This is a genomic window from Sinorhizobium sp. 22678 (genome assembly GCF_052044265.1).
Classification (GTDB): domain Bacteria; phylum Pseudomonadota; class Alphaproteobacteria; order Rhizobiales; family Rhizobiaceae; genus Sinorhizobium; species Sinorhizobium meliloti_A.
In genome coordinates this window covers 1-56,081 of the sequence record NZ_JBQEMS010000005.1, presented here as the reverse complement: position 1 = coordinate 56,081, position 56,081 = coordinate 1, and the positions used below count along the sequence as shown (strand labels likewise).

49 protein-coding genes and 8 pseudogenes (1 of these 57 running past the window's edge) are annotated in these 56,081 nt (G+C 60.9%); 22 read left to right on the top strand and 35 right to left on the bottom strand.

Features of this window, described 5'->3' with window-relative positions; translation table 11 throughout:
- The 3 genes and pseudogenes from ACTJKL_RS09580 to ACTJKL_RS09570 all read right to left on the bottom strand — a co-directional run.
- A protein-coding gene (locus ACTJKL_RS09580) for an extracellular solute-binding protein (RefSeq protein WP_440852764.1) crosses the window boundary here: on the bottom strand, positions 1 to 1,081 show its 5' portion. 50 nt of this gene lie to the left of the window's left edge; only the first 1,081 of its 1,131 coding nucleotides appear in the window; the start codon lies at positions 1,079 to 1,081; its stop codon lies beyond the left edge, outside the window.
- The gene (locus ACTJKL_RS09575) at positions 1,078 to 2,238 is read right to left on the bottom strand and encodes a CaiB/BaiF CoA transferase family protein (RefSeq protein ID WP_411926772.1); all 1,161 of its coding nucleotides are present in this window, start codon (positions 2,236 to 2,238) and stop codon (positions 1,078 to 1,080) included. The genes ACTJKL_RS09580 and ACTJKL_RS09575 overlap by 4 nt, the downstream gene beginning before the upstream one ends.
- A gap of 294 nt (positions 2,239 to 2,532) precedes the next feature.
- Positions 2,533 to 3,004, bottom strand: a pseudogene (locus ACTJKL_RS09570) (SOS response-associated peptidase family protein).
- A gap of 92 nt (positions 3,005 to 3,096) precedes the next feature.
- On the opposite strand from ACTJKL_RS09570, the gene ACTJKL_RS09565 reads away from it, so the two are divergent.
- Complete coding sequence (locus ACTJKL_RS09565; RefSeq protein ID WP_440852763.1) at positions 3,097 to 3,684, top strand: SOS response-associated peptidase; 588 nt, start codon at positions 3,097 to 3,099, stop codon at positions 3,682 to 3,684.
- A 188-nt stretch (positions 3,685 to 3,872) separates the two neighbouring features.
- On the opposite strand, the gene rctB is transcribed toward ACTJKL_RS09565, so the two are convergent.
- The 3 genes from rctB to ACTJKL_RS09550 all read right to left on the bottom strand — a co-directional run bounded on the left by rctB (position 3,873) and on the right by ACTJKL_RS09550 (position 6,478).
- Positions 3,873 to 4,247 (bottom strand): SMa0974 family conjugal transfer regulator, encoded by a 375-nt coding sequence (gene rctB / locus ACTJKL_RS09560; RefSeq protein ID WP_018097191.1) that lies wholly within the window; start codon positions 4,245 to 4,247, stop codon positions 3,873 to 3,875.
- A 52-nt stretch (positions 4,248 to 4,299) separates the two neighbouring features.
- Positions 4,300 to 5,544 (bottom strand): 8-amino-7-oxononanoate synthase family protein, encoded by a 1,245-nt coding sequence (locus ACTJKL_RS09555; RefSeq protein WP_018097192.1) that lies wholly within the window; start codon positions 5,542 to 5,544, stop codon positions 4,300 to 4,302.
- A 184-nt stretch (positions 5,545 to 5,728) separates the two neighbouring features.
- A complete protein-coding gene (locus tag ACTJKL_RS09550; protein WP_440852762.1) occupies positions 5,729 to 6,478 on the bottom strand; it encodes a winged helix-turn-helix transcriptional regulator in 750 nt (249 codons plus the stop codon).
- Positions 6,479 to 6,718: 240 nt separating this feature from the next.
- Between ACTJKL_RS09550 and ACTJKL_RS09545 the strand changes: the two are divergent.
- A pseudogene (locus tag ACTJKL_RS09545) lies at positions 6,719 to 7,634 on the top strand (nucleotidyltransferase and HEPN domain-containing protein).
- A 150-nt stretch (positions 7,635 to 7,784) separates the two neighbouring features.
- Positions 7,785 to 8,015 (top strand): Y4oE-related protein, encoded by a 231-nt coding sequence (locus tag ACTJKL_RS09540; protein WP_100670675.1) that lies wholly within the window; start codon positions 7,785 to 7,787, stop codon positions 8,013 to 8,015.
- A gap of 62 nt (positions 8,016 to 8,077) precedes the next feature.
- On the opposite strand, the gene ACTJKL_RS09535 is transcribed toward ACTJKL_RS09540, so the two are convergent.
- The 5 genes from ACTJKL_RS09535 to ACTJKL_RS09515 all read right to left on the bottom strand — a co-directional run bounded on the left by ACTJKL_RS09535 (position 8,078) and on the right by ACTJKL_RS09515 (position 13,456).
- The gene (locus ACTJKL_RS09535) at positions 8,078 to 8,788 is read right to left on the bottom strand and encodes a response regulator transcription factor (RefSeq protein ID WP_102762445.1); all 711 of its coding nucleotides are present in this window, start codon (positions 8,786 to 8,788) and stop codon (positions 8,078 to 8,080) included.
- Between the two features lie 20 nt (positions 8,789 to 8,808).
- Complete coding sequence (locus ACTJKL_RS09530; protein ID WP_440852761.1) at positions 8,809 to 9,585, bottom strand: SDR family oxidoreductase; 777 nt, start codon at positions 9,583 to 9,585, stop codon at positions 8,809 to 8,811.
- Positions 9,582 to 11,294 (bottom strand): acetolactate synthase catalytic subunit, encoded by a 1,713-nt coding sequence (locus tag ACTJKL_RS09525; protein WP_411926775.1) that lies wholly within the window; start codon positions 11,292 to 11,294, stop codon positions 9,582 to 9,584. Before ACTJKL_RS09525 ends, ACTJKL_RS09530 begins: the two co-directional genes overlap by 4 nt.
- Positions 11,291 to 12,655: an aspartate aminotransferase family protein gene (locus ACTJKL_RS09520; protein WP_440852760.1), complete on the bottom strand. Its 1,365-nt coding sequence runs from the start codon at positions 12,653 to 12,655 to the stop codon at positions 11,291 to 11,293. Before ACTJKL_RS09520 ends, ACTJKL_RS09525 begins: the two co-directional genes overlap by 4 nt.
- Positions 12,656 to 12,757: 102 nt before the next feature.
- Positions 12,758 to 13,456, bottom strand: coding sequence for a GntR family transcriptional regulator (locus ACTJKL_RS09515; protein WP_440852861.1), 699 nt, complete (start codon positions 13,454 to 13,456; stop codon positions 12,758 to 12,760).
- Positions 13,457 to 13,737: 281 nt separating this feature from the next.
- Here ACTJKL_RS09515 and ACTJKL_RS09510 point away from each other — a divergent pair, with 281 nt between their 5' ends.
- The 7 genes and pseudogenes from ACTJKL_RS09510 to ACTJKL_RS09480 all read left to right on the top strand — a co-directional run bounded on the left by ACTJKL_RS09510 (position 13,738) and on the right by ACTJKL_RS09480 (position 21,738).
- Positions 13,738 to 14,856 carry an ABC transporter ATP-binding protein gene (locus ACTJKL_RS09510; protein ID WP_018097200.1) on the top strand — a complete coding sequence of 373 codons (1,119 nt, stop codon included), beginning with the start codon at positions 13,738 to 13,740 and terminating at the stop codon, positions 14,854 to 14,856.
- Positions 14,853 to 15,743, top strand: coding sequence for an ABC transporter permease (locus tag ACTJKL_RS09505; RefSeq protein ID WP_440852759.1), 891 nt, complete (start codon positions 14,853 to 14,855; stop codon positions 15,741 to 15,743). Before ACTJKL_RS09510 ends, ACTJKL_RS09505 begins: the two co-directional genes overlap by 4 nt.
- Positions 15,733 to 16,599: an ABC transporter permease gene (locus ACTJKL_RS09500; protein ID WP_440852758.1), complete on the top strand. Its 867-nt coding sequence runs from the start codon at positions 15,733 to 15,735 to the stop codon at positions 16,597 to 16,599. The genes ACTJKL_RS09505 and ACTJKL_RS09500 overlap by 11 nt, the downstream gene beginning before the upstream one ends.
- A gap of 49 nt (positions 16,600 to 16,648) precedes the next feature.
- Positions 16,649 to 17,722, top strand: coding sequence for an ABC transporter substrate-binding protein (locus ACTJKL_RS09495; RefSeq protein ID WP_440852757.1), 1,074 nt, complete (start codon positions 16,649 to 16,651; stop codon positions 17,720 to 17,722).
- Positions 17,723 to 18,212: 490 nt separating this feature from the next.
- Positions 18,213 to 19,034, top strand: a complete 822-nt coding sequence (locus ACTJKL_RS09490; RefSeq protein ID WP_018097205.1) for a chromate resistance protein ChrB domain-containing protein — start codon at positions 18,213 to 18,215, stop codon at positions 19,032 to 19,034.
- A complete protein-coding gene (chrA, locus tag ACTJKL_RS09485) occupies positions 19,031 to 20,440 on the top strand; it encodes a chromate efflux transporter (protein WP_018097206.1) in 1,410 nt (469 codons plus the stop codon). Before ACTJKL_RS09490 ends, chrA begins: the two co-directional genes overlap by 4 nt.
- Positions 20,441 to 20,596: 156 nt before the next feature.
- A pseudogene (locus tag ACTJKL_RS09480) lies at positions 20,597 to 21,738 on the top strand (MFS transporter).
- 419 nt (positions 21,739 to 22,157) lie between these two features.
- On the opposite strand, the gene ACTJKL_RS09475 reads toward ACTJKL_RS09480, so the two are convergent.
- Entirely contained in the window at positions 22,158 to 22,382 is a 225-nt protein-coding gene (locus ACTJKL_RS09475) for a hypothetical protein (RefSeq protein ID WP_018097207.1), read from the bottom strand.
- A 13-nt stretch (positions 22,383 to 22,395) separates the two neighbouring features.
- Positions 22,396 to 27,024 (bottom strand): Ti-type conjugative transfer relaxase TraA, encoded by a 4,629-nt coding sequence (gene traA / locus ACTJKL_RS09470; protein ID WP_440852756.1) that lies wholly within the window; start codon positions 27,022 to 27,024, stop codon positions 22,396 to 22,398.
- A 177-nt stretch (positions 27,025 to 27,201) separates the two neighbouring features.
- Between traA and ACTJKL_RS09465 the strand changes: the two genes are divergently transcribed.
- The 4 genes from ACTJKL_RS09465 (at position 27,202) to ACTJKL_RS09450 (ending at position 30,614) form a co-directional block, all read left to right on the top strand.
- On the top strand, positions 27,202 to 27,489 hold the full coding sequence (locus ACTJKL_RS09465; RefSeq protein WP_018097209.1) for a TraC family protein: 288 nt from the start codon (positions 27,202 to 27,204) through the stop codon (positions 27,487 to 27,489).
- The gene (locus ACTJKL_RS09460) at positions 27,479 to 27,712 is read left to right on the top strand and encodes a conjugal transfer protein TraD (protein ID WP_018097210.1); all 234 of its coding nucleotides are present in this window, start codon (positions 27,479 to 27,481) and stop codon (positions 27,710 to 27,712) included. Before ACTJKL_RS09465 ends, ACTJKL_RS09460 begins: the two co-directional genes overlap by 11 nt.
- The gene (gene traG / locus ACTJKL_RS09455) at positions 27,709 to 29,628 is read left to right on the top strand and encodes a Ti-type conjugative transfer system protein TraG (RefSeq protein ID WP_440852755.1); all 1,920 of its coding nucleotides are present in this window, start codon (positions 27,709 to 27,711) and stop codon (positions 29,626 to 29,628) included. The genes ACTJKL_RS09460 and traG overlap by 4 nt, the downstream gene beginning before the upstream one ends.
- 743 nt (positions 29,629 to 30,371) lie before the next feature.
- Positions 30,372 to 30,614 carry a WGR domain-containing protein gene (locus ACTJKL_RS09450; protein ID WP_411926779.1) on the top strand — a complete coding sequence of 81 codons (243 nt, stop codon included), beginning with the start codon at positions 30,372 to 30,374 and terminating at the stop codon, positions 30,612 to 30,614.
- 128 nt (positions 30,615 to 30,742) lie between these two features.
- On the opposite strand, the gene ACTJKL_RS09445 is transcribed toward ACTJKL_RS09450, so the two are convergent.
- From ACTJKL_RS09445 to ACTJKL_RS09435, 3 genes and pseudogenes are all read right to left on the bottom strand, one after another.
- A complete protein-coding gene (locus ACTJKL_RS09445; protein ID WP_164866870.1) occupies positions 30,743 to 30,907 on the bottom strand; it encodes a hypothetical protein in 165 nt (54 codons plus the stop codon).
- Positions 30,908 to 31,256: 349 nt separating this feature from the next.
- A complete protein-coding gene (locus tag ACTJKL_RS09440; RefSeq protein WP_018097213.1) occupies positions 31,257 to 31,580 on the bottom strand; it encodes a DUF736 domain-containing protein in 324 nt (107 codons plus the stop codon).
- Between the two features lie 607 nt (positions 31,581 to 32,187).
- Positions 32,188 to 32,286 (bottom strand): annotated as a pseudogene (locus ACTJKL_RS09435) (type II toxin-antitoxin system VapC family toxin); the annotation flags it as partial.
- A gap of 17 nt (positions 32,287 to 32,303) precedes the next feature.
- On the opposite strand from ACTJKL_RS09435, the gene ACTJKL_RS09430 reads away from it, so the two are divergent.
- Positions 32,304 to 32,708, top strand: a complete 405-nt coding sequence (locus tag ACTJKL_RS09430) for a hypothetical protein (RefSeq protein WP_440852754.1) — start codon at positions 32,304 to 32,306, stop codon at positions 32,706 to 32,708.
- A gap of 357 nt (positions 32,709 to 33,065) precedes the next feature.
- Here the strand turns inward: ACTJKL_RS09430 and ACTJKL_RS09425 are convergent.
- Together ACTJKL_RS09425 and ACTJKL_RS09420 are read right to left on the bottom strand one after the other, a co-directional pair.
- Positions 33,066 to 33,224 (bottom strand): annotated as a pseudogene (locus ACTJKL_RS09425) (DUF3606 domain-containing protein); the annotation flags it as partial.
- Between the two features lie 103 nt (positions 33,225 to 33,327).
- Positions 33,328 to 34,233, bottom strand: coding sequence for a LysR family transcriptional regulator (locus ACTJKL_RS09420; RefSeq protein WP_440852753.1), 906 nt, complete (start codon positions 34,231 to 34,233; stop codon positions 33,328 to 33,330).
- A 100-nt stretch (positions 34,234 to 34,333) separates the two neighbouring features.
- Here ACTJKL_RS09420 and ACTJKL_RS09415 point away from each other — a divergent pair, with 100 nt between their 5' ends.
- Entirely contained in the window at positions 34,334 to 34,999 is a 666-nt protein-coding gene (locus ACTJKL_RS09415) for a DUF924 family protein (protein ID WP_411934406.1), read from the top strand.
- On the opposite strand, the gene ACTJKL_RS09410 is transcribed toward ACTJKL_RS09415, so the two are convergent.
- Entirely contained in the window at positions 34,896 to 35,228 is a 333-nt protein-coding gene (locus ACTJKL_RS09410) for an Atu4866 domain-containing protein (protein ID WP_411922607.1), read from the bottom strand. The two genes, ACTJKL_RS09415 and ACTJKL_RS09410, sit on opposite strands and share 104 nt — an antisense overlap.
- Positions 35,229 to 35,488: 260 nt before the next feature.
- A complete protein-coding gene (locus ACTJKL_RS09405; RefSeq protein ID WP_440852752.1) occupies positions 35,489 to 35,665 on the bottom strand; it encodes a hypothetical protein in 177 nt (58 codons plus the stop codon).
- Positions 35,666 to 35,975: 310 nt separating this feature from the next.
- Here ACTJKL_RS09405 and ACTJKL_RS09400 point away from each other — a divergent pair, with 310 nt between their 5' ends.
- Positions 35,976 to 36,635 (top strand): phytochelatin synthase family protein, encoded by a 660-nt coding sequence (locus ACTJKL_RS09400; protein WP_440852751.1) that lies wholly within the window; start codon positions 35,976 to 35,978, stop codon positions 36,633 to 36,635.
- Between the two features lie 259 nt (positions 36,636 to 36,894).
- Here the strand turns inward: ACTJKL_RS09400 and ACTJKL_RS09395 are convergent, their stop codons facing one another.
- The 14 genes and pseudogenes from ACTJKL_RS09395 to ACTJKL_RS09330 all read right to left on the bottom strand — a co-directional run.
- Positions 36,895 to 38,367: an NAD-dependent succinate-semialdehyde dehydrogenase gene (locus tag ACTJKL_RS09395; RefSeq protein WP_411922590.1), complete on the bottom strand. Its 1,473-nt coding sequence runs from the start codon at positions 38,365 to 38,367 to the stop codon at positions 36,895 to 36,897.
- An 82-nt stretch (positions 38,368 to 38,449) separates the two neighbouring features.
- On the bottom strand, positions 38,450 to 39,529 hold the full coding sequence (locus ACTJKL_RS09390; RefSeq protein WP_440852750.1) for an ABC transporter ATP-binding protein: 1,080 nt from the start codon (positions 39,527 to 39,529) through the stop codon (positions 38,450 to 38,452).
- A complete protein-coding gene (locus tag ACTJKL_RS09385; protein ID WP_102762286.1) occupies positions 39,526 to 40,326 on the bottom strand; it encodes an ABC transporter permease in 801 nt (266 codons plus the stop codon). Before ACTJKL_RS09385 ends, ACTJKL_RS09390 begins: the two co-directional genes overlap by 4 nt.
- Position 40,327: 1 nt before the next feature.
- Positions 40,328 to 41,203 (bottom strand): ABC transporter permease, encoded by an 876-nt coding sequence (locus tag ACTJKL_RS09380; protein WP_411922592.1) that lies wholly within the window; start codon positions 41,201 to 41,203, stop codon positions 40,328 to 40,330.
- A gap of 115 nt (positions 41,204 to 41,318) precedes the next feature.
- Positions 41,319 to 42,329, bottom strand: coding sequence for an ABC transporter substrate-binding protein (locus tag ACTJKL_RS09375; protein ID WP_440852749.1), 1,011 nt, complete (start codon positions 42,327 to 42,329; stop codon positions 41,319 to 41,321).
- Positions 42,330 to 42,367: 38 nt separating this feature from the next.
- Positions 42,368 to 42,697 carry an NIPSNAP family protein gene (locus ACTJKL_RS09370; protein WP_411922594.1) on the bottom strand — a complete coding sequence of 110 codons (330 nt, stop codon included), beginning with the start codon at positions 42,695 to 42,697 and terminating at the stop codon, positions 42,368 to 42,370.
- 5 nt (positions 42,698 to 42,702) lie between these two features.
- Positions 42,703 to 44,166, bottom strand: a complete 1,464-nt coding sequence (locus ACTJKL_RS09365; protein ID WP_440852748.1) for an aldehyde dehydrogenase — start codon at positions 44,164 to 44,166, stop codon at positions 42,703 to 42,705.
- A 5-nt stretch (positions 44,167 to 44,171) separates the two neighbouring features.
- A complete protein-coding gene (locus ACTJKL_RS09360; RefSeq protein WP_411922596.1) occupies positions 44,172 to 45,212 on the bottom strand; it encodes an LLM class flavin-dependent oxidoreductase in 1,041 nt (346 codons plus the stop codon).
- Positions 45,209 to 46,138: a flavin reductase family protein gene (locus ACTJKL_RS09355; RefSeq protein ID WP_411926784.1), complete on the bottom strand. Its 930-nt coding sequence runs from the start codon at positions 46,136 to 46,138 to the stop codon at positions 45,209 to 45,211. Before ACTJKL_RS09355 ends, ACTJKL_RS09360 begins: the two co-directional genes overlap by 4 nt.
- Positions 46,135 to 46,968: an alpha/beta fold hydrolase gene (locus ACTJKL_RS09350; RefSeq protein ID WP_440852747.1), complete on the bottom strand. Its 834-nt coding sequence runs from the start codon at positions 46,966 to 46,968 to the stop codon at positions 46,135 to 46,137. Before ACTJKL_RS09350 ends, ACTJKL_RS09355 begins: the two co-directional genes overlap by 4 nt.
- Positions 46,969 to 46,983: 15 nt before the next feature.
- Positions 46,984 to 47,586, bottom strand: coding sequence for an amino acid synthesis family protein (locus ACTJKL_RS09345; RefSeq protein ID WP_437416818.1), 603 nt, complete (start codon positions 47,584 to 47,586; stop codon positions 46,984 to 46,986).
- A gap of 411 nt (positions 47,587 to 47,997) precedes the next feature.
- On the bottom strand, positions 47,998 to 48,693 hold the full coding sequence (locus ACTJKL_RS09340) for a GntR family transcriptional regulator (RefSeq protein WP_411922600.1): 696 nt from the start codon (positions 48,691 to 48,693) through the stop codon (positions 47,998 to 48,000).
- Positions 48,694 to 49,270: 577 nt separating this feature from the next.
- Positions 49,271 to 50,774 (bottom strand): annotated as a pseudogene (locus ACTJKL_RS09335) (FAD-dependent oxidoreductase).
- Positions 50,775 to 50,887: 113 nt separating this feature from the next.
- A pseudogene (locus ACTJKL_RS09330) lies at positions 50,888 to 51,096 on the bottom strand (hypothetical protein); the annotation flags it as partial.
- Between the two features lie 66 nt (positions 51,097 to 51,162).
- On the opposite strand from ACTJKL_RS09330, the gene ACTJKL_RS09325 reads away from it, so the two are divergent.
- On the top strand, positions 51,163 to 51,534 hold the full coding sequence (locus ACTJKL_RS09325) for a transposase (protein WP_440852860.1): 372 nt from the start codon (positions 51,163 to 51,165) through the stop codon (positions 51,532 to 51,534).
- A 204-nt stretch (positions 51,535 to 51,738) separates the two neighbouring features.
- On the opposite strand, the pseudogene ACTJKL_RS09320 reads toward ACTJKL_RS09325, so the two are convergent.
- Positions 51,739 to 53,037: pseudogene (locus ACTJKL_RS09320) on the bottom strand (IS110 family RNA-guided transposase); the annotation flags it as partial.
- Positions 53,038 to 53,342: 305 nt separating this feature from the next.
- Here ACTJKL_RS09320 and ACTJKL_RS09315 point away from each other — a divergent pair.
- The 4 genes from ACTJKL_RS09315 to ACTJKL_RS09300 form a co-directional block, all read left to right on the top strand.
- Complete coding sequence (locus tag ACTJKL_RS09315) at positions 53,343 to 53,552, top strand: hypothetical protein (RefSeq protein WP_102764700.1); 210 nt, start codon at positions 53,343 to 53,345, stop codon at positions 53,550 to 53,552.
- Between the two features lie 291 nt (positions 53,553 to 53,843).
- The gene (locus ACTJKL_RS09310; protein WP_411924378.1) at positions 53,844 to 54,023 is read left to right on the top strand and encodes an ATP-binding protein; all 180 of its coding nucleotides are present in this window, start codon (positions 53,844 to 53,846) and stop codon (positions 54,021 to 54,023) included.
- Between the two features lie 226 nt (positions 54,024 to 54,249).
- Positions 54,250 to 55,218, top strand: coding sequence for an ATP-binding protein (locus tag ACTJKL_RS09305; RefSeq protein WP_411924377.1), 969 nt, complete (start codon positions 54,250 to 54,252; stop codon positions 55,216 to 55,218).
- 636 nt (positions 55,219 to 55,854) lie between these two features.
- Positions 55,855 to 56,081 (top strand): LysR family transcriptional regulator (locus ACTJKL_RS09300; protein WP_440852746.1); only part of this gene is annotated, 227 nt, incomplete at its 3' end.

Here is a 56,081-nt window from a genome sequence, read left to right as displayed (position 1 = left end):
TCGGCCTTTCCCTGCTCCGCAGCCCCTCGTTCAGGCGGTCCGAGCCCGCCTGCTGGAAGGTCATGTAGCCGTCGTGGCGTGGCCGGAGCCAGGCGCCTTCGAGCGTCGCCCGCGTCGCGCGGTAGAAATCATGGGTCGCCTCATTGACCGTATCGTCCTGCCAGGCGTCCCCGTGGCCGGGCTGGCCGCCGGATGCCGCATAGAGGCCGCGCTGCACGCCGCCGCCCGCAAGCCAATAGGCGAAATCGATCGCCTGTTCCGGCGCCTGCGAAAAGGCCGAGACGGCCATGCCCGTCCCGCCGAGAGCCGAGCCGACCGGCCCGGCGGCACCGACAGTCGGAAAATCGCCGAAGCGGACGAGCGCTGGGCGGAAGCCGGCAATGGAATAGCTGACATAGCCGTAGATAAGCGGCGCGCAGGCGGCGGGCGAGGTCTCGGCCGCCATGGCCTCGAGCGCCGCGATCGGGTCCATTCCGAAGCATGCGGGGTCGACGAGTGCCGAGATTTCCTGCAGCAGCTCGACCGCCATGGCGCCGGTTTCGGCGTCGACGAGATCACCCTTGCCGGCGCTGCGGCAAGGACGGCCGAGATTGCCGCAGAGGGTGTAGAAGCTCATCAGCGAATGCGGCGGCCTCAGCGGCAGGAAGACGCCGCCGCTGCGCGCGAGCGCGAGCATATCCCGCCAGGTCTGAAGGCGGTCCGTCCGATCCGGCCGCCAGGCCTGCACCTGGGTCGCCGCGTCGATCGGAAAAGCCCATTGCCGTTCGTTCCACGCGTAGCTCCGATAGGACGGGCCGACGCTTGCCGTCGAGAGCGCCTGCCGCTCCGCCTCGCGGCCCGGCACGTCCAGGGACAGCAGGCAATTTTCGCCGGTGATCTGCCCCACATGCGGATGGTCGATGACGATCAGGTCATAGTTCCTTGCCAGGGTCTCGACCGGAAAGGTCTCGAAGTCCTGCAGCGACCGCTTCTCCCACCGGATCTCGACGCCCGTCTTTTCCTGCCAGGATTGCGAGCAGGCCACCATCGGATCATAGCCGCGCGGGTGATTCCAGGTCATTCCCTTGAGGACGACGCTCATAGGCCGAACTCCTCCCTGATCGAGCGGCCATGCTCACCGATCCGCGGGGCGGCGCGCTCGACGCGCGGGCGGCGGCCGTTGATCCGGAGCGGCGAGCGGGTGGTGGTGATCGATACGTCGTCTTCGCGCATCACCGTCTGCAGCATGTCGAGCACCTGGAAGCCTTCGCTTTCCAGAAGCTCGTTCCAGTCGAGCACGCGCGCGCACCAGATATCGGCCGGCTCCAGCACCGCCAGCCATTCGTCGACGGTGCTGAGCGCGATGCGGTCAGCAATCAGCGCCTTGATGCGGTCGCGCTCGGTGAACCACGAGGACGGGTCGTCGCGATAGGGGGCGAGTTCGTCGATCTGAAGCAGGTCCGCAAGCTTCGGGATCGGCGTCATGGCGATCGCGAGATAGCCGTCGCTCGCCGCATAAACCCCGTAGGGTGCGGCGAGATAAGCATGGGCGCTCCGGAATGCCGACCGCTTCGGCAGACGGCCGCCGTCATTGAGATGCGTGGTCAATACCTCGAACTGGAAATCGACAAGCGCCTCCAGGAGGCTCGTTTCGACGAGGCTTCCCTTGCCGGAAATGCCGCGCCGTACTAGCGCCGCGAGAATCCCTTGAGCGGCGGCGGCGCCGGCCAGCATGTCGCCGATGGCAAGCCCGAAGGGAACCGGCCCCTGCCCTTCGTCGCCGTTCAGCCACATGACCCCCGAGCGCGCCTGCGCCAGCAGATCCTGGCCGGGGCGCTTCACCCAGGGGCCCTCCTCGCCATAACCGCTGATCGAGGCATAGACGATGCGCGGATTGATGGCCCTGACCGCCTCATAGTCCAGCCCCAGCCTTTCGATGACGCCCGGCCGGAAGTTCTGGATCACGACATCGGCCTGCGCAAGAAGCCGCGTCAGTGCGGCAAGATCGGCCTCGTTCTTGAGGTCTATCGCGAGGCTTTCCTTGGCGCGGTTGATCGCATGGAAAATGGTCGAGTCGCCGCCGATCTCGGTGTCGCTCAGATAAAGCCGGCGGGAAAGATCGCCGCCATCCGGCCGTTCGATCTTGATCACCCGGGCGCCGAGATCCATCAGCCGCAGCGAACAATAGGGGCCGGAAAGAAACTGGCTCATGTCGACGACCACCAGGCCGGAAAGCGGCAGTTCGGATTCTGTTGTCATGCGTGGTTACTCTTCCCTCGTGCAGCGGCAACGCCATGCGGATGACTGTCGGACAAAAATAGTATCTTCTTATTTGAATACTTAATTCAAATATAGGTGTCCTGACAAGCTGCAAAAGGGACGACGTCCGCTGCTGGCGCAGCTGACTGCCGGAATGAAGCAACGAAAGCACTGGCGATACCTGAACGGATTGGAGACGCGCTGGCGCCATCGAGAGGCGCTCGGAATGCCGCGCATGCGCATCACGCTACAGGCCTCACCGGCTCTGCGGCATTTCCTGCAACAAGTTTCTGTCTAAGATGGCGTCTGGCCAGAACAAGCCCAATGGGACGCAGACCCGTCCAGCATCGACTGAACCGGAGAGGTTGGATGTCGCAAGACCTGGAAAGTCCCTGTCGGCTGCGGCCGCAGGATTTCGTGTTCGCGGAAAAGTCCGTCGAGCCAGACCACGCGTTGATCGCAGGTGAGTACCCAGCTGGCGGGCGTGGTACGGCGCGAGATCGGCATTCGGCTCCATCGTCAGGATGGTATATGTCTCCGGCCAGGCCGGGTCGCCGGCCGCCAAATCCCCGCGAAATAGAACCAGTCACCAATGGTGAGCGAGAAGCTGAAGTTCCTATGGCGAAACTCGGACGCGCCAGGCAGCGGCGGGCGGGGAACGTCCGGGGCTTCCGATCGGACGACGTTCACGGCGCCCGCCAACGTCGCGCGGACGCAGGCCCCACGGCCGCCCCACCATCTCCACTTCGCCATCATGGCGCCTCATGATGACGCAGCGGGCGTCGGACTGGCAACCTTCGCGCGCGTCACATACCAGGAACACGATTCCGAGACAATCGGACCTGAGACGGAGGATGCATGTGCAATGATTATCGGCTGATGACGGATGTCGCCTCCATCGTCGAGGACTTTGCCGAGCTCAAGATCAAGATCCGTTTCGGTGAAGGCACCCCGAATCTCGAAGCCCGTGAGGACATCAAGATCACCGATGTTGGGCCGATCGTCAGGGCGATCGACGGAGTGCCGGATGAGGCCGAGCTCGTACAGCGACGCTGGAGTTGGCCGGGGCCGAACAAGCGGCCGGTGTATAACTTCCGATCAGAGGGACGGGAGTTCAACTCCCGCTGCCTAATTCTTGCCGACGGCTTTTACGAGTTCACCGACCCGAAGGATCCGAGCAAGAAGCGCAAGGACAAGTGGCTGTTCACCAAGAAGGACGAGCCGATCTTCTGCATCGCCGGCATCTGGCGCAACACGCCCGAGGTCGGGCAAGCCTTCACCATGCTGACGATGGCGCCGGGGCCCGACATCGCTACGTATCACGATCGACAGATCGTGATCCTTGAGCGCAATGCATGGACTGACTGGCTGAACCCGAGCGTTTCTGCGAAGTCGCTGCTCAAACCCCTTCCGGTAGGCACGCTATCGGTAGAGCACGTTGGCTAGAGTCTGCTCGATTCGCGATGTGTTCACGGGCTTCAAAGTAGCTTGAGCTTTGTCGCCTGCGCCTGCGTGTCGGCATTCAGCGTCCTGCGAGCATTATTCATGTGGAAGTTCGCGTAGGTTCGTGTACTCGATGGTGGTGATTGCTCTGCGTGTCCAACGTTCCTGCCATTAGTCGTTTGTGGTGAACCTCAGCCGTGGCGAGTTTCTCGCGTTTCATGCTCTTCATCTTGGCTCGGATATACACTTCCGACCGCTGCAAATGGTGTTTCACCGGCCGGGTGCCAAGCGAATTCCTCGGGCTCCAATGCAGCCAACTTCACAATGCTGCCCTCCAATGCCGTTCGTATTCCATAGTAAGTGATGACGTCTGTCGCGACGACCCGCATCAGGATCCCTCTACCGACAGCTCTCACAACGGCCTCGCCATCGATGAACTTGAAAGTCTTTTCCATTCCGTTGTCCACGATTGAGACGCAAAATTCGGCAAACCGTTGGGAGACAGTCTCGACGAGGTTCCTTGAACCGGGGACGGAGACACAGCACTCTGAGAGGCGGTCATACATGTTCGCTCCTGTAAGATTCAATGTTGGCGTGGCCTTGGTGCAGCGCACGCTCTTATCTGTTCGTCAGCACGTCTTGGATCGCGGTGCCCACCGCCCGGATGTCGTCTTCAGAGTGTCCGGCCGTGGGGCAAAGCCGCAACCCTGCCCTTCCCCGTGCAACCGTGGGAAAGAAGATCGCCGACGTATAGAAACCGCGGTCGAGCAAAGCTCTTGCGGCTTCGATGGCCGTCATCTCGTCGCCTATCTCGACCGTTCGTATCGGCAAGGGTGAGCCTTGCTGGTCTGTGGGAACGAGGCTGTCGAACAAGGCGATTCTGCTTCGAAGTCCCTGTTGTAGCTCCGTGAGTTCTTGCGTTAGGTGCAGTTGCTGCGACGCGCGCGCCGCGCCGATTGCCGCGACATTCAGCGACGCCGAAAACGCATGAGCGACCGCGAATCTTCGAAACAGTTCCTCTTGCCGCGCCGTTCCAAGCATGATCAAGGCTCCTGAGGCGCCGAAGCCCTTTCCGAGCGAAGCCGCAACTATCGTCCGCTCCCCCAGGTGCCCGCTCATTTGCGATCTGGCAAAGCCTTCCCCGTGCTTTCCGAAGATCGATATGCCATGTGCGTCATCTATATAGAGGAAGAGGCCATAGCGGTCCTGCAGGCGCCTTAGGTCCTCGATGTCGGCGCTTCCGCCCATCGAATAGACGCCGTCGCAAACGAAGGCGACGGATTCGTTCGCGCGGCAGAGCATCTCGAGCGCGTCGAGATCGTTGTGAGCAATGGTCTCGACGCGAGTTTCGGCGGCAATGGTTCCCTTGTGAAAGGCAAGCGTCGCGTGGGCGAAGCGATCGAACACCATCAGCGGCTTAACGCCACCCGTGAGATGCCCGGAAGCAATCAGCGGCAACGCGCTCATGTTGGCTGCGAGCACTGTGGTATAAGTAATCACCCGCGCATCGAACAACTCCGACAGCGCCGCCTCCAAGTCACCGAGAATCGAGAAATTGAGACGCGTCCTTGCGCATGACCAATGAAGCGCGCCGTAATCTTTCAGTGCGTCGATGGCACCTGCAACGACCTGCGGATGGTTGTCCAAGCCGAGATAGGAGCAACGCACGAAGTCGACGACCCGACGTCCCCGGTCATGGGTTAGTGCCACGGCGCGATTCTCCAGAGGTCGCCCGTAAATCGCCATCAAGCCCTGAAAATGCGCGGCATCGAAATGGCTTTGGGCGTACTGGATTAAGCTGGCGGTGTTCCTTTGGGCACCCTTGCCAGAAATACTTCCCTGCCCTGGCGCTTTTTCTTCCATCCGAAAATCTCCCGATACTTGATTGGCGAATGTACGGGAGATTTATTTGTTTAGGCGCTGAACTCAACGAAGTATTTGCGAAATATTTTCACGCTGAATTTCGCATTCGGCGTAAAATTACGGTTGAATTTTCCTTTCCCTGCACTTTTGAAAAAAATATGAGAAGTGTGAAACGTATCCGAGCTCAATCGGAGCCATAATCAATGTCGATTGCATAGCCGGTGGCCCGTATTGTGCGAATAAGAGGATGGCCGGTCAGGCGCTCGAGCTCCCGACGCAAGCGACCGACATGCACATCCACGGTGCGCGGCTGCACGTAGCGATTTGAAGGCCACGCCGCTTCGATCAGTTCCAGACGGCTCCGCACCCGGCCTGGTTCCTCAAGCAGGCATCGCAGCAGGTTGAATTCGATGGCACCGAATTGAACGTCTTCATCACCATATCTGACGAGACGGCGCCCAGGCTCGAGTCTTAACTCGCCAAAGGTCTCAGCGGCCTCTTCGCTAGCGGGATGTGTCGGCTGCTTATCATTCGCACGATTGTTCGGCAGAGAACCAAGGTAAGCAAGCAGCCTCGCCGGCGAGACGGGGCGCACGAAGTTTTCGTCAACCCCCGCTTTCAACAGTGCCAGATAGTACCGCTCATTGCCCGACGAAACGAGGGCGATAGTCGGGATACGCGAGGTTACGTCGTTAGCCTTTATGGCGGCACATGTTCTCACCGTGAGCTCTGAATCCTCTGCTGAATCCAGGATGATTGCTGTGGCCGGCCTTAGCACAGCCTGATCCACTACCTCTTCTTCGCTCACCAACATCGTCTGAAAGCCCTCCGACGCGAGGATGTGTGCAAGCAACACGTAGAAGTTCGCATTACCAGAGCAGATCAGGACCAAGTGTTTTGTGTGCTGAGCCTTCTTGCTTTCAAGCTTTCTCATCGCCGTTCTCTTCCCGATGTTTGATGTCACAAAAATCGGAAATAGTATGGTCGCGGCTCCTGCGTAATCCCTAGAATTTTAGAGATATTGCGCGAAATAGCCATAAATGTGTAAGCTCCACGCGCTATTCGTCCTATTTTGTTGCAACATTTTTGTTGATTTTCGATGTGAGATGGGCACTCTGTGGATGCACCGGGTTCGCTATTCATGCACATGACATCAGAGAAAGCGCCAGAACCGATGAAGACCAGCCTCGACCATGTTCCGCTTCGAAAACAGCGCGAACTCGCGCGCATCGTCGAGGTCCTGCACGAGGAATTCGAGGACGCCCTCTATGAGGGGATGGCCGACTTCGAAAAGTTTGACCGCATTCTGAAGATCATCCTCTTCGGTTCTAATGCCCGAGGAAGATGGCTCGACGAGCCGCACACGAGGAAGGGATACAAATTGGATTACGATCTGCTGATCGTCGTCAACCACAGGAAGCTCACAGATTTCTCGACCTACTGGCACAAGGCGCAGGAGCACCTCATGCACTTGCCGGAGATCGGACGCCAGTAAGCCTCATCGTTCATTCAAGACGGGAATTGAACACGGCACTACTATGGACAGTATTTTTTCTCCGAGATCCGCCGCGATGGCATCCTCCTCTATGAGCGGGACGACGAGCCGCTGGCCGAAACGAGACCGCGTACGTCGGCCCGCCCTGCGAATGGCGGCCGAGTATTTCGACGACCGTATGCCGCATGCTCGGAAATTCGCGAAGGGCGCCTCGTTCTATCTGAAGGAGCGCGATCCGAAAGAGGCTGCGTTTTTGCTTCATCAATCGATCGAGCAGGCGTATTCAGCACTCTTGCTTGTCCTGACGAGCTACAGCCCTGCATCCCACAATCTGAGGCATCTGCGCAGCCTCGCCGAGGAACGAGATCAACGACTTGCTGAGGTTTGGCCGCGCCATCAGCATCAATATCTAGCGTGGTTCAACATCTTGAATGAGGCTTATGTCAAATCTCGGTACTCGAAGCGCTATGAAATCAGCGAAGAAGCCCTTGCCTGGCTCGTTGAAAGAGCCTGTCGGCTGATTGCCGACGTGGAAGCGATCTGCATCGAACATCTAGATCGCCTTCGAAAACAGGCAGAAGATGATCTCGACTGAGTCCGGAAAGGGCACAGTCTTCGCTTGTGATAGACACATTTGCCAGGGACGGCACGATGAGAACCAAATGGTTCTGTGGCTCGCGAAAGCTGAGTTCCAACGTCCGGCAACCCATTTTGATCCCCTGCGCCGGACAGCAGGAGGTTCAGCGTGTCCAAGATTTTTTGCAATCCCGCCATCGGGGAGCAAAGCCCCCGGAAAGACGGCTTCTGGCAGAAGCATCAACAGGAGGAAGTGGTGGAGGCGGCGATCGGCCTCTATGGCAACGAAGCCGCAATTGCGGCCGCCTATTGCGCGCTCGAGGCCTGGACCGAACGCCGACACGGCGATTACGGCTTCTGGTTTGAGGTATTCCTACGACTTAGAAACCGCTTGATTTAGCAGTTCATCTATTCAGAGGGTGCGCCGTGCGGCTGTCAGTGGTCGAGCAAGGCGCTCCCGGCTTAAATTGGGAAACGCTCAATTTCGCCCTGGCGGCCGAGCCCGTCAAGCGCGTAGCCAATGGACCGTACGGTGCGGATAACATCAGGCCCATAGTGGTTCAACGCGCGCCTGATGTGACCGATATGGATATCGACAGTGCGGAGCTCGACTTCGGCTTCAGGCGGCCAGCCGGCGGCGATGAGATCGTCACGACTGTGCACCACAGTTGGCATCTTCATAAGATGCAGAAGCAGTCTGAACTGTAGCGCGGAAAGGCTTACAGTGTGGCCGTTTCGCGTAACACGAACCGTGGCGACATTCATCTCGATATCCGCGTGCCGGAATATCTCGCGTGAGACGCCAGGGCGGGAGTCGTCGGGCAAGTTCGTTTGAATGCCCTTGAGGAACGCGAGCAGGTGTCGCGGATCGTAGGGACTGCATATGACCACGTCGATCCCGAGACTGCTGAGATCCTTCCTCGGTGCATTCGCAAAGACGGCGACTGGCGGGCGGTCGCTGGTTGCCTTTATGCGGCGGCAAAGGCCAGGCGCCTCCAGGCGCCGATCGGAACAATCGACCAGGACAGCGAGCGGCCTTTCGGTCTCGATTGTACTAATCAGTTCGCTCGCATCGGAGCAAAGCTGGACAGTAAATCCCTCGGTCTCGAGAATGTACTCGAGCAGAAGAAAGAGCTCCGCGTTGCCCGTATAAATCAGCACACCCGCATGCATTCCGCACCCGGTCTCCAACTTCAAAGTGGCGCGTATTCTCCGCCATTGATGTCTATTATCGCGCCATTGATGAAGGCTGCTCCGTCGGAGGTCAGGAAACCGATGGCCGCCGCGACTTCTTCAGGCTCCCCCAGGCGGCCCGCGGGAATGCGGGCAACTGCTGTGCGATTGACCTCGCCGTCACGCGGACCGGCCATCTCCGTGGCAATCCTTCCTGGCGCAACGACATTCACCGTAATTGAGTGCGCCGCGTACCGTGAGACCAGCGAGCGGGCAAAGCCCGCAAGTGCGGCTTTCGAGGCGACATAGGCGGTGCCCGCGATTTTCGGGAGCGCACGACCGGCAATGGACCCGACAAGAACAACGCGGCCAAAACCCTGCGCGCACATGCCGGGCAAGACCGCCTGGCAGCAAAGCATTGTCCCGGTCAGGTTGACGGAAAGAACCGTGTTCCATTCTTGGAGTGTGATCTCTTGGAATGGGGTCGGCCCGTAGGGCCCCTTGGGTGATATGCCGGCATTGCAAACGAGAATGTCTGCTCTGCCCCAGCAATCGTCCAATTCCCAAAAGAATGCCGTTATCTGCGCCGGCTCACCGAGATCAACAGCGCGCGCGAACACCCGCTCGGAGCCGAAATCCTGACAAAGAGCTTGGGCGGCGCTTTCAACATTGACGAGCGTTTGCCCGAAGAGGGCGACCCGGCATCCACGCTCCAACAGGAGACGGGACGTTGCCAACCCGATACCGGAAGTGCCGCCGGTGACGACGGCAATTCTTGCTTTAGAATCACGACTCATGCCGCTTCGTCCATCTTTGCGAAGAGTGAGAGGGGGGGATGCGCCGCCGGGTCGGTCATCACTTCGATCAATAGCGGCCCCTGGTCCATGCCACGCTGCAAGTGATCGGCAAGCTCACTCGGGTCTTCCACACGGACCGCTGGGCAGCCGCAGGCTTCCGCCAATTTTGCGTGATCCACCTCGGCAAAGTGGCATGCCGATGTGAAGTTGCCGAACTTCACCGTTTCCGCATCGCGCTGGAAACCGAGGATGCCGTTGTTGAGGACGACGATCGCCACAGGAAGCTTCATCCGCATCATGGTCTCAAGCTCGGCCCAGCTGTGAGCAAAGCCGCCGTCACCGACAATCGCAATGACCGGCTTATCCGGTCGGGCAACCTTGGCCCCGATCGCGAGCGGCACCCCCCAACCGAGCCCCGCCAGCCCGCGCGGCGTGATAAAGCGCATTCCGCTCGCTCGCGCTCGGAGTTGGCCCAGGACCCACATAGACGAGTAGCTCGCGTCGGCGACGACCGTTACGTCGTCGGTTAGCAGGTCCTGGAGTTCAGCCATAATCCGCTCTGGGCGTATCGGTCGGGAACGCGATGTCACCACGTCGTGGCGATCAAGCTCGAACTGCTTCCAATTTTGATGGATACATTCCTCCAGTCGCGCGCGATCCCGATGCCGCCGCGTGAGGTCGACGCGGGTGAGCGCCGCTCTCAGGGCGGCAAGCGTTTCCCTGGCATCGCCCACCAGCCGAATGGCTTCGTAGTTGCGTCCGATCTCCACCGGATCGATGTCAATGTGCACGACCGTCGCGCTGGAGGGAATTTGCCGCCAATTGTCGGTGCCGTTCTGGTTGGTACGCGTTCCGATGAGAATGACCAAGTCCGCACTTCCGACCAAAGCGGACGAGTATCGACCGAGCGATCGCGGCCCGACGAGCGAGCCTAACACTCCGGCCGAAAGCGGATGAAATTCGTCCACCGCCCCCTTCCCCATGTTCGTGGTGAGAATCGGCAGGCACGCTTCCTGCTGGAGCGCAGCGAGTTCTGCCGCGGCGCCGCCGCAATGAACGCCTCCGCCGGCGATAATGATCGGGGCTCGCGCCGCTGCGATCAGAGACGCGACCTCTGCTAGTGCTTCATCCGACGGGCGGACGCGATCCAAGGGCCAGTGGCCTAAGTTCTTTGAACGTACGACCGCCGGAGATCTCGCCCCGGCACGCAGGAGATCGGCTGGAAGCAGCAGAGCGGCTGGGCCGGCACGGCCTGACGACGCGGCCGTAAATGCCGCGTCCACATAGTCGTCGATCCGCTCCGGAACCGTGACACGCCGCACCCATTTAGTGCAGGACTGGAAGAGAGCAATCTGATCAAGATCCTGAAAGGCATTGCGGTCCATTTGGTCTCGCTCGACATCCTGCACAAGCGCCACGATCGGCACACTAGCCTTCAACGCCTCGGCCAGCGGCGGCACAAGCAAAGTTGCCGCGGGGCCGTTTTGGGCGGCAACCACAGCTACTTTGCCGGAAAGACGGGCGTAGCCGTCCGCCATCGCACCGCCCATGTTCTCCTGCCGGTACGCGATCTGGCGAATGCCGATCGCTTCCGCAGCAAGGATGACCGCGGATGGCAGGCTTTGGCCAAATATGAATTCCACATCGTGCCGGCGAAGAATCGTCGCGATACGCTGCGCAACGGTTTCGTTTGGGTTCTGTTGCGTCATTGCGCGCACTCCTTTCCGGATTGGATTTCGGCCTGAAGAAATTCGTCAAATGCACTGAGGATAAGGTCGATGTCGCTGTCGACCATTGGCGTCGAAAGGCAGGCGGCGGCTCCATAGGGGAGAAGAATGCCCGCTTCCAGTAAGTAGCGGCTCATTCTTCGCATGAGGGAGGCCTCTTCGGCGCTCAGATAGGCATCGCGATATTCGAGCGGCGCGATGCGCTTCGGATGGATGCGGAAGAGCGAGGCGGCGCCGGTCACCGAGAAGCGCGCGTCGCGCTTGGCAATGCTTGCCCTCAAGCCTGCGCGCAACCTCTCGCCCATCGCTTCGAGGTGATCGAACGCATCGGGAGTCATCGCCTCCATCGCTGCCCGGCCAGCGGCCATTGAGACCGGATTTGCGGAAAACGTGCCACCCTGCGGCAACAACGGTTTTCCATTTTCGGTGCCGAAAACGCGCATCACTTCCTCGCGGCCGCCAATGGCACCGATCGGGAAGCCGCCTCCGATGATTTTGCCGGCCGTGGTCAGATCGGGTTTCAGACCGTAGCGTGCTGAGGCCCCGGCATAGCCCTGCCGAAGATTGAGCACCTCGTCCGCGACAATCAGGATTCCGTACTTGCGCGCCGTTTCCGACAAAGCCTCGAAAAAGGCGGGCTCCGGATGCAGCAACCCCGCCCGGCTGGGCATGGGATCAATCAGTACACAGGCAACGCGGTCGCTCGCCGCACTCAAGCGCGCTTCAAGGCCCTCGACATCGTTGAAGCGCAAAAGATGGACTCCGTCGGCGACGCTTGAGGGAGTGCCGCGATAGGCCGGAGTTGCGACGGACATTGGCGCCCAGCCGCCGCCTTTGCCGGGCGAAACCTCCTGCCCAGCCTCTGCCCAGTCATAGGCGCCGTGATAGGCGCCTTCGATGCGTGCGATCGCGGGCCTGCCGGTGAAAGCGCGCGCGGCCTTGATCGCGAACATGACCGCTTCCGTTCCGCTATTGACGAAGCGGACCCGTTCCATTGCGGGAATGCGGGTCGTCAGAAGTTCCGCGAGCGCGATTTCATGCTCCGTCGGGTTGGCGAAACAGGTTCCCGAGCGCAGCAGGTCGACGACAGCCTCCGTGGCCGGAGCGAAGCCGTGCCCGTGAATGAGCGTGGTAAAATTGTTGTTCAGATCGAGGAGCCGGTTCCCGTCGACATCAACGAGATAAGCCCCCTCGCCGCGCTGGACATAGATCGGAAACGGGTTCCTCTCCACCGTGGCGCGGGTGGTTCCATCCGGGAACACGGCCTTGGCGCGGTTGAATAAATGTTTCGACCGACTACGCGCAGACGTCTGCCGCAGTCTGTTTGTTGCTTGAACGAGCATAGTTCCGGCTTCCTGAGGTGAAAAATCGACCGCTCGCTTTGCACGAGCTTCACAATTTTGTTGCAACAAAAATGCAGCCCGTCAAGTCCATGCAACAAAATCTTAAGCCAAGGAGCCCGCACCCCTCTCCAGAGAGGCGCGCTTCAGCCGTCGATATCCATCGCGAATATCATTTTCTATCGCCGCCCTGAGGCTTGCCGCGTCACGCTCCGCGAGAGCCTCCATGGCGATCTCGTGGTTGCGAACACCGTATTTCTCCTCGGCAAACTCGGGGTAGAGATTGTGCAAGGACGGCCCGATCCTCAGCCACAGGCTTTCGATCATCGAAACGAGCTGGGGAAGACCCGAGAGACGGTAGATCGTAAAGTGGAATTCCTTGTTGTGCCACAGCGCTTCCGCATAGCGGTTTTCGTCGAGGGCGGAATTGATAAGCTCTTGTAAGGCCACCAGTTCTTCCACGTCTGCCGGCGTTCCGTGCTGGGCGGCCTGTTCGGAAGCCAGCCCCTCAAGCGCCAGGCGAGTGAGCGTTATCTCTCGAAGGTCGGCCGCGTCGAGAATTGGGACGACAACCGTCTTCGGCCCGGTATAAACAAGCGCGCCTTCGCTCGTCAGACGATTGATCGCATCGCGCGCGGGCGTTGTGCTGACATCGAGGTCTTGGGCGACTGCGCGCACCGTCAACTTGTGGCCTGGCAGATAGACGCCACGGATGATGCGCTCCTTCATTTCCCGATAGGCGGCATCCCCCAGCCGTTTCGAGGCTCTCTCAAGATCTGGCGATTCGGTTGCATTGTCCGCCATTTTGCTCTCTCGATCGGTTGACACTGTGAATTTTTGATGCAACAAAAATAAAGTGTGAAGGTTTTGCAAAGCTTTTGTCGCGCCAGCGGCTATTAGCAGCTTTCACATGCTCCGTCACGCGGGCCGGCGACAAGCGGCCCGCGGGGCACCAGAAACCTCGGCAATAAGCGCATCGTCCTGACTCGTCCCGGGTCGGAGGAAGGCTTTTCATTGCGGCCGGAAGCGGCCGTATCCAGGGGAAGACGCCGAAGAGCGTCCAACAGCTGAAAGGAAAGGCGGATTTGATCGGTCAATCTCTGTCCCTTGCGGGACTTCAAAAACGATACGGCGAAGCCCTTGCGATTCGCGAGCTGTCGCTCGACGTCGCAGCCGGCGAGTTTGTCTCGCTGTTGGGGCCGTCCGGCTCCGGCAAGACAACAGCCTTGACGATGATAGCCGGCTTTGAGGCTCCGAGCGCAGGCAGGATCGCCATCGGTGGCCAGGACGTGACTTTCCTTGCGCCAAATCACCGGAACATCGGAATGGTGTTCCAGAAATACGCGCTTTTTCCGCACCTGACGATCCACCAGAACATCGCATTTCCGCTCAGGATGCGTGGGCGGATGCAGAAGACCGCGATCGTGCAGCGCGTCGAGGAGATGCTGGAACTCGTCCAGCTCTCCGGCTACGCGGAGCGCTATCCCAACCAGCTTTCCGGTGGCCAACAGCAACGGGTCGCCGTGGCGCGGGCTTTGGCCTTTGAGCCACCCGTCCTTCTGATGGATGAACCACTTGGCGCCCTCGACAAGAAATTGCGAGAGGCGATGCAATTCGAGATAAAACGTCTACAGGAGCGACTTGGTGCCACGGTCGTCTACGTAACCCATGATCAGGACGAAGCGCTGACGATGTCGGATCGCGTCGCCATAATGTCCGACGGTCGCTTGATGCAGATGGGTACACCGACGGAGCTCTACCGGCAGCCGAAGACGGAGTTCGTCGCGGACTTCATCGGCCGGATGAATTTTATTGATGGCGATTGCCTCGACTGCACGGCTGAGCGAACGGTTGTTCGTTTATCGGAGAGAACGGTGCTCAACCTCCGTTCTGCGGCAAGCGAGCGTACGCGCAAATATGATGCCGGAACGGCTCTGCGTGTGGCAATCCGTCCAGAACGGATGCGTCTTGCGAAGCGCGGCGATGGTGGCGCCGACGCGCTGCCGGGCGTCATCGATGCCGCTGTGTTCATCGGTTCGACATACATCTTTCTCGTCCGCCTAGCCGATCGCCCGGAAGCAAGCCTGCAGGTACAGGTCGCTGCTGACTGCGTCATGCCATTCCAAAGAGACGACGCCGTGGACATCGTCCTTGACGGCGCAGCCGCGCACGTCTTTTCCATAGCGGAGAGGTGCGCCGCATGACGCGTTCACTGGCATCACTCTCATCTTTATTGACATCCCGCCGGTCGAGCTCCGCGCGCATTTATTCGCCCACCGCGTCCATGGCATTGGTCACGCCCCTCCTCGCGGTCCTGCTGACTGGGTTCCTGTATCCGGTCGCGCGGCTGATCGCGCTGAGCTTTTCCGGGGGAACATACAGCCACTATCGGCGTATTTTTACCGAGTCGCTTCATCTCGACGTTCTCTTCAGCACGATCGAGGTCGCCCTTGTCGTGACGCTTGCGAGCCTGCTGTTGGGTTTTCCCGTCGCCTACATGATGGCGCGGCTGAGCAGGGGCTTGGCAATGGCGATCGCCGCCTGCGTCTTCATCCCCTTGTGGACTTCCGTCCTCATCCGCTCCTATGCGTGGGTCGTCCTTCTCCAACGCAACGGCATCATCAACAAGCTGCTCGTCGATACGGGGGTTACGGAAGGGCCGTTAAAGCTGATCTATACCCAGGGCGCGGTCATCCTCGCGATGACGCATGTGCTGATGCCCTTCATGATCCTGCCGATTTATTCGGCACTGCGCGCATTGCCCCCAGACTACGTGCGTGCCGCCCGCAATCTCGGCGCCGGGCCCATCCGTACCTTCGTCGCCGTAACGCTTCCGCTCAGTCTGCCGGGTGTTTTTGCCGGCAGCGTCATGTGTTTCGTACTGGCGCTCGGCTTCTACATCACCCCGGCGCTGGTTGGTGGGCCCGGCTCGATGCTGATGGCGACGCTCATCGGCCAGCAGACAACAGTCCTGCTCGATTGGCCGTTCGCGGCAGCACTTTCGACCGTACTCCTCGCCGTTACGCTCCTTTTTGTTCTCCTGTTCCGCAGGACGCTATCGCTCAGCAGAGGATTGAACAGTGTCTATTGATCACGCACGCATGCCGGGCCGGATTCCTGCGGCCATGGATATCTTCGCTTCTCCGACGATCCGCGGCTATTCGAGGGCGGCGGGGATCATTGCCTTCGGCGCGGGGATCGGATGTATTCTCTTCTTCCTGCTGTTGCCGACGCTGATCGTGCTACCGATGTCGCTCAGCGAAACTGACCATATTGAGTTCCCGCCCCAGGGCCTGACACTCAAATGGTACAGCGCCTATTTCAATGATCCGGACTGGATGGCAGCGACGTGGTTCAGTCTTAAGATCGCCTTGGCGACAACCGCGACAGCGACTGTCGTGGGAATCATGGCGGCGCTCGCGATTGTGCGAGGATGCCTTCCGTTCAGATCCACATTGCAGGCGCTTGCGCTCGGGCCGATGATTGTTCCCCACATCATCCTGGGCGTGGCGCTCTACCTCGCCTTCTCGCCCCTGCAGCTCACCGGCAGCTTTTTCGGATTCCTCATCGCGCACACCGTGTTGGCAATCCCCTATGTGATCATCACCGTCACGGCGTCGCTGCAGCGCGTCGATCCGACGCTCGAGCTGGCGGCGTTGAACTGCGGGGCCAACAGGCTGCAGGCATTCTTCCTCGTCGTTCTGCCGAACATCGTCCCAGGTGTCGCAGCGGCGGCCGTGTTCGCCTTTCTCGCCTCATTCGATGAAGCGACCGTCGCGTTCTTCATATCGGACATTGGTGGCAAATCGATCGGGCGCAAGATGTTCGAGGATATCGATTTCAACCTGACGCCGGTCATTGCCGCGGTCTCGACCGTGCTCGTCGCCACTTCCCTCCTGCTCATGGGCACGGTTCACCTGCTGAACGCCCGTAAGCCTCGCTCGTGAAACCGAGGACTCCCACTTCTCAGCATCTGAATTAACAAAGGATTCTTTCATGACGTCTCTCCTCTCACGTTCCACAGCAGTGATGAAGCCGACTGTCGCCGGATTTCTATCCTTGATAGCCTTGTCGCTTCCGACAATCGCCGGCGAGCAAGTCATCATCGCGTCGACCGGCGGCGCTTATGACAAGGCTCTAAGGGAGGCCTGGTTCGATCCGTTCACGAAGGCTACTGGCATCGAGGTGGTCACCGTCGCGGCGACGAACGCCGAAATGCGCGCCAAGGCTGCGGCCATGGTGAAAACGGGAAACGTCAATTGGGACCTCTATCTCGACGGCGAGATCCAGGCCGCCTCAAAGGCGCATCGCGAAGTGACAGAGGATCTGACGGATTTCTGCCGCCAATTTGCCGATCGCGAGGACCTCAGCGCCAATGCATGCTCCGCTGGCGGGGCCCTGCTGCAATCCACGGCTACGCTGTTGGCCTACAGAACCGGAAAACCCGGAGAACCAGTTCCCGCAACATGGGCCGATATGTGGGACACAGGGAAATTTCCGGGTGAACGCGCATTTCCGAACTTCGATGATCCCTGGCGCGTCATGGCGGCCGCACTGCTCGCCGATGGTGTAAAGCGCGACGAATTATTTCCGCTCGACATCGATCGCGCGTTGGCTAAGCTCGACAAGATCAAGCCTTCCGTCACGCTGTGGTGGAAGACGGGCGATCAGAGCGTGCAAGGGTTTCGCAATGGCGAGTACTCGCTCGGGCAGATCTGGTTGACGCGCGCAAAGGCGATGCAGAATGAGGGGCTGCCGATCGACTGGTCCTACAAGGCCGCCTTCCTCGTCGGCGACCGGATAGCGCTGCTGAAGGGCGCGCCGCACCGTGACAACGCGCTGAAGTTAATGGCCTTCTGGCTGGACTCTCCCGCGGCGCAGGCCAAAGCGTGCGAAGCTCTCTCCTGCACGCCCCCGAGTAGCGATGCGATCTCGATGATGTCGGATGAGGCGCGCAAGACGATGCCGCAAGGTGACGACGTCCGGGATCACGTCATTCTTCCCGACGCGGAGTGGATCAACGCCAATGCTGCGATGATGTTGCAGCGCTGGAACGAGTGGATTCGCTGACTGCACCAGCGCCCCGCGTGCATGGAGGCGAGGCGCAGCGGTCTCGGAGCGCTCCGCCTTGGGAATCGTCTGAAGGTGAAGCGGATGCTCACCCCGAGCTAAGCGTCCTCTTTGGGGGGGCCGAGGTTCATGCAAGCACCGTGTACGTCCTCGTTTGTCCAGAAGCAGTCGCACGACAGTTTCTGATCAGCGGCCGGGAGCGACCCTTCCCTCTCTTCCGCAGCAGACGCTGTGAACGGCTCGCTTGAGCCCATTGCGCACGCCCGACGATGGCGCTGAGCATTTCACCCGCAGACGGTCGAGGCGGTTGCCGGCATGATCCTCGTCGCGGTTGCCGTTCACGAGCTATTCGTGCGGTGACAAGTGCGGGCGCACCGCTTGACAGCCGTGGGCAAAGAGCGGAAAACACAGTCCATGGGGTTGCGATCACCCCACGAGGCGACAGCCGAAGAATCGCGTCCTTTTCAACCGGTCAGACGGAGGACGCGCCATGCCGTCACTTCTTGAAATTTCCCCCGACAAGCTCGCCCGCCTCATCGGTACCCCGAAATCCCCAGCTCTCATCGACGTGCGGATTGACGAGGATTTCAACGCCGACCCTCGGCTGGTCCCCGGCTCGGTCCGGCGCGATTACCGTGAGGTGCAGTTCTGGAGGGATGAGCTTTACGGCCGGTCCGCCGTCGTCATCTGCCACCGCGGCAAAAAACTGAGCTACGGCGTAGCCGCCTGGCTCCGCCAGGCCGGCGTTTCGGCCGACGTGCTCGAGGGCGGCTTCGAGAGTTGGGCAAAGGCCGGACACCCGGCAGTTCCCGCCTCCAGCTTGCCCGAGAGGGATGGGCAAGGGCGCACCGTCTGGGTGACGCGCACGCGTCCGAAGATCGACCGCATCGCCTGCCCATGGTTGATCCGCCGCTTTGTTGATCCAAATGCCGTGTTCCTGTTCGTCTCGCCGTCCGAGGTCGAAACGGTCGCCGAGCGTTTCAATGCCACGCCTTTCGACATCGACGCGCCGGTCCGCTGGAGCCACCGTGGCGAGCATTGCACCTTTGACGTCATGGTTCAGGAATTCGGGCTGGCAACGGAACCGCTGTTGCGGCTCGCAACAATCGTTCGGGCTGCCGACACGGCGCGGCTTGATCTTGCGCCGCAGGCGCCCGGCCTGTTAGCCGCCTCGCTTGGGCTGTCGCGCATGTATGCCGACGACAACGAACAGCTCGAGGCGGGTCTGCCGCTCTATGACGCGTTTTACCGCTGGTGCCGGGACGCGACCGACGAAACGCACAACTGGCCTTCTCCGAAAAAGGGAGCATGACCTTGTCCGACATCGCACGGAACGTCACGACTATGTCAGAGCCCCAAGCATTGAGGCATGGCATACCGTTCGGCGACGCACTTCGCGTCTGGGCGCGGATCGCGACCTTGAGCTTCGGCGGCCCCGCCGGGCAGATCGCGGTGATGCACCGTATCCTCGTCGACGAGAAGCGTTGGATCGGCGAGCACCGCTTCCTGCACGCGCTCAACTACTGCATGCTGCTGCCCGGCCCGGAAGCGCAGCAGCTTGCGGTCTATATTGGCTGGCTCCTGCACAGAACTGTCGGAGGACTCGTCGCCGGCATTCTGTTCGTTCTTCCGGGCTTCCTTTCAATTCTTGCTCTGAGCTACATCTACGCGGCCTTCGGCAATGTCACTGTCGTCGAGGGGCTGTTCTTCGGCCTGAAGGCGGCCGTGCTTGCGGTCGTTATTCATGCCGTCTTCCGGATTGGCAGCAGGGCGCTGAAAAACCGGCTGATGATCGGCATTGCGGCGGCCGCCTTCGTCACCATCTTCTTCTTCGGGGTGCCGTTCCCGCTGATCATTCTGGGCGCCGGCATCATCGGCTATATCGGTGGGCGCTCGGGGTCGCCGCTCTTCCGGATCGGCGGCGGCCACAAGGCGGGAACTGGACCAGTTCTCAAGGATGAAGACTCGCTTCTCGGAGAAGACATCCCTGCTCACGCGCGCCCCGACCTGGCCTGGTCACTACGAGTCTCGGCGGTTTTCCTCGCGCTGTGGCTGGTGCCGCTTGCCTTGCTTTTGATCTTTCTCGGGCCGGACAACGTCTTCACCAAGATCGGACTGTTCTTCAGCCAGATGGCGGTTGTGACCTTCGGAGGTGCCTATGCGGTGCTTGCCTATGTCGCCCAGGAAGCGGTTCAGCAATATGGTTGGCTGAAACCGGGCGAGATGCTCGACGGTCTCGGCATGGCCGAGACGACACCGGGGCCGTTGATCATGGTCACCCAGTTCGTCGGCTTCATGGGCGCCTATCGCGATCCTGGCTCGCTCAACCCGATGACTGCGGCGACGCTTGCGGCAGTGCTGACGACTTGGGTCACCTTTGTCCCCTGCTTCCTCTGGATCTTCCTCGGAGCACCCTTCATCGAGAGGCTGCGGAGCAATGTGGCGCTAACCGGCGCGATGTCGGCGATCACCGCCGCGGTCGTCGGTGTAATCCTTAATCTCGCGGTCTGGTTTGGTTTGCACACGCTGTTTGCCGAGGTGATCACGCGGAACATCGGAGGTCTCACGCTGGACGTTCCCGTACTGAGCTCCCTTGTTCTCCCTTCACTCGTTCTGACCATCACAGCCGCAACCGCAATATTCCGGTACAAGGCATCGATCATCGTCACGCTGCTCGCCTGCGCCTTGGCCGGTATGGCGTGGACGTTGGGCACGTAGGCCGCTTTGCGAAACAGAGAAATGCAACGGGGCTCCTCTATAAGGCAGCGACGTCTCCGTAGCGAGCTCTGGCTAGATGCCTGGCTTCTCGTTGGTCCCTCGCTGTCCGTGCCCGACAGGTTGAAGCCGAGACGCAGCTCGAAAGAAGGGACGTAAGTGTCAGGCATCCACCCGGGAACCTATCTGTTTGCTGCGCGTGCCTTGCGCGATTTCGGCGACGGCTTTGTCGCCATCCTCCTTCCGGTCTATCTGCACCTCCTCGGCTTTTCCCCGCCGCAAGTCGGCATCATCGCGACCGCGTCCCTCTTTGGCTCGGCGCTCTTGACGATTGCCGTCGGGTTTCTCGGCGCGCGCCACGATGTCCGTTGGTTGGTGCTCGCCGCCGCGAGCCTGATGACGGCTACAGGTGTCGCCATATCCCTGGCGCACGATTACTGGCCGCTGCTGGTGATCGCGTTCGCCGGGACCGTCAATCCGTCGGCCGGTAGCGTGAGTGTGTTCGTGCCACTGGAGCACGCGGCGCTCACCCGCGAAGTAAGCGATGCGGAGCGGACGAGGATGTTCGCGCGCTACAGCCTAGTGCCGCCGGTGCGCTTTCGGCCGCACTTCCGATTTCATCGCTGTCGTGGAGCTCGAACGATTGGCAGCCGTCAAGCTGATGTTCGTGCTCTACGCGCTAGTCGGGTTCGCCGCCGGCTTTCTTTATGCACGCATACCAAAGCGCATTGTCAGCCACGAAACCGTGGAGACCGCGGCGCTCGGCCCGTCACGCGCCATCGTCTTGAGGCTCGCGGCCCTGTTCAGCCTCGACGCCTTCGCCGAGGCTTCGTGGTCCAGTCGCTGCTCGCCCTCTGGCTGTTCGAGCGTTTCGATCTATCGCTCGCACAAGCTGGGGTATTTTTCTTCTGGTCGGGCGTGTTGTCGGCGTTGTCGTTTCCTGTCGCTGCATGGCTGTCGCGACGTATCGGTCTCATCAACACCATGGTACCCCCATACCGTCAAGCGTTGCCCTGATGCTGGCGACGTTCGCACCGACATTGCCGCTGGCGCTGGCCCTGCTACTGCTTCGGGCGGCGCTCTCGCAGATGGACGTGTCGACTCGCTCGTCCTATGTCATGGCCGTCGTCACGGAGTCGGAGCGGGCGGCGGCCGCGAGCTTCACATCCGTGCCATGCAGTCTCGCCGCCGCGGCGAGCCCAGCCCTTGCGGGCGCGCTGTTTGCAACATCCTACCGGTCTTGGCCGCTCGTCATCTGTGCGATGCAGTTCCGACACCTTAGGCCGCCGGAGGAAAGCTGAGAGTAGCGCTGTTGGCGCGCTGTTGCCGTTCAGCGCGTGTTCAAGCCATACATGAAACTGTGCCATTAAGAGATCACCGGTGGCTGGAACAACCATCGGCGTTATTCTTATCGCATTCGTGGGCATTTGCCTCCGCCGGGACTCTGCCGCGTCTGGTTCTATGACCGACCTGCTGGACACCAGCCGCCATCGACATGGTGCCGCCGGGCTGAGCGACTTGCTTATGGCGGACGGATCATCTGGGGCGGTTCGCGGGAGTAGCCCTACCGGCTACGATCCAGGTGTTCAGAGGCCTTCGGCTTCAATCGTGGTCAGAAAGCCGGAATGATCCGTGTCGAGGTCAACATCGGTTTTGCCGGTCAACCTGCAATTCGGGCCTCATTCGGCAACTGCCGCTTTCCACCCATCACGGCCCGCCCTTAGCATTTGGTCGCCGAATGGCGGAAAGTCTGGGCAACCACCTCATTCGCCACCATCTCGTTTACGATATGAGCAGTCGTATACTTGCTGAGGACCAGATTGGGGGCGATCCAGCGATAGCTCGGCCTTCCAGGAATGATAGGAGCGAAGATCGTCGGCGACGATGCGGGTGGTCGCTCCGTATCCGGTTGACCGCCGATCAGGATGAAACGCGGTTGTACCACCTGCCATGCTCGATCAAATTTGATAGGGTGGTTCGCCGCGCGCGCGATCGATGATGCGCTGCTGACGCTCCGATATGATTTGCTGGCTCGCCTGCATGCGGACGGTCTCCTGCAAGATCTTCAGCCTGTCCTGCATTGCCTCGAAGGCACGGCGGTGCGGCGGCGGGACGCGATTGATGACGTCCGTCTCGCCGCGCAGGATGGCGTTGCGGCCAAAGCGTTCATCGAGCGCCCGGCTGACCGCGGCGAACTCTCGGGCGACGGCGGGAGCAAGCGCGCCGGCGGCCACGTCGAGCTTGCCGTCCTTCTTCTTCATCTCCGCTGCCAACCGCAGCAGCGCGTCTTCGGCTGCCTGTGACAATCCTGGAATGGCGACCGCCATGCGGCGTCGTTCTTCCGTGATGGCCTGGCGCTCCGAGTCGACGGCACTGACGTGAGCCGCGCCGAGCGAGCGCAAAAAGACGGACGCCTCGGATACGGCCCGCAAAGCCTCTTTCCGTTCGCGGCCGGAGGCGAGCATGCGGTCGATCAGGCGTTCCGAACCGCGCAGCGCACCATAGGCGGCTGGGTCATTAGCCACGGCCGCGACGATCCGCTCGGCCGCAAAACCCTTGACGATCAGCGCCTCTATTCTGTCGACGGCGCCGGCCGGATCGCGCCAGATGCGCTTGGCGATCTCGGCGAGCGCAGCGCGATTGTGACGATAGTGCGGGGCGGAAAGCGCGCGTTGGCCGGCCTCCTCGTCCACCGGCGTCCTGAATTCCGTCACGGCGGCGAGCATCGGCAGCACCGCTTTATCCTCTTTCCCGAACTCGACACTTGCACCGGCAACGATCTTCGAACGGTCCTTCCTCTCGGCAAGATGCTGTTCTTCAGCGAAGCGACGGACAACCTCGAAGAGCCGCGTCAGCTTCCCGCGCCGTTCATCGGTGAAATCGTCCGGCATGCGTTCGGCGATGTTGCGTTCGACAATCGCGTCGGCCTTCGGCGTGAAGGCGCTCCAGCCGAAGCGGGCGGTCAGCGCGTCGCTCACTGCCTTCACCTCCTGCACGAGCGAGCGATCCTCGGCGGCGAAGGCAAAGGCGCTCTTCCAGGCGTCGTAACCCCCTTGCTTGCGCACCGCCTCGATTTCGGCGAGGCGCGCCGTGGCCTGTTTCGACAGCGCCGGGACCGACAGGGACATATGGACGCGCCGCGTTTGCTCGCGCTCGCGGAACCGTGCGGCATTCCTGCGGAACTCGGTCGCATGGGCGCGGGCCAAGGGCAGCAATTCGTGGAGGGACACCATGGCGACGCCGCGCTCGTCGCGAGCCGCCCGGCCGTCAACCATGTGGTCCGACCCGCGAAGTCGGCCAAGCCGGTCCGGTGCTTTGCCGAGATCGTCGGCAAGCTTGCGGGGTTCGATGGCGGCGTCCGACGCCAGTGCATTAAGCGTCGATAGCGCGCCATCAGGGTCGCGATAGATTTTCGCCAGCACCGGGCGCAGGATGGCCTCGCGCTCCTTCCAGCGTTCGGAGGAGGGCTGAGCAAGTCGTGCGTCCTCCTCGACACTGCGGAAGAATTTCGTGGTGGGCGGGATCAGATATTTCCCAACCGACGGGATTGGGGCCGAGAGAGATTCCGTCCGTTCCTCGCTGTAGGAAACGCGCCGTTGGCGCTCGATCGCAAATCCGAGCGCAACGCTCGCCCTCTCCCAGAGCTTGGACACCTGCGCCCTCTTTTCGATAAGCCAAGCCAGCCGCCGCGAAACGCCCTCCTCTATTTCCGCCGCGACCTCGGCGACCGTGTCGATGCCGCGCCGCCGCGCGAAGTCTTTTGCATGCGGCCAGTACCCGGCCTCGCTCTCGAAATCGAGCGTCGTCGTCTTGGCGCCGGATCGTCCGAGACGCTCGACAAGCTCACTGAACAGCTCCGGCCGGCGGCTCTCGCGCTCGATCCGCTCCCGGCGGGCGTCTGCGGTTTCGATCTGCCTGACGGTCCAGACATTGCGATCGACTTCCCGTTCCTCGAAACGCTTTTGGCCCGTCTCCTTATCGACGACGGGCACCCTGACCTTGACCTTCTCGACGCCGTCCTTTCGCAGCGTCACCGTATCGCCTTCAGCGACGCCCGCCGCCTCGAGCGCCTTCGGCAGGCTGACGCCCCAGAGCCGATGGACGGTTCCGTCGTCCGTCCGGATGTCGGCATAGGGACTTTCGTCCGCATCCTCGTCTGTGGATCGCAACTTCGCCATCCCTTCTTCGACCAGTTCGCCGGTGACGCCGGCGGCATGATCGACGCGCGGCTTACGACTCCATTCCGGCCTCGCCTCGAAGTCCTCTGCCGCCGCATAGAGATCGGCGCGGTCGCGATGCCTGGTCATCGCCACATAGGTCAGATGCTGGTCCATCATGCCGGTGGCGAGCACAAAGGTTCGGTCGACGGTGGCGCCCTGCGATTTATGAATGGTCGTGGCATATCCATGATCGACGTTGCGATAGCTGTCCTTGCTGATGACGATGTCACCGCCGTTGTCGAGTCGGACCGACAGCAACGCATCGCCGCGTCTGTCGCCGGTGGAAACGACCGTGCCGAGCATGCCGTTCTTGACGTATTGCGGACCAAGACGCCGCGCGCGTGGCTCCACGAAACGGGCGTTCTCTAGGAAGATGATGCGGTCGCCGGCGGCAAATTCGCGCAAGCCTCGCGCCGTCTGGAACGCGCGCGCCCCTGTCAGCGCGCCCTTCTCCACCATCACGCTCCGCAGGGCCTCGTTCAGCTTCCGGACGTCGTCGTTGGTGTGGGCGAGTACCAGAAGCTCGTCGCCGCGAAGCCGAACTTCATTTCCGCCGGAGACAGAGTTCTCGAGCGCCTGTTCGCGCGCATCGGCCCAGTCGGCAACGATGCGGTCGACGATTTCGTCACGCGTTTCCGCCGCGACAATACGGCCATGCCGCGCATAGGCATCGAGGCCCTCTTCGATCTTACCGCGGGCGAACAGTTGAGAGGCATCGCGCGCCCACGCATCGCGCTGCCGCCGCACGCCGGCCAGTTCGGCAAAGCCGACGCGCTCTGAAATCGCCCGGAACGCGGCACCCGCCTGAATCGGCTGCAGCTGCATGGCGTCGCCGACCAGCACCGCTTTCGCGCCGGCGTCTTCCACCGCTTTCAGGACGCGCGCCATCTGCTGCGACGACACCATGCCGGCCTCGTCGATGACCAGCACGTCATCACGCTGGAGCAGATCGCGCCCGCTCGCCCAGGCCAGTTCCCAAGATGCCAGCGTGCGCGACCTGATGCCAGAACTGTCCTCAATCCCTTCGGCCGCCTTGCCGGCTAGCGCCGCACCGAAGACCCGCCGGTTCCCGCTCTCCCAGGCGTGGCGTGCGGCGGCAAGCAGCGTCGACTTGCCGGCGCCGGCGAGCCCAACGACGGCGGCGATCGCATTGTCGCCGGTGACGTGGCAAACGGCATCGACCTGTTCCGCATCGAGCTTGAAAGGCTTTTCGGTATCAGCCGTTTCGATGCTTCGGACAGCTGCGGCGACCTGCGCGCTGGAGACGGCGAAGCCCCTGCGCTTTGACAACACTCGGGCGGACTCTGCCATGGCATATTCGAGACGCAGGATCTCCCGTGTCGTGAACACCGCCGGCTCCGACGCCTTGCCGGTTTCAGCGTCAAGCTGCTGCGGAGTCAGCATGACCAACTCGTCCGACGCCATCAGCCGCGCCCGGATATTGGTGAAGTCGACGGGATCGTCGACATAGCGGTGCAGCGCCTTGGCAATATCCTTCTCGTCGAAGGTGGAGCGTTCGTTGCCAAGCTGCTTGAACAGAAGCGCCGGCTCGGTCAGCAACCGGTCGGCCATCTCTTGCCGGCGGGCGAGATCGGCCGGCGCAAAATACATCGCGATGCCCTTGCGGGCGAGCGCCGCCTTCTCCGGTCCGAGATGCTTTTGCGCAATCCCATCGAGACCCTGCTCGGCATAAGAGCGGCCGTCGAGGCGGATCTCGTGGCCGGCAAGCACCAGATGCCGATTGGCGGTCTCCGCCCAGGCGATCTTCCAGGCCTTCATCGTTTCCTTGTCGCCGGCCCAGAGCTTGTAGACGATCTTGCCGTTCGGCCGCTCCGGCGTGGCGACGCGCAGCGGCTCGCCGTCCTCGCCAAGCACCGGCACCTTCTTCGGCCCGAACCCTTCTTCGGTCAGTGGACGCAGCGGGATCATAAGATGGATGTGCGGATTGCCGTCTTTTTCATGATAAACCCAATCAGCCACCATTCCCTTCGACGTCAGATTGTCGCGGACAAATTCACGGACAAGTGAGATGTTCTCCGCCCGCGTCAGCTCCTCCGGCAGGGCGATAATCAGCTCACGCGCAAGCTGGGCGTCGACCCTCGTCTCGAAGGCATCCACCGCATTCCAGAGCGCCTCAATTGCCTTGCTGACCAATTGCCCGTTGATCGCAGTCTTCAGCCAGGCCGGGACATCGTCCGGCAACGCTAGTTCCTCATGCACCAGTTCCCGCGATCCGCCGCGATAACTAAAGGACGTCCCAGCCTGCTCGTCCATCATCCGGGTGCGATGGCGATAGGCGGCGGCCGAGACGATGCTGCGTCCCGCTCCCCTGCCGATCACCTGCGCTCTGACGAACATGATCGCCACGGCTGTCTCCGATCGTCCAAGCACGTCGCGCCAGCGACGTATATTGCGCCCTCAAACCGATCGGCCCGCCAGGGCCGATGCCGCCTTCTCGGTTGCAGGCTAGCCTATTTAACTATCGTATTCTAGATAGTATAATTCGCCCCGTGAAGATTGCTCGAACCCGGAAAGGACATCGGAATGGCCGCAAAATCATCGATCGCTGACATCGACGCCCAGATCGAGAAGCTACGCGAGCGCAGACGCGCGATGATCGCAAAGTCCGCCGAACGCTTTGCGCGCGCGGCAACGAAATCGGGGCTGGCGGAAATGGAGATCGCTGACGAGGAGGTCGATCGGATTTTCGAAGAGATCGCCGCGCGATTTCGTAAGGAGGAAAAGAAGGGGACTGCCAGCGTATCTACTTCGCCGCGTCGACCAGCAGCTGGCGGGACTGGAACGTCGGCGGAGGTTTCTCATGACAGCTGATCGCAAACGCGAGGCGCGTGAGAAGTTTTTACTCGGCGGCATCGTCGTCAGGGCGGGTCTCACGAAGGCCGACCGGGCGTTTCTGCTCGGCGGTCTACTCGAACTGGCGAGGCTTGATCCGGGCTCATCGGAGCATCGGCGGTTGCGCGATATCGGCGAGGAAGCGTTCAAGGCACCGGCGCTTGACGGTCATTCGACGCGGATCCCGGAGGCGACCGAATGACCGTGCGAGCAAAACCGCATCCGAGCCTGTTGCTCGTCCTGGTGCCTATCGCAGTAACGGCTGTCGCCGTCTATGTGGTCGGCTGGCGCTGGCCAACACTCGCCGGCGGCCTATCCGGGAAAGCGGAATATTGGTTCCTACGCGCTTCTCCTGTGCCGGCGCTTCTGTTCGGACCACTGGCAGGACTGTTGAGCGTCTGGGCGCTGCCATTGCACCGGCGAAGGCCGGTCGCGATGGCGAGCCTCGTCTGCTTTCTGGCGGTCGCCGGTTTTTACGCGCTGCGGGAGTTCGGCCGGCTCGCACCGTCGGTGGAGAGCAGAGTGGTGACATGGGACCGTGCCCTTTCCTATCTCGATATGGTCGCCGTTTTCAGTGCAATCGCTGGCTTCGTGGCGGCGGCGGTGGCCGCGCGCATTTCCACCGTCGTGCCCGAGCCGGTGAAGCGCGCCAAGCGCGGCACCTTCGGCGACGCGGACTGGCTGCCAATGTCGGCCGCCGGAAAGTTGTTTTCGCCGGGGGGCGAGATCGTTGTCGGTGAGCGCTACCGAGTCGACAAGGATATCGTCCATGGACTGCCCTTCGATCCAAATGATCGCAGTACTTGGGGACAGGGGGGCAAAGCCCCTTTGCTCACTTACAAGCAGGACTTCGACTCCACCCATATGCTCTTCTTCGCCGGGTCAGGTGGCTACAAAACGACGAGCAACGTTGTTCCGACGGCGCTGCGCTATACCGGACCACTGATCTGCCTCGACCCGTCGACCGAGGTCGCGCCGATGGTAGTCGAGCACCGAAGCCGCGTCCTTGGACGCGAGGTGATGGTGCTCGATCCAACGAACCCGACTATGGGATTTAATGTACTCGACGGGATCGAGGCGTCGAAGAGACAAGAAGAGGATATTGTCGGCCTTGCGCATATGCTGCTGTCGGAAAGCGCTCGCTTCGAAAGCTCGAGCGGCGCCTACTTCCAGAACCAGGCGCACAATCTACTGACAGGCTTGCTTGCCCACGTCATACTCTCGCCGGACTTTGAAGGGCGGCGCAACTTACGCAGTCTCCGGCAAATCGTCTCGGAGCCTGAGCCCTCGGTGCTCGCCATGCTGCGCGACGTTCAGGAGCACTCGCACTCTGCCTTCATCCGCGAAACGCTCGGCGTCTTCACCAACATGACCGAGCAGACGTTCAGCGGCGTCTATTCGACCGCCTCGAAAGACACGCAGTGGCTGTCGCTCGACAGTTATGCCGCGCTCGTCTGCGGCAGCGCCTTCAAGTCGAGCGACATCGTTACAGCCAAGAAGGACGTGTTTCTGAATATTCCGGCAACGATCCTGCGCTCCTATCCAGGAATCGGCCGCGTCATCATCGGCTCGCTGATCAATGCCATGGTCCAGGCCGATGGTGCCTTCCAGCGCCGGGCACTCTTCATGCTCGATGAGGTCGATCTCCTCGGCTACATGCGCGTCCTCGAGGAGGCACGCGACCGCGGCCGCAAGTACGGCATCAGCATGATGCTGATGTACCAATCCCTGGGGCAGTTGGAGCGGCATTTCGGGAGGGATGGCGCGACGTCATGGATTGATGGCTGCGCCTTGGCCTCCTATGCCGCGATCAAGGCGTTCGACACGGCGCGCAATGTCTCGGCGCAATGCGGTGAGATGACGGTGGAGGTGAAGGGAAGCTCCCGCAATATCGGCTGGGATACGAAGAACGCCGCCTCGCGCAAATCAGAGAGCGTCAATTGCCAGCGGCGACCGCTGATCATGCCACACGAAATCACCCACTCGATGCGAAAGGACGAACAGATCATCATCGTCCAGGGGCACAGCCCGATCCGCTGCGGGCGCGCGATCTACTTCCGGCGAAAGGACATGAAGGAGGCGGCGAAGGCAAACCGCTTCGTCAAGCCGATCCCGTGATGGGCCGCCAACATGACGCCGGGAAAAAATCTCTATCGCTCGGTGCGGCAATACAGGGCGAACGGGCCCTCCGCGCCTGGCGGCGTGAACCAGTCTAGAAAGAGTGTATGGCCGAAGGAGTGAGCCCGGGCACTGTTAGACCAAACGCCCAAAAGGGCATGCCGTTGGCCGCGTCGGGATGGGCATGGACGACAATCGACATTGGCACACGACGATCGCCGTAAGCATCATGAAACCTGTGCCGGGGGGAACATGCAAAGGGTATAGAAGGCGAAATACCACGCGCTGTAAACCGCCGCCCTGAGGACGCCGAAGGCAATCGCGTACGGAGGGCTGACGATGAATCGAAGCGCGCGAAAAGCTCCGCTTCGGCTCATCGCGCCGGTTTCGCGTTAAGCGTTTTGAGGCTCTGTTGACATGACGGGCTCCTCGGTATTCGCTAGCCCAGATCGAAGCAACAAAATGGTCATACTGTTCGCACACCCAAGGGCAAGCGAGGAAGTCCTCTTGCGATAATGCGGCCGATCCGGGTCGCAACATCGAGCGAGAGGCGGGCGTGACCGCAGGCGGAGACCGCTTGCGGGACCGGTGAGCGAAGAGAATAGCAACCCGTCGGCCGTCGGCTGGCTCGCCCGAACAACGATCTCCAGTCTCGACGATCGATCACGAAAATGAATCGGTGTGGGCCGATCGATTCCTAAGTGTCGTTGGACTCAAAAGCGGGAACGGGCGTTTCTTCCGTCATGCTCACTCAGCCCTATCCGCTCTACATCGAACGCACGGATGCGACGAAAACCGTGGCGCGCTTCTACACGCTCCCGATCGAACCTACGCTGTCCGGCACGCCCTGCCTGACACGGCGTTGGAGCGCATCGGGCCATGGTGCATCACTTCGACAAGGAAGAGGGTGCTGTGCACATGATCATCGATCTGCTGCGGACCAGACAGGCGCGCGGCTAAAGACCGAAAACACGCGTTCGACGTGAACACATTGCCTGGGGTTTCCCGCAGCGAGCGCGCCCTGATCGTCGCCGGTGATCATTGGTAAAGCGGAGCTTCGCCGACGCGTCGGTCGTTTCGCGTGTCGGCCCAGGCGGGAAGGCAAACGCCGCCCTCAGAAGGGCGGCGCGGGGTCGAAGGTGCCCTCCTGTTCGGCGGTCGCCGCCAGTTCGGCCTGAGCCAATTCCAGCTCGGCTTCGATCTGGCGGCGCTCGGCGGCGTCCGCGTTCCTGAGCTCGGCGCGCAGTTCTTCAACCTGAATTTCTGTTGCAATCGTCATCGTCGTCTTCTCCTTGGATAATGTGAAGATGACGCCACGGGGTCGAGAGGATCGGGCCGGGTCAAGGATCGCGTCAGCGACCGCCGGAGGCGGCGAGCGGAGGAACCGATTTTCTGGCGGTGCCCTTAAGGCAGCGGCTGAAAATTGGAGGGGCCGCGAAGGCCTTGAGGCGGCGCGCGCCCTCATGGCAGACTTGGCTATTTGATCAGACAAGCTTTCGCCTCGTGTGGCAGGGGAGAGGAGCAAAAGCGGGTTCGATGCCCGCTTTTGTTCCCGGTGCTGCGTTTAACGATCAAACCGAGTAACGGCGAAGTCGGCCCCGATTTCTCGGGGCCGCTCGCTTGGCTCGTCAGTCCGGATTGTTCCAGAGGATCACCTTCTTGCTCGGATCGCCGCCGGGTGCCTGTGCGAGGTTGCCGAAGATCACGCCGATCTCGGGAGCCTCCAGCTTCACTGAGAGGTATTCCTCGCCGGTCTGGCGGGCGACGCGGTTCCAGCCCGCGCCGATTTCGAAGCCGGTCTTGCGGTTGATGACGCGGTAATCGGGGGCTTCTTCGCTCGACTTGCTTGCGTTCGGGACGATGGCGATCGGGGCGTTGACCCGGATGGTGGCGAAGACGCCTTCGAGGATGCCATCGGTCTTCTGCGTCAGGGTTGCGATCGTGGTGGCCATGATTCTGTCTCCTTCAGTTGCTCGGGACCATTCCCGATGTCGCACGAAGAGACGGCCGACCTGCTGCGGTCAGCTCGGCCGAAAATTTTTCCAAATTCTATTTTCCGCCAGGCGAAAGAACCGAAATCGAATTTTGCAAAAATTTCGGACGAGTCTTACCCCTTTAGGGTTGGCCGCAAAAGCAGGCGGTCGTCTATACGAGCGACACAAAACGGGAATGGTTCGGGGCAACTGAAGGACGCGACAAACCATTATGGCTGTCCGGTCCACACCGCGGGAGATCGGCCGCGCATCCCTTGATACGTTGGTCCGCGTGCCGGTCAACGCCATGCCCTCGCCCTCTCCCAGCTACTGCAGGCGGGTGAGCACGTCGCTAACGATATTACCCCTTAAGTTGATCCGAGAGTTAGACGCGGCGAATGTATCGCCGCCTGCAGCCGGCGCGGCAACACCTGATGAAGCCGTTCGCGTGAGCGATAGGTGATCGTCCCCCACTCCCCCCCGCGCCCGGCAATCTGCGCTGTTGGTGTTCTCCAGGCACATCGCGGCACGCGCCCCATCCGAGCGATCGGACCCGGCTTAGTAGCGGAACCAGGCCCGGCAGTGATCACGAGACAAAAGGAACCCAGCAAGTCGCGAACGGAATGCCATAAAGCGCGACATTCTGATCCTGGGAAACGAAATGCGCTCCCTCCGCCAAGGCCTGCCCCGACGATGCGGTTCGTGTCGGCCAAGGCCGTCAATGAGCAAGCCGCCGCCGTGTTGGCCAGCGTCCGGGAGCGTTTGATCCGCAACCGCACCCAACTCGCCGGTGCAATCCGCGGTTACACCGCTGAATTCGGCATTTCCGTCGTCAAGGAGCTGGCGCACATTCCCCTGCTGCTTGAACGGATACAGTCCGATGAGACCGTGCCTGAGCTGGCGCGGGAACTGTTCGCGAGCCAGGCGGCGGAATACGCCCAGATCGAAGAAAAGATTGGAGACGTGGGTGCCAGGATCATGGCATGGCAGCGAGCCGACGAACACAGCAAACGTCTCAATACTATTGCGGACCGGCGCTGCTGCACTGAGTCGTCCGGGCGAGCTAGCCCGGATAGACTAAGCGCCAACCCCTCCCAACTCACGTAAGATCGGCGTGCTGGAGTTTGAGGGGGATCATTATGCCGAAGAGAACTCTGTGCGCCTTAACGGCGCTGGCCTACTTGTCATGCTTCGTCACCTATTCAGGAGAACGTTCGATCCAGATCGCTGGTCACAAGTTCCGGACCGCGGAGGACTGCATGAGGAAAGCACCGGTAGGCCGCTTCGACCGCAAGTGCGATATTCCGCTCCTCGGCTGGCGTGGCGCCGAGGACATGTGGTGGTTTCCGAACGTTGTCCAGGGCGCCGGCATCTAGTTAGATAGCGCTCCTTGAACGCTAAGTGCTTCGAGTACGGCGAGACGGAGGGGGCCGTCGGCGAGCCCGGTTGCGCTAATGTCTTGCCGAGGTAGGCCATCGCCTTTTGTCGGTGCGGCCCAGATTTCTCAGATCGCCTCGACCGCTTTCTGCCGCGTCACTTTGGGCGTTTCATGCGGTATGCGACCTCATGCGCCCGTTCTGAGACGAGCTCGCGGTCACGGCCTTTCTCCTTCGGATTATCTGCATGAGCCGCACGAGCTCATCGATGTCGGGTGCGTGCCAATGAAGATGGCACGAGCATAAGGGCGCTTGTCGTAGAGGCGGTGCGCTGACCGGCAGCAAGGCCCTTATTGCTGGTCGGACCCAAGCACATCGAGGAGCCAGACGAGACCTACGTCCATGAGCGCCGGCTTCGGCACGACCGCCTGGATGCTTGACGCGCCAAGATCCAGCGGCAGCTTTGCGGTGCCGACGGCAAAGCGCGCCGCATGCATCTCGACGAACCTCTTGGGCAGGACGCAGACGAGCTCAGTCTTGGTGAGGAGATCGAGTGCCAGCAGGAAGTTCGGGACGGCCAGGGCCACGCGGCGGGAAAGGCCGCGGCTTGCGAGCAGTTCGTCAACGACGCCCGAGGGATCGCCTCGCGGTGCTACGAGCAGGTGCTGCATGCGGCAATAGTTTTCGAGCGTAGGTTTCTTTGAAAAGGGATGGCCGCTGCGCGCCGCGACCACGAACTCCTCCTCGTACAGCCTTTGCGCGGCGAAGCGGGCGGGCAGTTCGTAGAAAGGCGCGATCGCTACATCGATCAGCCGCCCGTCGAGATCGGAAAACGCCGTCTCCATCTGCATGTGCCGCACGACGAGATCAATGCCTGGCGCCTTGCGGGCGATTTCGTCAAGCAGCGGCGGCAGGAACACCGAGAAGCCATCGGACGTGCCAATTGTGAAGCGGCGGCGTGAGCGCGCCGGCTCGAAAGGTTCAGCGGTGGAGATGACGCTTCGCACCCGCGCGAGGATATCGCCGATCGGCGCCGCCAGTTCCCTGGCGCGCTCGGTCGGTACCACGCCCTTCGGGGTCTTCAGGAACAGCGGATCGTTGAGCAGCCGCCGCAAGCGGCCGAGACCGTGGCTGACGGCGGAAGCGGAAAGGTTCAGCCTTTCAGCGGCGCGGCCGACATTCCGCTCCTCAAGCACCGTCTCGAAGAGCACCAGCAGGTTAAGGTCCGCGCGCGAGAGATCAATCTCATTCAGCATAATGATGAAATCATATCACTTCATTCAGCATGAGCAAAGGCCTAGTTTTTTCGAGGTCATGGAGGCCACACGGTCTCCCGACACCCAAACGGAGGAACAGATGAGCGATTTCATCGGGTACATAGAAGCCCTGGCGCTGCGCAGCTTGCAGCGCGCAGAGGCGCAATTCCGCGCGCCGGCGCTTGCCGATCCGGCCTTCAACACACGGCTGCGCCAGGCGCTTGCCGGGGAGGATGAGGCGGCGGCCGTCATCTCCTTCTGGCGGGAGGCGGGACCTGCGCGATGGTTTGCCAAGGAGCCCGAATTCGACCGCGCCTTTTGCGAGCGCTTCCTCGCTGCCCATGAGGCTGCGGCGCGCGGCGCGCTTCTGAACTGGACAACTTCACCGGAGAAGACGCTGGCGCTCCTTCTTCTCCTCGACCAGTTCCCGCGCAACGCCTTTCGCGGCACGGCTCGCATGTATCAGACCGACTCTCTGGCGCTCGGCATCGCACGCGCCGCGGTGAACGCAGGTTATGATCTCAGAGGGCCGGCCGACCTGCAGCTCTTCTTCTATCTTCCCTTTGGCCATTCGGAGGACCTCGTTGACCAGGAGCGATCGGTCGAGCTTGCCGGACGCCTCGGCGAACCGAGTCTTTCCCACGCCAAGGGTCACCGCGACATCATCCACCGCTTCGGCCGCTTTCCGCACCGGAACGGGATCCTAGCGCGGACGATGAAGGAGGAGGAGCAGCGATTTCTAGATGAGGGTGGCTTTGCGGGGTGAGGGATGCTCTGCAGGAACGTCCCTGCGGTGGCAGATGGAGGTCACTTCCGGGGTGAAGGATCATGCCACCGTGATACAGGACGCCGTCGATGAATTCCCCGTCGGCCGTGAAGCCCGTGTCGTCCCAGAGTCGACGTAATTGCCGCGATTTCATGGCGCCCTCGATAGGCGCTTTCGCGCTTTCCGCCGCTTCGTTGTAGCGACCACCCGGCAGCAGCTCATACCGCACGTGGCCATCGGCCGCGACCCATGTGCCTACATAGGTTGGTCGTGTTGCCCCTGCGTAGATGCCTTCGAATTGTTGTCCACGTCGGCAGATGCCTTCGAGGCGATGACGAGCGGGACGATAGCGGCAACGAGTGCGAGAGTCCGGCAATAATTCATCGCGAGGGCTCGACAACCCGGCGCGCGCTGCGGCCTTGCTTAGATGCCCAGAATGCCAGTAACTACGCTGGAACCCTGGTCGCGCCGCCGATCACGCATTCATCCTCACGGAATGGATTTGTTGTGCATTTGTGGGTGATCAGCCGCCGCAACCGCTTTCGAGACAAGTTCTTGGACCAGCCATCGGTCTTCGCCTTTTGATACATAACTGCATTGTTTCGTGACGTACACATGCGAATCCACCTCCTGCTTGTGTGCTGCCGCGCGCGACAATTCAGCCATCCGCAGGCTCCAAGGCCCCTGCCCCTTACAAAGGGGCAAAGAGCGTCCATCGGCGCTCACGGACCTTTAGATTGTACGGATATTCGTTTACCCTGAACTTCAACTGGGTGGCAGTGTCGATGCGCATCGCACATCCTTCAGATCTGCATTTTGGTGGCAAGTTCAGCTTGACCCTCTGGCGAAATGTTGACGACGTATCGCGTATTTCGAACCTCAGCTGCTGGCCGTCTCCGCGACGTGGTTGATCACCTTGCCGCTGAGGGGAAAGCAGCAATTCCGCAGTGGCATTCAGGCAAGCGAATGGTGATGAATGAGGTGGGTTAGGGTACTTGCCGGCGTTGCCGTCGCGGCGGTGCTCGGTGCCGGGGCCGTGACCGTTCTTGGCATGCCTGCCGGCGTTTCGAGCGAGAGGATTCAGCGATCGGTGACGAGAACACCCGACCTTTTGCAACGGGCCTGGTCGCTACCGGTCGCGTGGACCTTTCAACATCAAGTCGTCTGGCAGTCCAATGCCTCGCGATGTGGCCCGGCGAGTATCGCCAATACATTTCGTTCGATCGGCGAAGAAGAAACGACGGAAGCGGCTGTGCTCGATGATACCGGATATTGCTGGACAGGCTTCTGTGTCATCGGACTGACGTTGGACGAACTCGCGGAGCTTACACGTTTAAAGACTAGACGCAGCGTGACGGTGCTCCGCGACCTGACCGCAGACGAGTTTCGGGAACACATGAAGCGGTCAAACGATCCAAGTCGTCGCTACATCATCAACTTCAATCGAGAAGGCATTTTCGCCGCCGGCAGTGGCCATCACTCACCGATTGGAGGGTATCTCGAAGAAGAAGACATGGTTTTCGTTCTGGACGTCAATGAACGATACAAGCCTTGGCTTGTCGAACGCGAACGCCTATTCAAAGCCATGGACACGTTTGATGGCGACCGCAAGCGCGGTCTGCTTTTGATCCAGTAGTGTCAGCCAGAAGCCCGGCGAACGTCTGTGCACAGAGCGGAACATCGCAGGAATCGCGGCTACGCCCGCGCAGGAACGGCCTCCATGACGCTTTGCGCTGTCTTTCGAACGCAAAAGATCGACCCTAAAACGAGGCCGAAGAGATCAGGCGGCTGAAGAAGGAGTTGGCTCGCGTCACCATCCAAGTGCGAAGCTTGACGCACACTCCGTGTCGAGATTTGCCCCCGGTGCATTGGTCAGCGCGAAACCTGCGCTACGGTCAGATGCTTAGGCAGAGGTATTTAATCTCCAAATAGTCATCAATGCCATACTTGGAGCCCTCGCGGCCCTGGCCGGACTGCTTGATGCCGCCGAAGGGGGCCGCCTCGGTGGAGATCAGGCCGGTGTTGATGCCGACCATGCCGTATTCCAGCGCCTCCGCTACGCGGAAGATCTTGCTCATATCCTTCGAGTAGAAGTAGGACGCCAGGCCAAACTCGGTATTGCTGGCCGCTTCAATGACCTCCTCCTCTGTCTCGAATTTGAAGAGCGGCGCAACAGGTCCAAAAGTTTCCTCGCGAGCGATCTTCATGTCGATGGTGACACCCGTCAGCACGGTTGGCTCGAAAAACAGACCGCCTCGGGCATTGCCGCCGAGAACCACTTCCGCGCCCTTTGCCACCGCGTCGCCTATATGTTCCTCGACCTTGGCGAGCGCCTTTTCCGAGATCAGTGGACCGGCGTCGATGCCCGGCTCAAACCCGTCGCCGATCTTCATCTCCCGCACCTTGGCCGCGAGCTTCGTGGCAAAGGCGTCATAGACCCCGGCCTGCACGAACAGCCGATTGGCGCAGACGCAGGTCTGGCCGTTATTGCGGTATTTGGAGATCATGGCCCCTTCGACCGCCGCGTCGAGATCGGCGTCATCGAAGACGATAAAGGGGGCATTGCCGCCGAGTTCCAGACCCAGCTTCATGATCTGGTCGGCGCCCTGGCGCATCAGGATCTTGCCGACATTGGTGGAACCGGTGAAGGTCAGCTTGCGCACCTTGTCGTTCGCACACATTTCCTTGCCAACACTGGCCGAGTCGGTCGACAGCACGACGTTGAAGAGTCCCGCCGGCAGGCCGGCGCGCTCCGACAAGACCGCGATCGCCAGCGCCGAAAGCGGCGTTTCCGCCGCCGGCTTTGAGACCATGGCGCAACCGGCTGCGAGCGCCGGCGACATCTTGCGGGCGAGCATCGCGTTCGGAAAATTCCATGGAGTGATCGCGGCAACGACCCCGACCGGTTGCTTGATCACGATGATGCGCTTGTCTGGCTGGTGTCCCGGAATGGTGTCGCCATAGACGCGCTTTGCTTCCTCGCCGAACCATTCGACGTAGGACGCCCCGTAAAGGATTTCGCCCCTCGCCTCCGCGAGCGGCTTGCCCATTTCCATGGTCAAGATGGTAGCAAGGTCGTCGGCATTGGCAACTATCAGGTCGTAGAGGTTGCGCAGCACCGCGGCGCGTTCCTTGCCGGTCTTTTTCGCCCATTCCTTTTGCGCTGCGTGCGCCGCATCGATGGCATGCGCGGTTTCGGCCCGGCCCATGTCGGGCAATGTCGCGATAGCCTCGCCTGTCGCCGGATTGGTGACGTCGAATGTCTTGCCGCTGTCGCTTCTCGCGAGCCACTCGGCGCCCACCAGCCCCTTGTCAACGGCAAGGCTGGTATCCTTCAGTTTGACGAGCAGGGTTTCCGAAATCGTCATTCGCAGGCCTCCTGGCGCAAACGTGCGCGTCTTGCTCCCGAAGAGCCAGATTTGTGTCGTCCCGATGCCGCGTCGGCTACCTTCATTGACCGAAGACGTGCGCCGATCTGGCATCAAACCTCAACCAAACGGCATCGCCGCGAGCGAGGCCCGAGATCGCCTCGTGACCGAACGGAAGGCGGACAGACAGATCGTTGCCCTTGTTGGTCTTTGTTGCGACGTGCACGTTGTTGCCGAGGAAGGTGATATCGCTAACCGTGGCGGGCAACCCGGTGTCCGATCGCGTTTTAGACAGGAGCAGGCGTTCCGGTCTCAGCATGAGGGAGGCTTTGCCTCCGGAGGAGGCAGTTCCATGCAGGGGAACGTTGGCCACTCTCATTGTGTCACAGATAGCGACCTCTGCCCGGCCGTTCGCCGTGGAAATCACATTGCAGGGCAAGAAATCGCTGTCTCCGATGAACTCGGCGACGAACCGCGTGGCGGGATTGGCGTAGAGCTCCGGCCCGGTACCGATCTGGTCGATCACGCCCTTCGAAAAAACGGCGATCCGATCGGAAAGGCGAAGCGCTTCCTCCTGGTCGTGCGTAACGTAGAGGATGGTCACTTCCGTCTGCTGGTGAATCCGGCGGATCTCGTGCTGGATCTCCTCGCGTAGCTTCTTGTCGAGTGCCGAGAGCGGCTCGTCCATCAACAACACAGGTGGGTCATATGCGAGTGCGCGCGCCAATGCGACCCGCTGCTGCTGCCCACCGGACATCTGCGCGGGCTTGCGGTCCTCGAAGCCTTCGAGCCGCACGAGCTTCAGCATCTCGCGCACCTTGGCGTCGATCTCCGCCTTCGGCAGGCGGCGGACCTTCAGCGGAAAGGCGATGTTCTCGCCGACGGACAAGTGGGGGAACAGCGTATAACGCTGGAATACCATGCCGATGTTGCGCTTGTGAGAGGGCGTCGATAGCAGAGTCTGCCCGTTGAGAAGGATGTCGCCGCGCGTCGGGTTCTCAAAGCCGGCGAGAATATAGAGCGTGGTGCTCTTGCCCGATCCCGAGGGGCCGAGAAATGTCAGGAACTCGCCCTGCGCGACATCGAGATTGACGTCTTGCACGGCGGTCACCGGCCCGTACTCTTTGCGAATACCCCGGATTTGCAGAAAAGGTTTGCTCATGATTTCAGTCCTTTGCGAACGAGAGCGACGAGCACCATCAAAAGCACGGTCAAGAGAATGAGAAGTGTGGAAGCCGCGGCAACGACCGGTGTCAGATCCTGCCGCAGCGTCGCCCAAATTTTCACGGGGAGCGTCTGGAGCGTCGGGCTCGACATGAAGATTGCGACGACCACTTCGTCCCAGGAGGTGAGAAAGGAGAAGATCGCTGCAGAGAAGATGCCGTGGCTGATGGCCGGCAGCGTCACCCGGAGCTTGGCTTCGAGCGGAGACGCGCCGCACAACACGGCGGCATCCTCGATCGATTTGTCGAAGCCTTCGAGCGCATTGGTGATCGACAGGATCGAGAAGGGAAGCGCCAGCACCAGATGCGAGATGACGAAGCCAGTTAGGGTCCCGTTGAGTCCGATCTGCAGGAAAAATGCGTAGAGCGCGACCGCAAGTACCACGACCGGCAAGATCATCGGCGTCAGGAACAGCGCCTTCAATGCTTCGCGGAGCGGGAAGCGCCCGCGGGTTAGGCCGAACGAGGTCACGAGCCCTAGCAGAACCGAGAGGACAGTGACAATGATTGCGATCTGGAAGCTCGTCCAGGCGGACTCGAGCCAACGCGGATCGGCGAGAAGCTCCTGATACCATTTGAGCGTCCAGCCGGGCGGCGGAAAGATCAGCCATTGCGACGATCCGAAGGACAGCGCCGCGATGAACAGGATCGGCAGAAGCAGAAATGCCGTCGTCAGCAGCGTGATGCCGAGGAGAACGAGCTTCCACCAGCCGAGGCGATCGAAGTTCAAAAGCATCTCAGCGCCCTCCCATCCGATCGGTGCCGAAGAAGCGGAGCTGGACGGCGTAAAGTGCAAGCGTGACGACCAGCAGCACAAGGGCTGCGGCACCACCCATGCCCCAATTGACGAGAGACTGGACGAACTGCGCAATGAGTTCGGCGAGCATCATGTTCGCGGTACCGCCGAGCAGCGCCGGCGTGACGAAGTAGCCGAGCGACATGACGAAGACCATGAGCGCGCCCGCCGCCATGCCCGGCATCGCCAGCGGCAAGAGCACGCGGACGAGCGATTGCCAGCGGTTGGCGCCACAAAGTGCGGCCGCCTGCAGGATGGCCGGGTCGATCTTCCGAATGACGCCATAGAGCGGCAGGATGATGAAGGGCAGCATGATGTAGGTCATGCCGATCGTCACACCGGTCAGATTGTTGACGAGCGGCAGCGGCTTGTCGATGAGCCCCATCCCGATCAGCAGCTTGTTGATGACACCGGTGCGCTGCAGCAGCACCATCCAGGCATAGGTGCGTGCCAGCAGATTGGTCCACATGGACAGGAGCAGAATGGCGAAGACGACCGAAGCGACGCGGCTGGGCATGATGGCGAGCGCCCAGGCGACCGGAAAACCGATCAGCAATGAGACAAACGTCACCAGGCCGGATACGATAAAGGTGTTTACAAATATGCGCAAATAGGTCGAAGAGCCCAGCAGTTCGGCGTAGTTGCCGAGGCCCGGCATTGGTTCCGTGACGCTGCGCATCAGCAGGATGGCGACCGGCAGCACGAAGAACAGGATCAGCAGGCCGAGCGCCGGCAAAGTCAGATCAAAGTCGCTCGGCCGACGGGCGCGTACGGGCACAAACGCTCTCCCGCTCTCGGTTTCGGTCTGCGTAACCATCGTCGTCTTTCCTCCCATTAAGAGGGCAATGCGCCGTCACGGGACAGCACGCAGCCCTCTGACCGCCGGAGCACCGGAAGAACGCCACAGCCGTCCTCCCAGTGGTTCCCGGTGGTTATTTCGCCTGCCAGGCGTACCAGCGCTCACCAATCGCGTCGCGGTTTTCTGCCCAGTAGTTCATGTCTGCGTTAACCTGGCTCGCCGTCTGCGCGTCCGGCAGCATTTTGGCCACTTCCGGGTCCATCATTTTTGGGGAATCCAGATTGATGGGCGCGTAGCCGGTTAAACTGGCGAGTTCAGCTTGAGCTTCGGCCGATGTGGCAAGCGCGATGAACTGCATTGCCGCTTCCTTATTCTTCGCACCCTTGGGTACGACGAGTGAATCGGCGGCGGTGATGTTCTGCTCCCAGGAGGTTTCGGCATTGATGCCACTCTGGGCAAGCGCTGTCATGCGACCGTTCCAGAGGCTGCCGAAGGGTGCCTCAGCAGACGCAAGGAGTTGTTGCGACTGCGCGCCGCCGGACCACCAGATGATGTCGCCCTTGATAGTGTCGAGCTTCTTGAAGGCGCGGTCGAGATCAAGCGGATAGAGCTTGTCGGCCGGCACGCCGTCCGCGAGAAGCGCCGCTTCGATGACGCCAGGCGCCGACCACTTGTAGAAGGTGCGCTTGCCGGGGAACTTTTCCGTATCGAAAAGGTCGGCCCACGTCTTTGGGCAGGCATCGACCACGTCCTTGTTGCAGCCAATGACGAAAGAATAATAGAAACTGCCGACCGAGTAGTCGGTGACGAAACGCGGGTCGAGTTTCGATTTGTCGATAACTGAGAAGTCGAGCTTTTCGAGCAGACCTTTCTTGCCGGCCTGCGCGGCGTAGTCGCCCTCGACGTCGACTACGTCCCAGGTGACGGCATTCGCCTCGACCATGGCCTTGAGCTTGCCGTAGTCGGTCGGCCCGTCCTGCAGCACGTTGATGCCGGTTTTCTCCGCGAACTTGTCAGCCCAAGCAGCCTTCTGCGCGTCCTGTGTCGTGCCGCCCCAGCTTGAAAAAACGAGATCGGCGGCGGATGCCGGCGCGGATGTTGCCATGGCGGCGGCGACGATCGTTAAAGCGAATATCCTCTTCATGTTCCCTTGCTCCGTTGTTCCCGGTTTTACTTGATTGGTTATTCTGGTGATGCGCCGCCGGTGGGCGAAAAGCGCGTAGCCTTCATGATCTTGTTCTCCGCGACTTCGATGAGGTCGCGTATCTTCGGAAGGAACGTCCGCCAGTCCGGGTCGTCCATCAGCGCCGCGCGACGCTTCTCCCGGTCGTCGAGGCTCGAATAGGCCCAGATATGGACGATCTCGTTGATCGGCCCGATCTCGGAGAAGAAGTAGGCGACGAGTTCGCCGAGATGCTTCTTCTGGATGGCGATCCCTTCCTCCTCCACCACCTGCAGGTAGGCGGGGATCGCGCCATTCTTCAGCCGATAGGTGCGGATCTCGTAGAACATCGCCGTCACCGCATCACGAAGGGATCCGGGATCGGATCATCCGAGGTCCTCAGCCACACGGTCTTGGTCCGAGTGTAGTCGAGCACCGCCGCCATGCCACCCTCGCGGCCGTGGCCGGAAAGCCCGAAACCGCCGAAAGGCGCGATCGGCGAGACCGCCCGATAGGTGTTGACCCAGACGACCCCGGCGCGGATGCTTTTCATCAGCCGGTGCGCACGCGTGAGATCCCGTGTGAACAGCCCGGCCGCAAGGCCGTAACGGGTGTCGTTGGCGATCGCCAGTGCCTCTTCTTCGGTCTCGAAGGAGGCGACTGAAAGGACCGGCCCGAAGAATTCCTCCTCCAGCGCGGGCGAGCGGCCGCCGTCGCAGTCGAGAATGGTCGGCCGATAGTAGAAACCGTCGCCTTCGGGAGCGCTGGCTCCAGTCACCACTTTGGCGCCGGTGGCGAGCGAGCGGGCGATCAGGGCCTCAATGTGCGCGCGCTGGCGCCGGGTTGCCAACGGCCCGACTTCCGTCGCCATGTCGAGCGGGCTGCCGAGGCGCACCGCCTCGGCCTTCGCCTTGAGAATCTCCAGGAAGCGGTCCTTGAGGGTTCGCTCGACGACGAGGCGGGAGCCGGCGACGCAGCTCTGGCCGGTCGCCGCGAAGATGCCGGCGACCTGCGCGTTTGCCGCACTTTCGAGATCGGCGTCGGCAAAGACGATGAAGGGAGACTTGCCGCCGAGCTCCAGCGAGGTCGAGGCGAGGTTCTCCGCCGAACTGCGCACCACATGACGCGCGGTCTCGGGCCCGCCGGTAAAGGCGATATGGTCGACCTTGGGATGACTGCTGAGGGCCGCCCCACAGGGCGGGCCGAAGCCGGTGATGATATTGACGACGCCGGCCGGAAAGCCGGCCTCATGAACCAGCCGGGCGAATTCGAGCAGCGGCGCCGGCCCGTCTTCCGACGCCTTCACAACCATGGTGCAGCCGGCCGCAAGCGCCGGGCCGATCTTGACCGCCGAAAGGAAAAGCTGGCTGTTCCACGGCACGACCATGGCGACGACGCCGATCGGTTCGCGGCGAAGCCACACATCCATGTCCGGCTTGTCGATCGGCAGATAGGATCCTTCGATCTTGTCGGCGATCCCGGCGTAATAGCGGTAATAGTCGGCGACATAGGCGATCTGTGCCGAGGTTTCGCGGATGATCTTGCCTGTGTCGCGCGTCTCGAGTTCCGCCAGTTTCTGGGCATTCGCGGCCACCAGATCGGCGAGCTTGTACAGCAGCTTGCCTCGCTGCGTCGCGGTCAGCCTCGGCCATGCTCCGCCATAGAGGGCATTGTGCGCCGCTCCAACGGCGCGATCGACATCGGCTTCGCGCGCCTCCGGCATCTCCGCCCAGGCACGGCCCGTCGCCGGGTCGATGCTTTCGAACCGGGCCTCGCCGTCGCCGAATTCACCATCGATGTAACACTGGAAGCGCTGCATCTGCCCTACTCCGCAAACGCCGGCATGACCTCGGCGATGAAGCGTTCAAGCGACGCCTTCTTGCGCTCGAAGCTCATACCCGTGTCGATCCAGAAGGAGTATTCATCATACCCCATCGCCTCGTAGGTCTTCAGCCGGGCGATGACCTCATCGGCCGTGCCGACGACGTTGTTGCGTCGCATCGCCTCGCCCGAGAGCATGGCGTTGGCGGCAATTTCCTCTTCCGGAATCCGTTCGATGAGGCCTTGTTTGATCGGTCGTTCGTTCTTGAACCACGCGAAAAAGTAATTGTAGTAGACGCTCATCTCATGAGCGGCTCGCGCGATATCTGCCTCGTCGGAGCCGACATAGGTGTGACGCAGCAGCATGATCTTAGGCCGCTCGGCCCCACGGCTCTTGGCGCAGGCGTCGTTGAACCGACCTATCAGGCTTCGGACCTCCTCGTCATCCTGCCAGAGCGGCGTCACTTGCACGTTGCAGCCGTTCGCGACAGCGAACTCATGGGAATTCGGATCGCGGGCAGCAACCCAGATCGGTGGATGCGGATCTTGCAGCGGCTTCGGCGCCGAGGTGGTGGCGGGGAACTTCCAGAACTCACCGTCGTGGGCGTAGTCACCGGCCCAAATCCCCTTGACGGCCGGAATGAGTTCGCGCATCCGTTGTCCGGCGCTCCAGGCATCCAGGCCCGGCAACAACCGCTCGTATTCGAAACTGTACGCGCCGCGGGCGATCCCGATATCGAGGCGGCCGTCACAGATGAGATCCGTCATCGCCGCCTCGCCCGCGAGCTTGATCGGGTGCCAGAACGGCGCAATCACTGTGCCGGTGCCGAGGCGGACATTCCTCGTGCGGCGGGCAAGGTCCGCAATCGTTACAAACGGGTTCGGCGCAATGGTGAATTCCATGCCATGGTGCTCACCCGTCCAGATCGCGTGCATGCCACCCTTGTCTGCGATCTCGCAGAGCGCGACGAATTCCTCGTAGAGCGACTTGTGGTCCTGCGAGGCATCGAGACGTTCCATGTGTACGAAAAGCGAGAATTTCATGTGCGTGCGTCCTTGTTCGCGATCGGATGAACCGTGCCGCCGGTCTCGTCGCCGAAGTACATACCGAAATTGCCGATGGAGCTTTCGAGCACGAAACGATTGATGATGTCGGCGGTCGCGGTGCTGCTGAATTTCGCCGCGGCGGCGTCCTCCGGCCTCAGGAACCGGCCTCTTTGCGGGGCACCGTCGCTGGCCAGTGCGTGATAGACGATGTGTTGCCGTCCATCGCTCTTGTCTTCATAGACTGAATAGAGAAAGCCGATGGTGACGTTCAGTCCGGTCAATTGCTCGAGATGCGCCGCCAGGGTCCGGGCGGGGTCATCGCCTTCGACGGTGCAACTCGGGATCGACAGCGTTTCATCGCCCACGAGATATACTGAGCCCTGCTGCTCGAGCACTGCGCCGAGACGAATTTCGCCCCCGACGGCCGCGGAAACGGCCTTGCCCGCCAGCCTAGGCGTGAAATAGCCGCCGCGGGCATAGCCGAGGCCATTTAGCCCGCTGTTCTCGAAGGCCGTTACGCGCCCGACCATTATCACATGATCGCCAGCCTCGATGAGGTCCTGCTTCGAACACTCGAACCAGGCCGCGACCTGGGAAAGGATCGGGCAACCATTCGGCCCTTTCCTCCAGTCGACGGACGCGAACCGATCCTCCACCGGCCGGGCGAAGGTGTTGGAGATGTCTTTTTGTGTTTCGGACAGGACGTTGACGGCGAAACGCTCCGCTCCGGTCATCGTCTCATAATTGCGCGAGGTCTTGGCAATACACACAAGCAGCAGGGGCGGATCCAACGAGACGGACGTAAAGGAATTGGCTGTAAAACCGATTGGCTGGCCCGTCGGATTGTTCGCCGTCACCACCGTCACTCCGGTCGCAAAGGCGCCAAAGGCGTCGCGCAAGGCTCTTGGATCTTCCACACTCATGCCGGCTCCTCCCGGTAATTCAGCCACTCCGCCATCAGCGCATTGACACTCTCCGGCGCGGTCAGATTGACCATATGTCTGTGACCGTCGACGACGCGAGCCCATCCGTTCGGCGTCAGCGACGCCATCTGCTCAGCCATTTCCGGCGTCGAATTCGGGTCTCCCGAACCCGTGAGGAAAAGGGCGGGGCAAGTGACGGAAGGCCAGCAATCGGCATAGGCCTCGTCGCCGTTTGCAAAGGCGGTATAAGCGATCGCGTAGCCTTCCGGATCGACCGCCTCTAACCACACGCGGGTCAATTCCCGTGCTCGCTGGCTCTGCGGATCATCGCCGAACCATCGCAGCAACGGTCCCGCCGTGTCCACGCCGCTTGTTCGGATCGCCGCTGCGCGGGCCAGAACGGCCGCCTTTGCCGCGGGATCGCGGCGGTAAACGCCGTTGAGATAAGCGACACGCGTGATGCGGTTGGCGAAGGTTGCCGCCGCGCCGCCGGAAATCAGCGCACCCATCGAGTGCCCCGCGAGATTCGCACGGTCAATACCGATATCGTCCAGAAAGCGGCCGAACCAGTCGACGAAGTCGCGCACCGTGCTGCCCGCCGCGATTTTCTCGCTCCCGCCATGCCCGGGCATGTCCACCGCGATGACGCGATGGGTCTTGGCGAAGGCTTCGATCTGCGGCGCCCAGGCCTCGAGGCGCATGCCGACGCCGTGAATGAGGATCAACGGCTCGCCCTCACCGGCTTCGAGGTAGGCGGCTCCGCGCACAGTCATCTTGCGCGGCAGCGCAGTGCCGCCCTCCCCGGACGTATTTGATGTGACCGTCTGCATCGAAGTGCCTGCCGTTTACACGCCGGCCGGATTGGCGGCGTCCTGGCCGAGGTCCTTCAGATCCTGATAGCGGTCGCCTATCCGATGGTGCGGGCGTCCGCCAACCGATGCGCCAAGAGCCACGACGATTTCATCGGCGGCCGGCGCATCAGGCATCGCCGTCTGAATCGTCAGGTAGTGAGAACGGCGACCCTCATCGTTCTTGTCCATCAGTGGGATCATGACGGTGGCGTTGGCGGGGCCGCGCGTATTGCAGAAGGCGAGGTACGACTTGGCGCCGACCGCTTGGCGATAGTGATTGCCGAAGCGCAGCGTATGGATGAGTGCCGAGGCATGCTCGATCTCACCGTCAAGCCCCACAACGGCGGCCTTGCCGTAGCCTTCGACCGCTTCGCCTGAGCCCACGGCGTCGATAATCATTCTGGTCAGGAGCTCCCCAAGCACAGGTGCTGCCGCATGGATCTCCGGCTTGAGGTCTTCCACGAAACCCCGCCCCGCCCATGGATTTTTCACCACCGCCAGCGCCGAAAACAGCTTCAACGGCTGCGGGGTGGCCTTGCCTCCTTCGATCAAGGTCGTTTCGATCTGGAGCAGCGTCTTGCGGATCTGAACGGACATTGGAAACTCCTCCCTATCATTATCTATTACGTCTTATGGTATACCATAATATTACGGTGTCAAGCATCCCCTGAGGCCGAGCCAGAAACGTCGGAAGCAACGGATGGCATTGACGAAAATCGCCTTGGGTCGGCGACTTGCGGGAGAGGAGCCAACCTCATGTCGCGGTGCGGGTGCGCGAGGCCTGCCAGACGTACCCAGGGCCGAACGCCACACTGGTCGCGCCGGCCGCTGCCTAGGCGTCCGATGTGTGTGGGGCGCTATTGCAGGAAAAGGAGGTGCGCGGGCTCAATTACAATGCCGTCGCCTTGGCAGAAGCGATCGGTGACCAGCTCCCGGATAACCGGAGTGGGCCAGGTCGACAGCATCGTCTCGGGAAGGCAGGGCCATTCTGCCTTCCACCGTAACTATTCACTCGCCCGTCTGCTGAGCGGCGATGAGCGTTTCCGCGATGGCAGCGGCGCGGGCGACATGGTCAAGGGCGGCTCTGCAGGCCGCTTCGCCGTCGCCCCTTCTGATCGCATCGACGATTTTTTCCATTTGCGCAGGTCCTTCGACGTCGCGATTGTTGGTCTTGATCGTCATGGAGCGCAGATGGTTGATCCGGACGGTCAGAAGATTCACGACGCCCCAGGCGACGTGCCGATCAACCCGGGTGAACAATGTTTGATAGAAAGCGGAAGTCTGGTTGAGAACGCCATGCATGTCCTTGGCCGCATAGCTCTCGCGGATGCCCTTCAACGACGCTTCGAGAGCCTCCGCGATGGCCGGGTCGCGGCGTTCCGCGCACAGGCGCGCAGCCATTCCTTCGAGGGCGCCACGGATTTCATAAATCTGCTTTGCCTCATCCAAGTCGAGGAGCGCGACGATCGGTCCCTTGTTCGGTAAGCTCGCTACGAGCCCCTCGGATTCGAGATGACGTAGCACCTCACGGACGACCGTGCGGCTCACGCCCAGTTGACCGCAGAGATCACGCTCGACGAGGCGTTCGCCAGGTTTGAAATAGCCGTCTACAATTGCATCCCGAACCTTTTCGAGTGCTAGTTCCCTCAATGTCTTGGCCGGACGCTCTACTCGGATGTCGGTCTCCCGCAAATCAGCGTTCATCCTCTTACCTCAATATCGGTTCGTCTGCCGATGCTAGTGATATTACGGTGTACCATAATACTCGTATACCTAAATTCTTCAATGGCGATCAACCGAGCGATATCTCTAGCCACCTGCGCGTAAGATCTGGCGGGGCCACCCGGCTCCGAGATCACTTCAACGACGGGACTGAGCGCGTGAGGACAACACGGGCAGCAAACATTTCGCATTAGTTTGCGCCCCGGTGATAAGGTTCCCGAGCCTGGCTCAGTGCGCAACATCAGGGAAGGCCGAGAAACGCCAAGGCACTAAGCGACCATTAGAGCTCTGATCGCGCCGCTTCTGTTGGCGCGGACGGCCCCGAACGGCATCGAATGTGCCAACGCCTGCCCTGCCCTATTGATTGAGAGGATGAGGGTTCCTGCCACTCGCCACCGACATTAGCGGCGCTCGAACTGACTTGTGGGACGATAACCGGCGACTGTCGCGGACAGCAATTCAGAGATTAAATATCGAGGTTGTGAAATGGGCGACTTGGCGTCACAAGATGAACTACTCACCTGTAAATTTGCGGCCGAGACTTCAATGCTCGTAGCTATCAGAGGTCAGCCAAAGGCGAGACGGCGGGCCCATTTAGGGCCGTGCCGTCGACCGCGAAATGCGAGCCGTGGCAAGGACAGTCCCAGCAACGTTCAAGGGAATTCCAATGCACGTGGCAGCCAATATGCGTGCAGGACTCGGATCGTTTGTATAACGTCCCGTCCTCGGCGCGGAAGGCGGCAACCTTGGTCAAGCCCTCGCGGACGATGGCACCCTGTCCTGGCTGGAGCTTATCGACGGAGTCGACCTCGCCAGGCGCAACATACTCCGCGAAGTTCTTAACCGCCGTTGCGTTCTCCACGAGATAGTCCACAATCGCTCCCGTGGTTTTGCGAGACGGCTCGTAAAGGTCCCGCCACGGACTGCTGCCTTTAGAGATCAGGTCCCGGATCAATAGCGAAGCGACAACTCCATGCGTCATGCCTTCGCCGGAGTCGCCGGTGATCACAAACACACGCTCGTTCCCCGGATTGCGGCCAAGGAAACCAGTGTAGTCGATGGCTTCCATTACTTGGCCGGACCAGCGATGGGTTTCAGCGCCGAGATTGGGCACCAGGCGCTTGATCCAGGCCGTCAAAGCGGCGAACCGCCGTTCAGCATCGTCAGCCGCACCCGTTTTGTGGTCCTCGCCGCCTACCAGGAGAAAGTCGCTCGCGCCCTCACCGGGTTGCAGGCGGACATAGTGATACGGATCTTCCATGTCCCAGTAGAGCCCATCCGGAACGGCTCCGCGGTCGATTTCGAACGACATCGCGTAGGTCCGATATGGCGCTTGTTTGGTGTGGATGGCGACACGGTCATTGATCGGCGAATTAGTTGCGACAACGGCCCATCTTCCGGTGACGCTGAGCCCAGAGCTCGTTGACACGCGGACGCCGTCTTCGGCTTCCTCGACCTTTTCGACAACTGTATCACAGTATAACCTGCCGCCACGTGCGCAAATGCTGGTAGCCAGCCCACGTAGATACTTGAGCGGATGGAACGTCGCCTGACGGCCATAGCGGAGGGCTGGCGCCGCTGAAAACTCAACAAACGGCAAACCAACGATTTTTTCTACCGCGACCCCGATTTGGAGCGCTGCGTCGAGCTCGCGCTCGAGACTGGCATCCTCCGCTCCGGATGACGGAAATAAAAAGCCGTCGACACGTCTGAAGTCGCAGGCTATGCCCTCGCTCTCCTGGATCGCTTCGATACGGTCAATTGCGGCTGATTGGCTTTGCCACCTCGCGCCCCCGCAGCTCGATCAGCTGGGAGAAATAGTCATCGCATATCGATGAAAGGTGAGCGGTTGTCCGCGCGGTCATCCCGCTGCCGATTTCGCCGCGATCGATTACAGCGACTTTCTGCCCACACACGGCGAACTCGTAGGCTACCGACAAACCGGCGATTCCGGCGCCGATGACGATCACGTCGGCCTGATCGTTTTCCATGAGTGGAACCGCGTCAGGCGCAGCCTTGACCGTCGCCCACAGCGAGACGGTTCTTTCGTCGCTTACGTTCATGACGGGCCTTTCGGAAACGAGCATTGGCTAAATTTAAAACGAGCGCAAAAGTTCCGCGGAGACGCTGCCCAGCCGGCTTCCTCTCGGGTTCCGCAATCATCGGCGAGGCGGGATCAAGGTGTCGCTTGGCGTTTAATTGGGGTCTTCCTCACTTTGTCTGGTGGCGATTTTGGTCGAGTGGCAGAGCTGGCCCTGAGCAGCTCCGGGCCAGCTCTGCCATCGCACGCTTGATTGTCTTCAGGCGGTGGATTTGACCCTCCGCCTGGCCGTTGCTCCACGGCAGTTCGATGGCGTTGTAGACGGCGTGAAGCTGGCGGTGCAGGAAAGGTCTCGCAGACCACGTTTTATCATCAGCCCGAAGCGCAGCACCTCTCTTCACCCACCACAGATGCAGCGTATGCTGAATACCGCATTTAAGACTAGTCCTATGACGATGCATCAGATTGAGGTGATCACGTCGGTCGAGCGGCGTCGGCGCTGGTCTCGCGAGGAGAAGGAACGGTTCGACGCCGCGACAGTCATGCCGGAGGCGCGCGTTTCCGAGATCGCGCGAACGGCCGGTATCCATGTGAGCCAGCTTTTTCGCTGGCGCAAGGAACTCTGTCAGGTATCCGCGGCCGTCCGTCCCGCAGCTCATTCCGGGAGAGATCGTCGAGCCGCCTTCGTCGCCAGCGGAGCCGCCGGTCTCCCGACCGCGCAAAAGGGCAAGTATCGTCACGACCGAGCTTGGCCGAGGCCGTCGCCTGCGGGTCGAGAGTGACGTCGACCCCGAAGCGCTCGGTCGGATTTCTGATGTGCTGGAGCGGCGATGATCCCGGTCGCGAGCGGTGTGAAGGTCTGGTTGGCGAGGGGCTATACGGACATCCGGAGAGGCTTTCCCAGCCTGTCCTAATGGTACAGGAGACCTTGAAGCGCGATCCGATAAGCGGCCCTCTTTTCGTCTTCCGGGGATTTGGCAGATGGCCAGGGAGCGAAGGATGCGTCGGCGGTAATTGTCCTCGTAGTGGGAGGCTCCCGGATCGCTGTATTCCATACCGTGCCGCAGGGCGTTGTAGAACAAGACGGCGATTTTGCGAGCCGTGGCAGTGACCGCCTTGGCCTTGCCGACACGAGCCGACAGACGCCGATAGAATGCCCCCAACGCGGTCTGCGTGCGCCCGACCGCAACCGCAGCAAGCCGCAGTGGCGCCGCGGCCCGGCTACCAGATCGTCGGGTCCGTGACGACAACACTTTGCCGCCGGAGATTTTGTTGCTTGGTGAGAGGCATAACCAGGAGGTGAAGTGCTTGGCACTCGGCCAGGCCGAGAGGTTGGTCCCGCACTCTCCGACCAATTTGAGCGTCAGATAAGGCCCGAGCCCGTGAATCTGAGTGACATCGCAGCCGAGCAAGCCGTACAGGGCGGCGCGAACATCGAAGGCTGGGTCATTGGACTGCTTCTGCGTTGTCCGTACGGGCGGCGGTTTGCCTACCGGGGTGGACGAGACCTGCCGCAGCCGTTTCAATACAGCCTCGATGCGCACGTCGCAGAGCGCCACTTTGGCTTGGTAGACGTCGTACAACTCCAGCGCCTGGGTCAGGGCAAAGATGTGCTCTTCGCGATCATTGCCGACGAGCGCGTGACGGATCGTCTCCGCAGACGCATGGCAGCGTGGGTCGCGATAGGACGCCAGAACCATCGGATCGCGCTCACCGGCGACAATCGCACGGATGATGGCCATGCCGGTGACACCGGTGATGTCTGCCACCACGTGGTGGAGCTGCAGATTCATTTGCGTCAGCGCTTTTTGCATGTGCTGGATGTGCGAGGCAGCGTAATCGAGCAAACGTTCACGCTGACGTAGATAGGCGCGCATGACCGCCACTTCGCCCTTCAGCCCGAAGCTGGCCCTGAGCAATCCATATTCATGCAAACGCTGCAGCCATTGGGCGTCGCTGATATCGGTCTTGCGGCCTGGCACGTGCTTGGCATCGCGGGCGTTGACCACTATGACCTCAAAGCCACGCTGATCGAGTATCTCGAAGACCGGAATCCAGTAGACCCCCGTGGACTCCATCGCGACCGTGCGCACGCCACACGTCGTGAACCAGTCCGCCAACCGATGCAGATCGCCGGTGAAGGTGCCAAAACTGCGCACCGGCTCGGAAGCTTGGTCGGGCCCGACTGCGGCCACGTGCATCGTCGCACCGATGTCGATTGCAGCAGCATTCAAGTGAGTAGGGGAAATATCCCGCCTGCTGCGAGACTTCTTTGTTCGAGACATGGCAGGCTCTCCTATCCGGTTGTCGAACGGAGGGGCTGGGCTGTGCTAAAAGATCAAATTCCTAACCGGGATCGCCGACAACGGCGTCACCACTCTCAAGTGCGCAGCAGCCCATGGACCACGTTAGGTAACGGGGTGAAATGCCACCAAAATGCCGACGGCCACTCCCCTCCAGCGCTGACACTAGCACACCGTTTCTATCCCCGCAGGCGGGGCACCCCCCGCGAAAGGTTAGGTAGCAAAAACCACCAGACCTGAAATGGTATCCCGACTAACCCTGGTTTCCGATAAAAACGGAGCCTCGAATGAGTGTAGTGTACGAGTTGAAGCAGAAGCGAGCCGCCTTAATTGACAGGCTGCAGCAGCTTGAAAGGGAGCGGGTAGACATTCAGGAACTGATGAGAGCGCTGGAGCGCGTGATCCTGAGCTATGAGCCAGACTTCCAGGCATCGTCACAGCCGGGGTCAGGTGCGGTGATCGACCTCGTAAGGCAAAGCCGTCGTCGTCCGAGGTAAAAGCGGCCATGAATGGCATAAACAAGCCCCAAGCCGTCTTGGAGGTCCTGCGCGAAGCAGGAGAACCGATCTCGGTACCGACTGCGCTACGAAACTCTTTCTGCCCACGAGAGATCAACTGCCGGGTTTCAAAGGGAATAGGCTTGCCCTGGTGCCTGAGGAAAAATCGACAATCTGGAGAAGGTTTGAAGAGTCCGCAGCGCGCAGAACTTGACAAAGGAATCGCCACTAAGAAATTCAGGATTAAGGTAATCACGATTAAGGTAATTACGTTTACCAAAAGGCAGGCATATGCAGTTTCTCGGGCGCGAACGTGAACTCAAGCTGGTGCGGACCGAATTGGATTCGCAACGACCTTCCCTCATCATCGTATTTGGCCGACGGCGGATCGGCAAATCGCGGTTCCTTCGGGAGGCCGCCAAGAATCACCCGGAATCTACTTTCAAGCGACCCGCGTCTCATCACTTTTGAACCTAGAGCAGTTCAAATCCGATGTCGGAAAGGCAATCGGATCAAAGCCACAGCTCGAAGCCCTGTCAAGCTGGGAGGGGGTACTGCACTATGTTGCCGAGCGTGCCGGCGAGCATCCGGGATTGATCGTCACGATCGACGAATTTCCCTATCTGCTTGATAACGAGCCAGCACTGCGATCGATCGTGCGAAATTCTGGGATTCCGGCGCGCTTGCAGATGGGGCGATGAAACTGATCCTTTGCGGCTCTGCCATTTCTCAAATGGAAGACCTGTTGGCGGAACGGAACCCGCTTTACGGGCGAAAAACCCTGTCGATCGACATGAAGGCCTTGCCACTTGTCGATGTCGCCAAGTTTTTCCCGGAGTACACGGCCGACGACATTATCAGAACCTATGCGATGTTCGGCGGCATTCCCTACTATCTTCAGCTTTGCGACGCTCAGGAACCGCTCCGCAACAACGTCATCAAACTCTTGCTCACAGAGACAGGCACGCTGATCGACGAACCGAACACGCTGCTGCAGACCGAACTCAGAGAGCCGTCCTTTTACTCAAGCGTGGTTGCGGCTGTATCTGACGGTTGCAACACTAAGTCGGAGATCGCAAACCGACTGGGTGTCAAAGCAGACGGTATTGGACCGTACCTGGCAAAACTGCTCGCGCTCGATTTGATCGATAATTCGAAATCGCTGGATGCCGACGAGAAGGGCCGAAACCGCCGCTATCGCGTTACAGACAGCCTGATGTCGTTCTGGCATCGTTTCGTGCGACCAAACCTGAGCGCGATCAGCAGCGGGTTTGGCGAGGAGGTTTACGACCGCGTCGTGGAGCCTCCGTTCTCCGACTATATGGGTATTGCGTTCGAACCGATCGCCCTTCAATTTGCAAGGCTTCATCTGCAGGAGGTCCTTGCGGTTCCGACGCAGGAGGTTGGCCAGATTTGGGGTCACGCCGATTTCGACATCGATGTCGCGGGGCGATTGTTGGATGGTGCATTTTTTTATGGCGAATGCAAATGGCGATCGCGCGTGATCGACATTGGCCACGTCCGATTGTTGCGTGAGCGATCCGAGAAAACGACTTACGGGGAAGGAGCGACGGGCAAGCACTACCTGTTTTTCAGTAGAAGTGGTTTTTCAAGCGATGTCGAGAGTTTGGCGAAAGAAGGAAAGAAGACGAGCGGCTGCATCTGATAACCCCAGAAACACTGGTAAAACCGCGTCGGTAGAGGCGACAACCTCCTAACGCGCCGCCTGACGCATGTGGCACTTGCTCCATAACGCCGCATTCTCCTCTAAGATGTGCCATCCAACAATGGGATCGGGCGATGGCCTTTTCCGTCCTAATTCCGGATAATTGCACTGTTCCCAACGTCAGATGATCCGGGGAAACTTTTGCTGCTTGGATGCTTGTTCGCATCGATCGAGTAAGATCGCGGCGGGAGGACGAGCTCACTCCATTGCGCAGCGAGAGCCGATTGGGCTAGGCGCAGGCAAGCCCAAGGGCGCCGCGGACGGTTGCGCACGGCACGTCTGATCGAGCGTGCCCTTCCCTCTGTGGTCACCGGCTTGCGAACGGCGCGCAGCAGACCTCGCGATCCATTTCACGAGCCAGCCGAATCCTTCCCATTCGGCACCGTCGAGTGGATCGGCGAACGCGTCGCAGCGTTTTTTGCGCTGTTGGCTTACCAGCTCCCTATATAGGATCGTCCATTCAAGTAGCATCTCGTTTCTCCGGGCATCTGGCGTTACCCGGAAAATGGTTCGAGAGGCCATGCAACTGTAGAGGCGCGAACGAAAGCCATCTTTCATGGATGAAAGTCGAACCGGATGAAAGTCGAAAACTGGGAAGATCTTCGTCTCTTTTTGCACGTCGCCGAGCAAGGCGGGCTTGCGGGTGCCGCTGAGAAGACGGGGATCAGCGCGCCGACCATTGGGCGACGGATGCTGGCGCTGGAACGTGCCACGGGACGAGCGCTGTTCGTCAGGGCGCGGACGGGATACGAGCTCGCACCGGACGGGCAGATATTGCTGGACCGCGTGAGGGCGATGCAGGA

What these genes read in the sequence shown, in the direction of transcription:
- ACTJKL_RS09395 (WP_411922590.1), bottom strand. Translation starts at nt 38,367, where the DNA reads ATGACGATTTCGGAAACCCTGCTCGTCAAACTGAAGGATACCAGCCTT.
- ACTJKL_RS09520 (WP_440852760.1), bottom strand. Translation starts at nt 12,655, where the DNA reads ATGCTCGTTCAAGCAACAAACAGACTGCGGCAGACGTCTGCGCGTAGT.
- ACTJKL_RS09550 (WP_440852762.1), bottom strand. Translation starts at nt 6,478, where the DNA reads ATGAGAAAGCTTGAAAGCAAGAAGGCTCAGCACACAAAACACTTGGTC.
- ACTJKL_RS09310 (WP_411924378.1), top strand. Translation starts at nt 53,844, where the DNA reads ATGCAGTTTCTCGGGCGCGAACGTGAACTCAAGCTGGTGCGGACCGAA.
- ACTJKL_RS09450 (WP_411926779.1), top strand. Translation starts at nt 30,372, where the DNA reads ATGCTCACTCAGCCCTATCCGCTCTACATCGAACGCACGGATGCGACG.
- ACTJKL_RS09380 (WP_411922592.1), bottom strand. Translation starts at nt 41,203, where the DNA reads ATGGTTACGCAGACCGAAACCGAGAGCGGGAGAGCGTTTGTGCCCGTA.
- ACTJKL_RS09420 (WP_440852753.1), bottom strand. Translation starts at nt 34,233, where the DNA reads ATGCTGAATGAGATTGATCTCTCGCGCGCGGACCTTAACCTGCTGGTG.
- ACTJKL_RS09445 (WP_164866870.1), bottom strand. Translation starts at nt 30,907, where the DNA reads ATGACGATTGCAACAGAAATTCAGGTTGAAGAACTGCGCGCCGAGCTC.
- ACTJKL_RS09525 (WP_411926775.1), bottom strand. Translation starts at nt 11,294, where the DNA reads ATGACGCAACAGAACCCAAACGAAACCGTTGCGCAGCGTATCGCGACG.
- ACTJKL_RS09355 (WP_411926784.1), bottom strand. Translation starts at nt 46,138, where the DNA reads ATGAGTGTGGAAGATCCAAGAGCCTTGCGCGACGCCTTTGGCGCCTTT.
- ACTJKL_RS09345 (WP_437416818.1), bottom strand. Translation starts at nt 47,586, where the DNA reads ATGTCCGTTCAGATCCGCAAGACGCTGCTCCAGATCGAAACGACCTTG.
- ACTJKL_RS09565 (WP_440852763.1), top strand. Translation starts at nt 3,097, where the DNA reads ATGTGCAATGATTATCGGCTGATGACGGATGTCGCCTCCATCGTCGAG.
- ACTJKL_RS09370 (WP_411922594.1), bottom strand. Translation starts at nt 42,697, where the DNA reads ATGTTCTACGAGATCCGCACCTATCGGCTGAAGAATGGCGCGATCCCC.
- ACTJKL_RS09365 (WP_440852748.1), bottom strand. Translation starts at nt 44,166, where the DNA reads ATGCAGCGCTTCCAGTGTTACATCGATGGTGAATTCGGCGACGGCGAG.
- ACTJKL_RS09535 (WP_102762445.1), bottom strand. Translation starts at nt 8,788, where the DNA reads ATGCATGCGGGTGTGCTGATTTATACGGGCAACGCGGAGCTCTTTCTT.
- ACTJKL_RS09530 (WP_440852761.1), bottom strand. Translation starts at nt 9,585, where the DNA reads ATGAGTCGTGATTCTAAAGCAAGAATTGCCGTCGTCACCGGCGGCACT.
- ACTJKL_RS09385 (WP_102762286.1), bottom strand. Translation starts at nt 40,326, where the DNA reads ATGCTTTTGAACTTCGATCGCCTCGGCTGGTGGAAGCTCGTTCTCCTC.
- ACTJKL_RS09575 (WP_411926772.1), bottom strand. Translation starts at nt 2,238, where the DNA reads ATGACAACAGAATCCGAACTGCCGCTTTCCGGCCTGGTGGTCGTCGAC.
- ACTJKL_RS09505 (WP_440852759.1), top strand. Translation starts at nt 14,853, where the DNA reads ATGACGCGTTCACTGGCATCACTCTCATCTTTATTGACATCCCGCCGG.
- ACTJKL_RS09340 (WP_411922600.1), bottom strand. Translation starts at nt 48,693, where the DNA reads ATGAACGCTGATTTGCGGGAGACCGACATCCGAGTAGAGCGTCCGGCC.
- ACTJKL_RS09555 (WP_018097192.1), bottom strand. Translation starts at nt 5,544, where the DNA reads ATGGAAGAAAAAGCGCCAGGGCAGGGAAGTATTTCTGGCAAGGGTGCC.
- ACTJKL_RS09325 (WP_440852860.1), top strand. Translation starts at nt 51,163, where the DNA reads ATGCAGCGTATGCTGAATACCGCATTTAAGACTAGTCCTATGACGATG.
- ACTJKL_RS09415 (WP_411934406.1), top strand. Translation starts at nt 34,334, where the DNA reads ATGAGCGATTTCATCGGGTACATAGAAGCCCTGGCGCTGCGCAGCTTG.
- rctB (WP_018097191.1), bottom strand. Translation starts at nt 4,247, where the DNA reads ATGTATGACCGCCTCTCAGAGTGCTGTGTCTCCGTCCCCGGTTCAAGG.
- ACTJKL_RS09315 (WP_102764700.1), top strand. Translation starts at nt 53,343, where the DNA reads ATGAGTGTAGTGTACGAGTTGAAGCAGAAGCGAGCCGCCTTAATTGAC.
- ACTJKL_RS09440 (WP_018097213.1), bottom strand. Translation starts at nt 31,580, where the DNA reads ATGGCCACCACGATCGCAACCCTGACGCAGAAGACCGATGGCATCCTC.
- ACTJKL_RS09495 (WP_440852757.1), top strand. Translation starts at nt 16,649, where the DNA reads ATGACGTCTCTCCTCTCACGTTCCACAGCAGTGATGAAGCCGACTGTC.
- traG (WP_440852755.1), top strand. Translation starts at nt 27,709, where the DNA reads ATGACCGTGCGAGCAAAACCGCATCCGAGCCTGTTGCTCGTCCTGGTG.
- ACTJKL_RS09460 (WP_018097210.1), top strand. Translation starts at nt 27,479, where the DNA reads ATGACAGCTGATCGCAAACGCGAGGCGCGTGAGAAGTTTTTACTCGGC.
- ACTJKL_RS09360 (WP_411922596.1), bottom strand. Translation starts at nt 45,212, where the DNA reads ATGAAATTCTCGCTTTTCGTACACATGGAACGTCTCGATGCCTCGCAG.
- ACTJKL_RS09515 (WP_440852861.1), bottom strand. Translation starts at nt 13,456, where the DNA reads ATGGCGGACAATGCAACCGAATCGCCAGATCTTGAGAGAGCCTCGAAA.
- chrA (WP_018097206.1), top strand. Translation starts at nt 19,031, where the DNA reads ATGACCTTGTCCGACATCGCACGGAACGTCACGACTATGTCAGAGCCC.
- ACTJKL_RS09305 (WP_411924377.1), top strand. Translation starts at nt 54,250, where the DNA reads ATGAAACTGATCCTTTGCGGCTCTGCCATTTCTCAAATGGAAGACCTG.
- ACTJKL_RS09465 (WP_018097209.1), top strand. Translation starts at nt 27,202, where the DNA reads ATGGCCGCAAAATCATCGATCGCTGACATCGACGCCCAGATCGAGAAG.
- ACTJKL_RS09405 (WP_440852752.1), bottom strand. Translation starts at nt 35,665, where the DNA reads ATGGCTGAATTGTCGCGCGCGGCAGCACACAAGCAGGAGGTGGATTCG.
- ACTJKL_RS09400 (WP_440852751.1), top strand. Translation starts at nt 35,976, where the DNA reads ATGAGGTGGGTTAGGGTACTTGCCGGCGTTGCCGTCGCGGCGGTGCTC.
- ACTJKL_RS09490 (WP_018097205.1), top strand. Translation starts at nt 18,213, where the DNA reads ATGCCGTCACTTCTTGAAATTTCCCCCGACAAGCTCGCCCGCCTCATC.
- ACTJKL_RS09390 (WP_440852750.1), bottom strand. Translation starts at nt 39,529, where the DNA reads ATGAGCAAACCTTTTCTGCAAATCCGGGGTATTCGCAAAGAGTACGGG.
- ACTJKL_RS09375 (WP_440852749.1), bottom strand. Translation starts at nt 42,329, where the DNA reads ATGAAGAGGATATTCGCTTTAACGATCGTCGCCGCCGCCATGGCAACA.
- ACTJKL_RS09350 (WP_440852747.1), bottom strand. Translation starts at nt 46,968, where the DNA reads ATGCAGACGGTCACATCAAATACGTCCGGGGAGGGCGGCACTGCGCTG.